The organism is Gilliamella sp. B2911, assembly GCF_026536965.1.
Classification (GTDB): domain Bacteria; phylum Pseudomonadota; class Gammaproteobacteria; order Enterobacterales; family Orbaceae; genus Gilliamella; species Gilliamella apicola_E.
Window position 1 is genome coordinate 1 of record NZ_JAFNNA010000011.1, and the last position, 57,671, is coordinate 57,671.

At 33.6% G+C, this 57,671-nt stretch carries 52 protein-coding genes, 2 tRNA genes and 3 pseudogenes (1 of these 57 running past the window's edge); 27 read left to right on the plus strand and 30 right to left on the minus strand.

Annotation, left to right across the window (positions count from 1 at the left end):
- Window positions 1-171: 171 nt before the first annotated feature.
- From J3U27_RS09150 to J3U27_RS09160, 3 genes are all read right to left on the minus strand, one after another.
- Window positions 172-1,191, minus strand: a complete 1,020-nt coding sequence (locus J3U27_RS09150) for an alpha/beta hydrolase (protein WP_267377299.1) — start codon at window positions 1,189-1,191, stop codon at window positions 172-174.
- Window positions 1,192-1,233: 42 nt separating this feature from the next.
- Window positions 1,234-1,665: a cupin domain-containing protein gene (locus J3U27_RS09155; RefSeq protein ID WP_267377300.1), complete on the minus strand. Its 432-nt coding sequence runs from the start codon at window positions 1,663-1,665 to the stop codon at window positions 1,234-1,236.
- Window positions 1,666-1,766: 101 nt separating this feature from the next.
- Window positions 1,767-2,387, minus strand: coding sequence for a carboxymuconolactone decarboxylase family protein (locus tag J3U27_RS09160; protein ID WP_267377301.1), 621 nt, complete (start codon window positions 2,385-2,387; stop codon window positions 1,767-1,769).
- Window positions 2,388-2,634: 247 nt separating this feature from the next.
- Between J3U27_RS09160 and J3U27_RS09165 the strand changes: the two genes are divergently transcribed.
- Complete coding sequence (locus J3U27_RS09165) at window positions 2,635-3,537, plus strand: AraC family transcriptional regulator (RefSeq protein ID WP_267338670.1); 903 nt, start codon at window positions 2,635-2,637, stop codon at window positions 3,535-3,537.
- A gap of 282 nt (window positions 3,538-3,819) precedes the next feature.
- Here J3U27_RS09165 and J3U27_RS09170 read toward each other — a convergent pair whose 3' ends face one another.
- Complete coding sequence (locus J3U27_RS09170; RefSeq protein ID WP_267377302.1) at window positions 3,820-4,428, minus strand: hypothetical protein; 609 nt, start codon at window positions 4,426-4,428, stop codon at window positions 3,820-3,822.
- 348 nt (window positions 4,429-4,776) lie between these two features.
- Window positions 4,777-5,139: a hypothetical protein gene (locus J3U27_RS09175; RefSeq protein ID WP_267330766.1), complete on the minus strand. Its 363-nt coding sequence runs from the start codon at window positions 5,137-5,139 to the stop codon at window positions 4,777-4,779.
- Window positions 5,140-5,360: 221 nt separating this feature from the next.
- Here J3U27_RS09175 and J3U27_RS09180 point away from each other — a divergent pair, with 221 nt between their 5' ends.
- Together J3U27_RS09180 and J3U27_RS09185 are read left to right on the plus strand one after the other, a co-directional pair.
- Window positions 5,361-5,684: a YnfA family protein gene (locus J3U27_RS09180; protein ID WP_267356632.1), complete on the plus strand. Its 324-nt coding sequence runs from the start codon at window positions 5,361-5,363 to the stop codon at window positions 5,682-5,684.
- 499 nt (window positions 5,685-6,183) lie between these two features.
- The gene (locus tag J3U27_RS09185) at window positions 6,184-6,513 is read left to right on the plus strand and encodes a hypothetical protein (protein WP_267377304.1); all 330 of its coding nucleotides are present in this window, start codon (window positions 6,184-6,186) and stop codon (window positions 6,511-6,513) included.
- Here the strand turns inward: J3U27_RS09185 and J3U27_RS09190 are convergent.
- A pseudogene (locus J3U27_RS09190) lies at window positions 6,481-6,785 on the minus strand (terminase TerL endonuclease subunit); the annotation flags it as partial. The gene J3U27_RS09185 and the pseudogene J3U27_RS09190 overlap by 33 nt on opposite strands.
- A 91-nt stretch (window positions 6,786-6,876) precedes the next feature.
- Window positions 6,877-6,953: transfer RNA gene (locus J3U27_RS09195), tRNA-Ile, on the minus strand.
- 219 nt (window positions 6,954-7,172) lie between these two features.
- Between J3U27_RS09195 and J3U27_RS09200 the strand changes: the two genes are divergently transcribed.
- Complete coding sequence (locus J3U27_RS09200; protein ID WP_065734066.1) at window positions 7,173-7,532, plus strand: DUF4156 domain-containing protein; 360 nt, start codon at window positions 7,173-7,175, stop codon at window positions 7,530-7,532.
- 57 nt (window positions 7,533-7,589) lie between these two features.
- On the opposite strand, the gene serC is transcribed toward J3U27_RS09200, so the two are convergent.
- The 6 genes and pseudogenes from serC to J3U27_RS09230 all read right to left on the minus strand — a co-directional run bounded on the left by serC (window position 7,590) and on the right by J3U27_RS09230 (window position 15,306).
- Window positions 7,590-8,669 (minus strand): 3-phosphoserine/phosphohydroxythreonine transaminase, encoded by a 1,080-nt coding sequence (gene serC / locus J3U27_RS09205; protein WP_267330765.1) that lies wholly within the window; start codon window positions 8,667-8,669, stop codon window positions 7,590-7,592.
- A 152-nt stretch (window positions 8,670-8,821) separates the two neighbouring features.
- The gene (gene argH, locus J3U27_RS09210) at window positions 8,822-10,198 is read right to left on the minus strand and encodes an argininosuccinate lyase (protein ID WP_220226003.1); all 1,377 of its coding nucleotides are present in this window, start codon (window positions 10,196-10,198) and stop codon (window positions 8,822-8,824) included.
- A gap of 282 nt (window positions 10,199-10,480) precedes the next feature.
- Window positions 10,481-11,698 (minus strand): annotated as a pseudogene (locus J3U27_RS09215) (argininosuccinate synthase); the annotation flags it as partial.
- 107 nt (window positions 11,699-11,805) lie between these two features.
- Window positions 11,806-12,585: an acetylglutamate kinase gene (gene argB, locus J3U27_RS09220; protein WP_065734063.1), complete on the minus strand. Its 780-nt coding sequence runs from the start codon at window positions 12,583-12,585 to the stop codon at window positions 11,806-11,808.
- A gap of 59 nt (window positions 12,586-12,644) precedes the next feature.
- Window positions 12,645-13,655, minus strand: a complete 1,011-nt coding sequence (gene argC / locus J3U27_RS09225; protein WP_065734062.1) for an N-acetyl-gamma-glutamyl-phosphate reductase — start codon at window positions 13,653-13,655, stop codon at window positions 12,645-12,647.
- A gap of 187 nt (window positions 13,656-13,842) precedes the next feature.
- Window positions 13,843-15,306 (minus strand): aminoacyl-histidine dipeptidase, encoded by a 1,464-nt coding sequence (locus J3U27_RS09230; protein WP_065563516.1) that lies wholly within the window; start codon window positions 15,304-15,306, stop codon window positions 13,843-13,845.
- A gap of 150 nt (window positions 15,307-15,456) precedes the next feature.
- Here J3U27_RS09230 and gpt point away from each other — a divergent pair, with 150 nt between their 5' ends.
- The 5 genes from gpt to proA all read left to right on the plus strand — a co-directional run bounded on the left by gpt (window position 15,457) and on the right by proA (window position 20,990).
- Entirely contained in the window at window positions 15,457-15,987 is a 531-nt protein-coding gene (gene gpt / locus J3U27_RS09235) for a xanthine phosphoribosyltransferase (protein WP_081299561.1), read from the plus strand.
- Window positions 15,988-16,009: 22 nt separating this feature from the next.
- Window positions 16,010-17,263, plus strand: a complete 1,254-nt coding sequence (gene frsA / locus J3U27_RS09240) for an esterase FrsA (protein WP_267377306.1) — start codon at window positions 16,010-16,012, stop codon at window positions 17,261-17,263.
- A 26-nt stretch (window positions 17,264-17,289) separates the two neighbouring features.
- Window positions 17,290-18,399: a glutamate 5-kinase gene (proB, locus tag J3U27_RS09245; protein ID WP_065563543.1), complete on the plus strand. Its 1,110-nt coding sequence runs from the start codon at window positions 17,290-17,292 to the stop codon at window positions 18,397-18,399.
- 12 nt (window positions 18,400-18,411) lie between these two features.
- The gene (locus tag J3U27_RS09250; protein WP_065734059.1) at window positions 18,412-18,702 is read left to right on the plus strand and encodes a hypothetical protein; all 291 of its coding nucleotides are present in this window, start codon (window positions 18,412-18,414) and stop codon (window positions 18,700-18,702) included.
- A 1,034-nt stretch (window positions 18,703-19,736) separates the two neighbouring features.
- Complete coding sequence (gene proA, locus J3U27_RS09255; RefSeq protein WP_267377308.1) at window positions 19,737-20,990, plus strand: glutamate-5-semialdehyde dehydrogenase; 1,254 nt, start codon at window positions 19,737-19,739, stop codon at window positions 20,988-20,990.
- Window positions 20,991-21,042: 52 nt separating this feature from the next.
- Here proA and yegQ read toward each other — a convergent pair whose 3' ends face one another.
- Window positions 21,043-22,386: a tRNA 5-hydroxyuridine modification protein YegQ gene (gene yegQ / locus J3U27_RS09260; RefSeq protein WP_065734056.1), complete on the minus strand. Its 1,344-nt coding sequence runs from the start codon at window positions 22,384-22,386 to the stop codon at window positions 21,043-21,045.
- A 389-nt stretch (window positions 22,387-22,775) separates the two neighbouring features.
- Here yegQ and J3U27_RS09265 point away from each other — a divergent pair, with 389 nt between their 5' ends.
- The 3 genes from J3U27_RS09265 to J3U27_RS09275 all read left to right on the plus strand — a co-directional run bounded on the left by J3U27_RS09265 (window position 22,776) and on the right by J3U27_RS09275 (window position 26,617).
- Entirely contained in the window at window positions 22,776-24,080 is a 1,305-nt protein-coding gene (locus J3U27_RS09265) for a GntP family permease (RefSeq protein WP_065734055.1), read from the plus strand.
- A gap of 17 nt (window positions 24,081-24,097) precedes the next feature.
- Window positions 24,098-25,243 carry a glycerate kinase gene (locus J3U27_RS09270; RefSeq protein WP_065734054.1) on the plus strand — a complete coding sequence of 382 codons (1,146 nt, stop codon included), beginning with the start codon at window positions 24,098-24,100 and terminating at the stop codon, window positions 25,241-25,243.
- Window positions 25,244-25,468: 225 nt separating this feature from the next.
- On the plus strand, window positions 25,469-26,617 hold the full coding sequence (locus J3U27_RS09275; RefSeq protein WP_267338683.1) for a sugar diacid recognition domain-containing protein: 1,149 nt from the start codon (window positions 25,469-25,471) through the stop codon (window positions 26,615-26,617).
- Between the two features lie 24 nt (window positions 26,618-26,641).
- On the opposite strand, the gene J3U27_RS09280 is transcribed toward J3U27_RS09275, so the two are convergent.
- The 3 genes from J3U27_RS09280 to J3U27_RS09290 all read right to left on the minus strand — a co-directional run bounded on the left by J3U27_RS09280 (window position 26,642) and on the right by J3U27_RS09290 (window position 29,009).
- Window positions 26,642-26,836, minus strand: a complete 195-nt coding sequence (locus J3U27_RS09280) for a hypothetical protein (RefSeq protein WP_267377310.1) — start codon at window positions 26,834-26,836, stop codon at window positions 26,642-26,644.
- Window positions 26,837-27,818: 982 nt separating this feature from the next.
- Window positions 27,819-28,523: an OB-fold protein gene (locus J3U27_RS09285; RefSeq protein WP_267377311.1), complete on the minus strand. Its 705-nt coding sequence runs from the start codon at window positions 28,521-28,523 to the stop codon at window positions 27,819-27,821.
- A 42-nt stretch (window positions 28,524-28,565) separates the two neighbouring features.
- Window positions 28,566-29,009 (minus strand): baseplate hub protein, encoded by a 444-nt coding sequence (locus tag J3U27_RS09290; RefSeq protein ID WP_267377312.1) that lies wholly within the window; start codon window positions 29,007-29,009, stop codon window positions 28,566-28,568.
- Window positions 29,010-29,134: 125 nt separating this feature from the next.
- On the opposite strand from J3U27_RS09290, the pseudogene J3U27_RS09295 reads away from it, so the two are divergent.
- A pseudogene (locus J3U27_RS09295) lies at window positions 29,135-29,389 on the plus strand (integrase); the annotation flags it as partial.
- An 82-nt stretch (window positions 29,390-29,471) separates the two neighbouring features.
- Here the strand turns inward: J3U27_RS09295 and J3U27_RS09300 are convergent.
- Window positions 29,472-29,545, minus strand: a tRNA-Cys gene (locus J3U27_RS09300).
- 386 nt (window positions 29,546-29,931) lie between these two features.
- Here J3U27_RS09300 and J3U27_RS09305 point away from each other — a divergent pair.
- The 7 genes from J3U27_RS09305 (at window position 29,932) to J3U27_RS09335 (ending at window position 35,115) form a co-directional block, all read left to right on the plus strand.
- On the plus strand, window positions 29,932-30,228 hold the full coding sequence (locus J3U27_RS09305; protein ID WP_267330757.1) for a DUF6694 family lipoprotein: 297 nt from the start codon (window positions 29,932-29,934) through the stop codon (window positions 30,226-30,228).
- A 199-nt stretch (window positions 30,229-30,427) separates the two neighbouring features.
- Complete coding sequence (locus J3U27_RS09310) at window positions 30,428-31,279, plus strand: MurR/RpiR family transcriptional regulator (protein ID WP_065734047.1); 852 nt, start codon at window positions 30,428-30,430, stop codon at window positions 31,277-31,279.
- A gap of 197 nt (window positions 31,280-31,476) precedes the next feature.
- Window positions 31,477-31,908: a PTS sugar transporter subunit IIA gene (locus tag J3U27_RS09315; protein ID WP_267377314.1), complete on the plus strand. Its 432-nt coding sequence runs from the start codon at window positions 31,477-31,479 to the stop codon at window positions 31,906-31,908.
- Window positions 31,909-31,919: 11 nt separating this feature from the next.
- On the plus strand, window positions 31,920-32,393 hold the full coding sequence (locus tag J3U27_RS09320) for a PTS system mannose/fructose/N-acetylgalactosamine-transporter subunit IIB (RefSeq protein ID WP_267377315.1): 474 nt from the start codon (window positions 31,920-31,922) through the stop codon (window positions 32,391-32,393).
- 45 nt (window positions 32,394-32,438) lie between these two features.
- Window positions 32,439-33,230, plus strand: a complete 792-nt coding sequence (locus tag J3U27_RS09325; RefSeq protein WP_065563529.1) for a PTS mannose/fructose/sorbose/N-acetylgalactosamine transporter subunit IIC — start codon at window positions 32,439-32,441, stop codon at window positions 33,228-33,230.
- A complete protein-coding gene (locus J3U27_RS09330) occupies window positions 33,227-34,042 on the plus strand; it encodes a PTS system mannose/fructose/sorbose family transporter subunit IID (protein WP_065563530.1) in 816 nt (271 codons plus the stop codon). The genes J3U27_RS09325 and J3U27_RS09330 overlap by 4 nt, the downstream gene beginning before the upstream one ends.
- 14 nt (window positions 34,043-34,056) lie before the next feature.
- Complete coding sequence (locus tag J3U27_RS09335; RefSeq protein ID WP_267377316.1) at window positions 34,057-35,115, plus strand: tyrosine-protein phosphatase; 1,059 nt, start codon at window positions 34,057-34,059, stop codon at window positions 35,113-35,115.
- A 478-nt stretch (window positions 35,116-35,593) separates the two neighbouring features.
- On the opposite strand, the gene truC is transcribed toward J3U27_RS09335, so the two are convergent.
- From truC to uvrA, 5 genes are all read right to left on the minus strand, one after another.
- Window positions 35,594-36,304: a tRNA pseudouridine(65) synthase TruC gene (truC, locus tag J3U27_RS09340; protein ID WP_220225989.1), complete on the minus strand. Its 711-nt coding sequence runs from the start codon at window positions 36,302-36,304 to the stop codon at window positions 35,594-35,596.
- Between the two features lie 16 nt (window positions 36,305-36,320).
- Window positions 36,321-37,142 carry a pyridoxal phosphatase gene (locus tag J3U27_RS09345; protein WP_267377317.1) on the minus strand — a complete coding sequence of 274 codons (822 nt, stop codon included), beginning with the start codon at window positions 37,140-37,142 and terminating at the stop codon, window positions 36,321-36,323.
- A gap of 73 nt (window positions 37,143-37,215) precedes the next feature.
- On the minus strand, window positions 37,216-37,821 hold the full coding sequence (gene recR / locus J3U27_RS09350) for a recombination mediator RecR (RefSeq protein ID WP_267377318.1): 606 nt from the start codon (window positions 37,819-37,821) through the stop codon (window positions 37,216-37,218).
- A gap of 156 nt (window positions 37,822-37,977) precedes the next feature.
- Window positions 37,978-38,577: a glycerol-3-phosphate 1-O-acyltransferase PlsY gene (plsY, locus tag J3U27_RS09355; protein ID WP_267377319.1), complete on the minus strand. Its 600-nt coding sequence runs from the start codon at window positions 38,575-38,577 to the stop codon at window positions 37,978-37,980.
- Between the two features lie 43 nt (window positions 38,578-38,620).
- Complete coding sequence (uvrA, locus tag J3U27_RS09360) at window positions 38,621-41,455, minus strand: excinuclease ABC subunit UvrA (RefSeq protein ID WP_416380560.1); 2,835 nt, start codon at window positions 41,453-41,455, stop codon at window positions 38,621-38,623.
- 316 nt (window positions 41,456-41,771) lie between these two features.
- Here uvrA and J3U27_RS09365 point away from each other — a divergent pair, with 316 nt between their 5' ends.
- Entirely contained in the window at window positions 41,772-42,509 is a 738-nt protein-coding gene (locus J3U27_RS09365; protein WP_267377320.1) for a cyclase family protein, read from the plus strand.
- A gap of 87 nt (window positions 42,510-42,596) precedes the next feature.
- Here the strand turns inward: J3U27_RS09365 and J3U27_RS09370 are convergent, their stop codons facing one another.
- Window positions 42,597-43,535: a sugar kinase gene (locus J3U27_RS09370; protein WP_065563538.1), complete on the minus strand. Its 939-nt coding sequence runs from the start codon at window positions 43,533-43,535 to the stop codon at window positions 42,597-42,599.
- A 27-nt stretch (window positions 43,536-43,562) separates the two neighbouring features.
- Window positions 43,563-44,033: a YhcH/YjgK/YiaL family protein gene (locus tag J3U27_RS09375; protein WP_267377321.1), complete on the minus strand. Its 471-nt coding sequence runs from the start codon at window positions 44,031-44,033 to the stop codon at window positions 43,563-43,565.
- A gap of 202 nt (window positions 44,034-44,235) precedes the next feature.
- Between J3U27_RS09375 and J3U27_RS09380 the strand changes: the two genes are divergently transcribed.
- The gene (locus J3U27_RS09380) at window positions 44,236-44,985 is read left to right on the plus strand and encodes a glycosyltransferase family 25 protein (protein WP_267377322.1); all 750 of its coding nucleotides are present in this window, start codon (window positions 44,236-44,238) and stop codon (window positions 44,983-44,985) included.
- A gap of 236 nt (window positions 44,986-45,221) precedes the next feature.
- Here J3U27_RS09380 and guaA read toward each other — a convergent pair whose 3' ends face one another.
- Complete coding sequence (gene guaA / locus J3U27_RS09385; RefSeq protein WP_267377323.1) at window positions 45,222-46,805, minus strand: glutamine-hydrolyzing GMP synthase; 1,584 nt, start codon at window positions 46,803-46,805, stop codon at window positions 45,222-45,224.
- Window positions 46,806-47,134: 329 nt separating this feature from the next.
- Here guaA and J3U27_RS09390 point away from each other — a divergent pair, with 329 nt between their 5' ends.
- Both J3U27_RS09390 and J3U27_RS09395 read left to right on the plus strand, forming a co-directional pair.
- Window positions 47,135-47,566, plus strand: coding sequence for a hypothetical protein (locus J3U27_RS09390; RefSeq protein ID WP_267330751.1), 432 nt, complete (start codon window positions 47,135-47,137; stop codon window positions 47,564-47,566).
- 3 nt (window positions 47,567-47,569) lie between these two features.
- On the plus strand, window positions 47,570-48,034 hold the full coding sequence (locus J3U27_RS09395; RefSeq protein WP_267330750.1) for a MarR family winged helix-turn-helix transcriptional regulator: 465 nt from the start codon (window positions 47,570-47,572) through the stop codon (window positions 48,032-48,034).
- 315 nt (window positions 48,035-48,349) lie between these two features.
- Here the strand turns inward: J3U27_RS09395 and J3U27_RS09400 are convergent, their stop codons facing one another.
- The 4 genes from J3U27_RS09400 to J3U27_RS09415 all read right to left on the minus strand — a co-directional run bounded on the left by J3U27_RS09400 (window position 48,350) and on the right by J3U27_RS09415 (window position 55,829).
- The gene (locus tag J3U27_RS09400; RefSeq protein ID WP_267377324.1) at window positions 48,350-51,550 is read right to left on the minus strand and encodes an autotransporter outer membrane beta-barrel domain-containing protein; all 3,201 of its coding nucleotides are present in this window, start codon (window positions 51,548-51,550) and stop codon (window positions 48,350-48,352) included.
- Window positions 51,551-51,569: 19 nt separating this feature from the next.
- Window positions 51,570-52,046 carry a toxin-activating lysine-acyltransferase gene (locus J3U27_RS09405; protein WP_065734034.1) on the minus strand — a complete coding sequence of 159 codons (477 nt, stop codon included), beginning with the start codon at window positions 52,044-52,046 and terminating at the stop codon, window positions 51,570-51,572.
- 365 nt (window positions 52,047-52,411) lie between these two features.
- On the minus strand, window positions 52,412-54,556 hold the full coding sequence (gene pta / locus J3U27_RS09410; protein WP_065734033.1) for a phosphate acetyltransferase: 2,145 nt from the start codon (window positions 54,554-54,556) through the stop codon (window positions 52,412-52,414).
- Between the two features lie 67 nt (window positions 54,557-54,623).
- Complete coding sequence (locus J3U27_RS09415) at window positions 54,624-55,829, minus strand: acetate kinase (RefSeq protein ID WP_065563049.1); 1,206 nt, start codon at window positions 55,827-55,829, stop codon at window positions 54,624-54,626.
- A 185-nt stretch (window positions 55,830-56,014) separates the two neighbouring features.
- On the opposite strand from J3U27_RS09415, the gene yfbV reads away from it, so the two are divergent.
- From yfbV to cysK, 3 genes are all read left to right on the plus strand, one after another.
- Window positions 56,015-56,464, plus strand: a complete 450-nt coding sequence (yfbV, locus tag J3U27_RS09420) for a terminus macrodomain insulation protein YfbV (RefSeq protein WP_065734032.1) — start codon at window positions 56,015-56,017, stop codon at window positions 56,462-56,464.
- Between the two features lie 10 nt (window positions 56,465-56,474).
- Entirely contained in the window at window positions 56,475-56,981 is a 507-nt protein-coding gene (gene priC / locus J3U27_RS09425; RefSeq protein WP_220225978.1) for a primosomal replication protein PriC, read from the plus strand.
- Between the two features lie 306 nt (window positions 56,982-57,287).
- On the plus strand, window positions 57,288-57,671 hold the 5' end (the start) of the coding sequence (gene cysK, locus J3U27_RS09430; RefSeq protein ID WP_065563046.1) for a cysteine synthase A. Its footprint extends 582 nt past the window's final position; the window shows 384 of its 966 coding nt (coding positions 1-384); its start codon is at window positions 57,288-57,290; the stop codon falls past the right edge of the window.

A 57,671-nucleotide genomic window follows, 5' to 3' on the forward strand; every position in this document is an offset into this window, starting at 1 on the left:
TAACAATCACCAAAGATGTTTGTCTATTTTAGTCGTAGCGATTATCTCATTTTTCTTATAATCGATGGTATAAATACCTATGTTTTTAACGAAAAATCTTAAAATCTTTTTAAGCTCTGTCGTTAATGGCCTTTTAACGCCAAAGCTTTTCCATATTTTAGCCCCCAAAATTTATAATAAATTAGCGCTAAAAAACGTTTCTAATTTATCAAAGGGAATTTTATTGGTGGTATTATAATATAAATCAGTATGCACTGCATTAGGAATAATCATTAATTCTTTATTTTTACTGCCAACCATTTTAAACGCATCTTCTGAAAAGTAACGAGAATGCGCTTTTTCACCGGCGATAATTAATGTTGGGCACTCAATTTCATGGGCATGATTCAATAACGACTGATTAATAAATGAAAGTGGCATACTTAACACCCATGAACCATTCGGATTTGAATTGACAGAACGAATATGAAAACCACGTTTAGTGGTATAAAAACGAGAATAATCTGCAATAAATTGTGGTGTTTCATCCGTGATTTGATCAACGGTAATATTGTTTCTTGGATTCAATGTGGCATAACTATTTTGTGAATCGTCCCAGCGGCTATTATTCAATGACTGTTTCATTGCTAATCGTTGCCCTTCTGTCATGCTATCATTATAACCTTTAGGAATAACTCGACTCATATCGTACATGACAACGGTTGCTACCGCTTTAATTCGAGTATCAATTGATGAAGCATTTAAAGCCATACCACCCCAACCACAAATCCCCAAAATGCCAATGTGCTCCCGCTCAACGCAATCTAAAGATCCAAGATAATCGATAGCGGCACTAAAATCTTCGGTATTGATTTCAACTGATGCTTGATTACGCGGTAATCCACTGCTTTCACCAGTAAAAGAGGGATCAAATGCCAAAGCAATAAATCCTCGCTCTGCTAGAGTTTGCGCATAAAAACCTGATACCTGCTCTTTTACGGCGCCAAATGGTCCTGCGACAACAATAGCAGATAATTTATCTGGGCTGTTTTTTGGGCGATATAGATCTGCGGCAAGCGTAATGCCATAACGATTTTTAAACGTGACTTTAAAATGCTCAACTTTATCACTTTGTAGAAAAATCTTATCCCAACGTTGTTCTAACTGAATTGTCTGATGTGGAACTGTAATTTGAGAATGTATATCATTCATGTCAATCTCTCACATTGAAATTAATGTTTTAAATCTAGTTAATTAGCATAATTTTTGGAAATCTTCTTCAGATACCGCTTCACACCATTCATTATAGGTATCCTCACCCGGCACTTCGATAGCGATATGGCTAAACCATGAGTCAATCTTAGCGCCATGCCAATGTTTTACATTCGCAGGAATGGTGATAACCATACCGGGCTCTAAACTTATTGGCTTATCCCCGTATTTTTGATACCAACCGCTACCAGCTATACATAATAAAATTTGCCCCCCACCTTGTGATGCATGATGAATATGCCAATTATTTCGACAGCCAGGTTCAAATGTGACATTTGCAACTAATAAGGGAGACTTTGCTGTTAATAAATTTAGATAGGATTGACCAATAAAATATTTAGCATAATTTACATTCGGCTCCCCCAGTCCAAATAAATTATGTTTTTCAAATTCAGATTGACTGATTATTTTCATAATAACTATCCTCGTCAGGAAATGATTTAAAGCTATCTGTGTAATAAAACTTATTTTGTGAAACATGGATATATTTACTATATCCATTTGGTTGTAATTTTTTATTGGCCTTTTACTGCACGGTTGAATCGTTCAAATTCGATTTCACCAATTTTTGATTTTAAAATATTCGCAATGCCATCTAATTGAGTGGGAGATACCCCGACATTTTGCGCAATTTGAACATGAGATTTAATCTGACTATCGGCACCTTGCAAGGTTGATAGCGCAGCTAATGTCGCTATCTCTCTATCTTCATAACTTAAAATATCTCGACCAAAAATATCGCCAAAAAGATGGGCTTTTAAAAATTGATCAATAGTAGGTGAAAAATCCATAATGCCACCCGTAACCGGTTTGCCTACAACTTTTGTTTGAATTTTTGTACCCAACTCTAAAGCGCTTAAATTAGTCGGTAATGGTGCTGAAGTAGAACCAACTGTGTCAGTAATACCTTCTTTTTGACGTTCTTCTAGTAGTGCTTTAAAGGCACTCAAACCATTTAAACTTCTTGGAAAACCTACATAGGCATAAAGTTGAACTAAAATTTCTTTAATTTCATTGATGGTTAATCCTTGATTCAATCCATCAATTAAAGCTTGCTTTAAGCCAATCATATCGCCTTTAGACATTAAAGCGGAAATAGTAACAATCGATCCTTGTTTTGGTGTAAAAATATTCATAGCCTTTGCCCTTAAACAATTAGTTAATACTGCAAACTTTTGCTAACCACCCTAGATTTTGACTATTAAGTGCGACTAAAAATGATAGATAATTTATTAGATACTGATGCTAATGTATTTCACTTCGTTTTTTATTATTATAAGATCTGATAATAATATCCAATAGAGCCGATCCTGCCAAAAAGTTGCCTAATCCTATCAGAAATCATATGCTAATAGAGAAATCTAAATAAATAGAGAAATCTCTATGTTAAAAAAAGAAATTAAAAAAATAATGCTAAAAAGAATGCCAACTGTGGGGGACTATCCAACACAAATTAAAAACTTTGGCATTTATAGGCGTGAAGTCGGCAAAAATAAAGATATTTGTTTAGAAAATTGTTTTTATCATCCTATGATTACAATGATAATACAAGGTGAAAAAAGCTCTCTGCTTGGCACCAAACTTTATCATTATAAAGAAGGTGATTATCTTATAACCTCGATTGATATTCCAACGATAAATACAATTAAAAAAGCGACGACGAAAGCCCCATTCCTTTCATTGTCACTTTTGATTGATAATAATTTAATTAAAGAGTTATTAATAGAATTTCCGGAATTAAATAAACCTTCGCAACAAAGTTTTAATGGTATTATTATCTCTAAAGCTGAAGATGATCTAATCAATGCTTTTTATCGATTGCTTAAGTTGCTGGATAAACCTGAACAAATTTCGGTTTTAGCACCACTAATCGTAAAAGAAATTCATTATCTACTCTTAATCGGTCCATTTGGTGAAGCGCTAATATCAATTTGTATGCCAGAAACAAGAAGTTATCGTATTGCGAATACGATAGATTGGCTAAAAGAACATTTTAGAGAGCCGATAAAAATGGAACAACTAGCCAATCAAGCGAATATGTCACTCTCTAGCTTTTATCGTCATTTTAAAAAAGTAACAAGTTTAAGCCCATTGCAGTTTCAAAAACAACTTAGATTACATGAAGGCCGGCGTTTAATGGTCAGCGAGAATATGACAGCGATTCAAGCGAGTTTAAAAGTCGGTTACGAAAGTGCAACACAATTTAATCGAGAATATAAAAACTTATTCAACCAAACACCCTTGCAAGATGTGCTAAAAATACGCAAAGGTTCTCAACGAAGATAAATTAAAGTTGAGGAGTGGTGTTTTTGATCAGGGATTAGTTGAAAATACAGCGGAAATATTAGCTGTTATCGATTTTGTTTCATTTGCTTTTAGTAACTTCAGTGGCAATTATTGTTAATTAGTTTCCTAATATTCCCCCCTATTTTAAATAAGAAAAATAGAGGCTATAAACTGCCAAGAGGCTTGAAAAAAAAGAAATCGGCTGGGTTATTCTGATTGTTGGTATTCAGCTAACAATTCTCCTCAACCATCAGCCAACCATTTTAATAGCCACCTTTTTAATTAAACTCCCAGTCTTTCAACATACTCTGAATCCAATTCAAGGACTTTAGTAAAAAAGTGGTGTAGGCTGTATTCTCTTCCTGCGTATTGAATATAAGATTTGAAGTCTTCAATTTTAAATGTACGTTCATCTTTGCTTTCATAACAGTAACCAGTGAAAAAAAGCTCGTTAGATGAATTTATTTGGACTCTATCTAATAATAATTCTTTGTTGACGTTGGAATGTTTAAATGAAATCGTAAACAAGTCTGAATTCCATATTGTGGTTAAGTGATTTCTAAAATTATCAGAATCTAATTCTTGCTGTTCGTAATCAACAGAATCTTCAGAATTGGTTGAATAATTGAATGAAGTGTCTTGAGACGATGCTTTTTCTAAATTTAAATTTTTGTGCGCCTTATAATTTAAAAATTTCTTGCCTATTCCACATATTCCTCGAACTAACAAAATCAAACAACAAACAATAAATGAAATAACGGAAATACCGGCTAAAGCAACCATTGTTGGATTTGGAGGCGAATCATCATTAGGAAAAGTAATGATATAGATGGCAAAAATTATTAAACTAAAAATTAAAACCTTCTTCACCGTGATCTTATATGCTCGCATTAGTTATTTCCTATCAAATCAATCTAGCTTTAAATTCATAAAACGCTTGATCGACTATTTTATTCTTTTTCCAAGTTGAACCCTCTTCCAACTTTCTCAACATTCCATCAGAAAATAGATTCATTAAGGTCTAAACGGTACTTAGACCTAATTTTGTGTTAAAACCATAAACCTTGATAATCCAATCAATCGCCCCGCTTTTTTAAAAATTGATTTTCATACATGAATTTCTGATTCACTTTTATATATAACAATAAATGAAATTTAATATTCTATCTTAAAGTCAATTGGTTACAAATATAACCATTAATGTAATATTTTTTTATTGTGAGTACTATTATGAAACATCTACCAAGTTAATTCCTCTTTATCAGCTTTATTGTTTTCTTCATACATCATTAGAATGGTGCTATAACTACACATATCTATACCACTATTACAATAATCTTTAATTACTTGATCCATTATTTTTCTATTTGTGGCCTTAGTCGCTTTTTTAAATGCATCTAAATTCTCTTGCTCCATCATTCTCAAATTGGAAGGTTGGCACATGTCAATTTGTTCACAATAATCTTTTTTTACGTTATCCTTAATATATTCGATAACTTCTTGCTTTTGTGCATCTGAACCATCAAAGTCCATTGGATGAATAAATTTAGCTTGCGCAGCTGTCGAAAATAATATCGAAAGTAATATTGTCCTTTTCAACATAAAAATCTCCTTTTTTGACTATTAATTTTAATTAAAAATTTTCTTTGCTACCATAAATCAATCTTACATTTAATTTACTAATTCGATATTAACATAGGTTAATAAATAACGCCCATGTTAAACTTTAAAAATCTATAAAAAACAAAACAGAAATAATGTTCAAACCAATCTAGTATTGTTTATACTAATCTGAAACTTATTAATGATAGCTTAATTTAATTATGATAAAAATTATCGTGTTATTTATATTTACCGCTTTAGCTGAAATTTCAGGCTGTTATTTTGTTTATATTTGGGCTAAAAAAGTGGTTTCTGCCTGGTTTCTAATACCAGCGGCATTATGCCTTATGTTATTTGCTTGGTTACTTACTTTACACCCTGAAGCTAGTGGTCGAATTTATGCAACATATGGTGGTATTTATGTAGTAGCTTCCATTATTTGGCTTAAGTTAGTCGATCATGTCAAACTATCAACTTTTGATTTAATCGGCTCCATGATTATCCTACTCGGAACGCTAGTTATTATTTTGGGTTGGAGAACATAAAAAGTTGAAAGAATCAAATTACATTGAATTTATATAATTAGATTATTATGAGAAAACAGTTACAGATGGCTTGTTAACTATATAGTTTTTAAGTTGTTGCCTTCCTATTGCTTCTATACAAATAATAAATAATATTATTAATCAAATTATTATGAAAAAATCGCCTTTTAACGTATAACATTAATCTATGTTAGCCGATTTCTAACTGAGAAATCATTTCAACATTACTAATTGAAAAGTAAAAAGAAAAATTTCTTTTTTGCAATTTCATAACACTAACAACACTAATAAAATTAATTATTAAAAATCAATTAATTATTAGCGTATTATTACACTATTGTATGTGGTTAATGACATGATAAATTTTATACTTATTATTATGAAATAAGGTGTTTTCATTATGACAGAATGGAAACGAGTTAAAAGGGGGGTTAATTGTAAATTTATTTTATTTGAATAATATGATAATTAAATTCTAACAACCAAGGAAATACTAACAATGAAAAAACAACGTCAAAGTTTAAAAGAAGCTCTAATCGGAACTGAAAGTTTTTGCATAGACTTTTTAACTATATTAAATAGTTCTATGCCATGTATATTGATAACGGGTTTTATCATTTTTACTAACATCAACAAACCTCTTTTATATGGTATTTCACTGATAGTTCCATTTTATCTTTTAATTTTCACTTGGGGAATTTGGTTTATTCCAACTTATATGAAAATAAAAAGACTTAGATTAAAAAATAATAAGCTGGTGTTATGTCTTGTAGTTATATATGTTGTTATGATGGTATTATTTACTATAATACCTATTATTAAAAGTTAAGTATAACTCAATCCCCTTAAACTCTGCCAAAGCTTGCCTTTGTTCATCTGATAAGAGAATATCGATCTCGCCATACTCAAGCAGGTAAGTACCAAATGCCATCAGGAAAGCGACAGCAGGATTAATCTTGTTTGCTGCTTTCTCTTTATTGGTCTTAATATTTGCATTGGTATCGGTTTCCATGACCACATTACCAACCGCCCAAGAGAGAGCAGGATCGCCATTGTGTTAATGCGTTTACGGCTGATAAATACCTTTGCAGTTTTTTTGATGTTGAGCTATAGCGTGCGTAAGTTATAAACAATGAATAACGTCTTAGAAATAGCTTTTTTGAATGTTTTTAATCTTACTTGATTCTTGTGATGGTGGCCCCTACTGGACTTGAACCAGTGACCAATCGATTATGAGTCGACTGCTCTGACCAACTGAGCTAAGGGGCCATTTGGATGTGCTACTGACTTAGTAGGGTTGCGATTATAATAGAGTTAAAATTAATTTGCTACATTTAATTAACTAAATAGGTTGATTTGGTTAATTATTAAACTGAAACCTATTATCATTTCATCATTTGTAATAAGCGATATTTTTTAGTTAATTAACCTGCTACAATGTTCTAAATTATTATTACTAATGCTCGTTATATTGGTTGGGGAAATATTATGTCTATCAAGAAAATTCTTTTTATTAGTGCAGCGTTATCTTCTGCATTGTTTTTAAATGGTTGTAGTAGCTCAGATTATCAAGCCACTTCAGCTGGTCGACAAGTTCAGTTTATTGATACTAAACCAGCAGCAAATTGCCAATTTATCGGTAAAGCTGAAGGCCGCCGTAGTACTTTCTTTTCTGGTCTAAAAACCCATAGTGAGTTGATTCGTGATGCAGCTAATGATTTGATGAATAAAGCTGCTGCTATGGGTGGTAATGTGATTTATAACGCACAAGATGCATCGTTACAATATGTTTCAGATATTGCTCCGACAGATGCTGTGATGACTGGTGAAGTCTTTAGTTGTAAATAAGAATATGTAAAATAGAAAAGGGATACTACTGTATCCCTTTTTTATTTGCCGATATAACTAACCATTTTGTTTTTCAAATTGTTTCATGAAGTCTATTAGGTAGTTGACTCCATCAATATCCATTGCATTATAAATCGAAGCCCTCATTCCACCTGCAATTCGGTGACCTTTAATTCCAATGATATTTGCTTGTGTTGCTTCACTAACAAACTTTTTATCGAGATCTTCATTTGGTGATAAGAAGGTGACATTCATGATTGATCGATTAGCAATAGCCACAGTATTACGATAAAAATCGGATTGATCGATAAATTGGTAAAGTAATTTTGCTTTAGCTTGATTTCGTTGCTGCATTGCATTCAATCCACCCAAGCTTTTAATCCATTTAAAGACTAAACCTGACATGTACCAAGCAAATGTAGGTGGTGTGTTAAACATTGAGTCATGATCCATTAAGATTTTATAATCTAACACGGAAGGTAATGCTTTTTGAGCATGTCCAATTAGATCTTCTCGAACAATGACAATTGTGATTCCTGAAGGACCAATATTTTTCTGCGCACCCGCGTAAATAATGCCATAGCGACTTACGTCAATCGGTTGCGATAAAATGCAAGATGATAAATCAGCAACTACGATTTTATCCCCAAAATTAGGTTGTTCGAATATCTCTACCCCATCAATGGTTTCATTAGGGCAATAATGGATATAATCACTGTTATCACTTAGTTGCCATTCGGACATGGGTTTAATTGAGGTTATACCTTGATTTTTAATTGTCACATTTTGTTCAATCACATTACAGTATTTGGTTGCCTCTTTGGCTGCACATTGGCTCCAATAGCCACTGTTAATGTAATCAGCATTTTTTGCCGAAATATTCATTGGCACAGCAGCAAATTGTGCCCTAGCCCCACCTTGGCAAAATAGAATTTTATAATTTTCAGGGACATTTAAAATATCACGAAGATCGTTAGTTGCTTCAATCGCACATGCATCAAAATCTTTACCGCGATGGCTTAACTCCATTACTGATGCGCCGGTGTTGTGCCAATTTAATAATTCAGCTTGTACTTGTTTTAAAACATCTGCAGGAAGTTTTGCTGGGCCTGCACTAAAGTTATAACTTTTATTCATTGCAATTCACTTTCATCCATCTAAAAATTGAAAATCTATTTTTACACTCTATTGAGCGATATACAAACAGATTTTTATCAAAAAAAAGTTGAGGAACGGGGTTTTTGAAGCATAAAAATACCGACAAAAGTCGGTATTTAAAATAAAAAGTACTATAAACAGAGCTGTTTTTTAGCATTGTCGATTGCCAATTTAACTTGTTTAGGCGATACGCCTCCTTTAGCAGATCGTTTAGCTAGGCAAGATTCGAGTGATAAAATTGGATAAACGTCATCTTCAATAACATCACTATAGACTTTTAATTCATCCAACGTTAACTCTTCTAATGCTTTTTGCTTAGCTATCGCGCCAACAACGGCTTCACCTACAATGTGATGAGCTTGTCTAAATGGAATACCTTTAGCAACGAGATAATCAGCAAGTTCTGTTGCATTTGAGTAGCCTTGTTTAGCTGCATTTTGGCAATTTTGGTAATTGATTTTAATATCTTCAAGAACTAACGCTGCCATGTCTAAACATTCTTGCCAAGTATCAAGTGCGTCAAATAGATGTTCTTTATCTTCCTGTAGATCTTTATTGTAAGCAAGTGGTAAGCCTTTAAAAGTCATCATGGCGCCAGTTAGTGCACCAACAACTCGCCCTATTTTTCCTCGAATAAGTTCTAATGCATCAGGATTTTTTTTCTGTGGCATTAATGATGATCCTGATGTGACACGATCAGATAGTTCAACAAAATCTGCTTCACCACTATTGAAGATAATTAAGTCTTCTGCAAACCGAGATAAATGCACCATTCCTATAGATGCATTATTGAGTAATTCAAGTACATGATCTCTATCAGATACTGAATCTAAACTATTATTGGTTGCTGTTGCAAAACCTAACCAATCGGCTAGCTGATCGCGATCCATTGGATAAGCAGTTCCAGCTAAAGCGCCACAACCTAGAGGGCTTACATCCAAGCGTTTAAGTGTATCTTGTAAACGGCTTTCATCACGTGTTAGCATTTCATAATACGCTAAACACCAATGAGCAAAAGTGACTGGTTGTGCGCGTTGTAGATGAGTATAGCCAGGCATAACTGCATCTTGATGCTGTTCAGCGGTAAGCACTAAGCGTTTTCTGAGTTCATTGATAGCTGTGATAAGATGAGCGATTTCATCTTTACACCATAATTTTAGATCGGTTGTTGATTGATCGTTACGGCTACGACCAGTATGTAATTTTTTACCTAAATCACCGATTTTTTCGATAAGTTTTTGCTCTACCCAACTGTGAATATCTTCCGCATCACTTTGTAGAATCTGTTCTGGGTTTTGCCGTACTGATTCTAATAATTCATTTAAAGCTTTTTCTAATTTTTTTTGTTCATCATAAGATAAAACGTCAACAGTGACCAAAGCTTTAGACCATGCAATTGATCCAATGATATCTTGCTCCGCAAGCCGATAGTCAAAGCGTAGAGAATCATTAAAATGTTTAAATCGTTGATCTGCTGCTTGGCTAAAACGCCCACCCCATAATGCCATAATTACCTCAATTTTTAATCCTAAGCGATTTTAGTTTGATCGCTTTTTTAATAATGATAAATCAATAATACTATAAAAAATATATACAGACCAAAGTCTGTATATATTGTGTTTTATATCTAAGTAAAAAGTCATTAAAACTTACTTTTTAGCTTTGGCTTTCGCTTTCACTTTAGATTTTGGAGCAACTGTCGCTTTAGCATCAGCTTTAGCTACTTTTTTGACTGTTTTTTCAGTTTTTTTAGCTGTATCTTTTTTAACTGTAGCTTTTTTAGCTGGTCGTTTTTTCTTACCTTCATTTAGAGCTCGAATGCGTGAAGATAATGAGAATAAGCGAATAAATCCACCTGCATGACTGTGGTCATAGACTTCATCCTCACCAAAAGTCGCAAATTCTTCACTATATAAGCTATTTGGTGATTTTTTCTGAACTGCTGTTGCACTACCTTTGTAGAGTTTAACTACAACTTCACCTGTCATATCTTCTGCTAATACATCAGCAGCGGCTTGAATTGAGCGACGATATGGTGCAAACCAACGACCATCATAAACAACGTATGCCATTTCTAAACCAAGTTGTTCACGCCATTTGAAGCTATCACGATCTAAAATTAATTGTTCTAAACCACGTAATGCAGTCATCATGATTGTACCACCTGGGGTTTCATAACAACCGCGAGATTTGATACCCACCAAACGATTTTCAATGATATCAACTCGACCAACACCATGTTTAGCACCAATTTTATTGAGTGTTGCTACGCAGTTATATGGAGAGAGTTTCTTTCCATTAACAGAAACGACTTCACCTTTTTCTATACCAATGGTAACAAGTTCTGGTTTATTGGGTGCATCTTCTGGTGAGACAGTCCATGCCCAACAATCCGCGTTGGCTTGATTCCAAGTGCTTTCAAGTACACCACCCTCGGTAGAGATGTGCCAAGCATTTTCATCACGACTATAGATTTTTTCAACGGTTGCAGTTGTTGGAATTTTTCGTACTTTTAAGTAATCAATTAAAGCTTCACGCGAACGTAAATCCCATTCACGCCAAGGTGCAATAACTTTAAGTTGTGGTGCTAGAGCTGTATAAGTTGTTTCGAAACGAACTTGGTCATTACCTTTACCTGTTGCTCCATGACAAAGGGTATCGGCACCAACTTCTAATGCATATTCAACTTGGGCTTTAGCAATAATTGGGCGAGCCATTGAAGTTCCAAGATAATAAGTTCCTTCATATAAAGCGCCAGTTTTTAAAACAGGGTAAACATAATCTTTAACAAATTCTTCTCGTAAATCGACAACTTTACAAGCTACTGCTCCAGATGCTTTCGCTTTTTTCTCAACATCTTTTAGCTCTTTAGGATCTTGACCAACGTTAGCGACTAGAGCGTAAACTTCACAACCGCCATAATTTTCTTTTAGCCATGGAATAATAGCTGATGTATCTAATCCACCTGAATAGGCTAAAACCACCTTTTTTGTTGCACTTTTTTTCATGTTATACCCTTTCTTAAATTTACTGACGAAAAAATAAATGATTTAAAGATTAAATTAAGTATATTTAATAAAAAATATACTCAAATAATATACTAACTGATTTATATTTAAGCAATAATTCTTGTACCTGTTATTCCTGATTTTCCATTAAATAATTCAATAAGTTTGTCGGATTCTTTCCAACTAGCTATATCAATTGGTCGCCCAAGCGTTTTTGCTGCTTCGAATGCCGAATTGACTTTGACAATCATGCCATCAGTAATAATGCCTTGTGCGATCAAGTGATCAGCTTCTGCTTGCGTTAATGATTCAATTCGTTGTTTGTTAGCATCTAAAACACCGGCAACATCAGATAATAAAATTAAATCTGCATCTATTGTTTTTGCGAGTGCAACGGCAGCGTGATCGGCATTCACATTCATCATCTTGCCTTGATCAGTAATGCCAATTGAACTAACAATCGGTAAATAACCATTATTAAGCAGTAAATTGATTAAGGTTGGATCACCTATTTCAGCTTCGCCTACATACCCTAACTCTTCAGAAATTTGTTTAACCTTGACACTATCACCATCTGCTAAGCAGAGTCCAATACTTGATATTTGTAATTTTTTTGCCTCTGACAATATTGTCGTATTGGCACTACCTGCAAGACTGCCTACAATCACATCAATCTGGTCTGCGGGTGTAACGCGTAAACCATTGCGTCGTACTACCGGTAATGAAAGACGATCCATTAAGGCGTCAACAACACTACCACCACCATGAACAATAATTAAAGGCCTATTAAAATTCTTTTTATATTCGCTAATAATAATGAATAATTTACTTAACGCATCTTTGTTATCGAGTAATACACCGCCAAACTTAATAATTAATGGTTTCATTTTTATTCCCTATCCATTTAAACAAAGTCACTTGATTAATATTATTAACAAATGAGTATTTATAATAAGGCTGTAGTTTCATCAAAGCCAAATCGAATATTCATACACTGTACCGCTTGTGCTGCTGCACCTTTTAATAAATTATCTTCAACTGAAATTAAAATCAGATGTTGCCCTTTTAGTACAAAACCAATATCGCAATATGGCAGATCTATTACTGATTTTAATGCTGGCCAATGTTTTTGGTAAACCCTAATTAAAGGTTTATTTTGATAATATTTATTTAATGCGTTACGAATATCATCAGATGTTACGCCTTTCTTTACCATACAGGTAATAGTGGCATGAATGCCTTGTTTGAAACATCCTAGGTGAGGCGTAAAGATAACTTCTTGGCCTAAGTGTGTTGCAATTTCAGGTTGATGACGATGTGTAAATAAGCCATAAGCATGTAAACTCACTTCACAAAATAAATTGTTAGTCGAAGGTTTTCGTCCAGCGCCACTTACACCACTTACAGCATTGATAATAGGCCATTGACTTTTGTCTAACAAATCTTCTTCAATCAACGGTTTTAAAGGCAGTTGGGATGCTGTTGGATAACAGCCAGGAACTGCAATCAACTGAGCTTGTTTTATAGCCTCATAATTCCATTCAGCTAATCCATAAACTGCCTTCTCAAGCCACTGTTTATGTTGATGCTCAAAACCATAAAATTGAGTATAAAAAGAGGATGAATTGACACGAAATGCGCCAGATAAGTCGAATACTGTGCATCCTTTGTCTAAAAAATAAGGTGCGATATCGTGACTAACTGAATGTTCTGTTGCTAAAAAAACAATATCAATATCATGAATAAGAGATGAATAGTCGGCGGTTGCAATTAAGGGGAGATCAACTACACCTTTCAATTGAGGATATAAATCATAGTCCGAGATTAACTTTCCACCATCACGACTATTTTCAGATACGGTTAACGCGACTAACTCAATATTTGGATGCTTTGTTAAATAATATGCTAGTTTTGCACCTGCATAACCACTTGCTCCGACAACTATTGCTTTTAACATACCTTTCCTTATCTATCACTAAGTTTTTTTTGGTAGTATAGTAGGCTTTCTGAAAAAACAAAGCAAGCATAAAATGCATTTTTATTCACTTTTAGTGAATTTATTTTCAAATTAGTCGATCTTTAGTAAAGCTAATAAGTCGGATGATTCCTCCTCTCTAATCAATCAAAAGGAGGAACCGCAATTTTTATTTCAAATAACAAGCCGATTTTAAGATCGCAATTAATAATTCCCAATAACGATATACACTATGAATATTAACTTTTTCATCAGGTGAATGAGGTGAAACTATAGTTGGTCCAATTGAAATCATATCCATATATGGATAAGACTGTTTAAATAAACCGCATTCTAAACCAGCATGGATCACCATAATTTTTGCTTGCTTTGAAAAAATTTCTAAGTACTTATCTTTAGCTAATTGTAGTAGTCTAGAATTCAAATTAGGTTCCCAACCTGAATAACCACCACTGATTTCATAATTAGCATTTACTAATTGGCTTAATGATATTAACGTTGAAACAACCGCATCTTTTGCGCTATCAACTTGAGAACGAATTAAAAAGTTTACACTTAACTGATTGTCACTAATATTGACAATGCCTAGATTTAAAGAAGTTTCAACCACACCATGGATCTCTTTGCTCATGCTGACAACACCATTAGGCGCAGTGTTTAAAATATTGATGATTTTGTTTTGTTGATCAATCGCGATAACTCTTTTAACTTTATCCGTTTTCACTTCTTTTAAAGTTAATTCAATATCTGGTTCAATCTGTCTAAATTCATTTTGTAATACTGATTGGTATTGTTTAACAATTGCTTCTAACTTAGGCAAATCTTGCTTGCTTAAAGTTAATTCAGCAAAAGCTTCACGAGGGATTGCATTACGTAATGAACCGCCTCGAATATCAGCTAATCTAAATGAGATATCTTGTGCGTATTGAGCTAGCAATCTTGCCATTAATTTTATGGCATTCCCTCGCCCAAGATGGATATCACAACCTGAATGTCCACCTTTCAAACCTTTTAGAGAAAGTTGTACATAGCAATCGTGAATCTCCGGCATAACCGCGTATGTAATTGTAAAATTCATTGAGAAGTCTATACCGCCTGCACAACCAGTAAATATCTCACCTTCATCTTCAGAATCAGTATTAATGAGATAACGGCTTTTTAACCAATTCGGTTGAAGACCAAAAGCACCATGCATACCAGTCTCTTCAGAAGTCGTAACTAAAACTTCAAGAGGACCGTGTTCGACAGATGGATCAATTAATACAGCTAGAGCAGATGCAAGCCCTACACCATTGTCAGCACCTAATGTTGTACCTTTTGCTTTAACCCATTCATCGTCTATATAAGCTTGGATTGGATCAATTAGAAAATCATGCTCTGTACCTTCGTTTTTTTGAGGAACCATATCCATATGGGCTTGTAAAGCAATAGATGGGCAATTTTCCATACCTTTAGTTGCGGTTTTGCTCAATAAAATGTTTCCAGCTTTATCAAGCTGACAATCAATGTGATGGGTTGCTGCAAAATCGACAATATATTTGGTTATCATTTGTTCATGATGAGAAGGATGGGGAATGTTACAAATATCATTAAAAATCTGCCAAACAAATTTTGGATTTAGGGTTGATAGCATAATTTATCCTCAGTATTAGCTAGGTAACAAATTAATCAGTGGTTTTTTTTATCTAATCACTCTATAATAAGGTGCAATTTTACATCTATTTCAAGTCCATTAATATTAATTTATTAAATTCGTTTATTCGATTAAAATTGCAGGTTACACATGTCAATAGAACAAACTTTAACAGAAGAAGAAATCAAAGCCAAAAAACAGCATAAAGCAGAGCTCATCGCTGAAAAGAAAAAATTCAACGTTACTTGGGAAATGCTTCAAGCTTATGGTCGTCAACTTTCTGAAAGATTATTACCCGCCAAACAATGGAAAGGCATCATTGCCGTTAGTCGTGGAGGCTTAGTTCCTGCGGCTATTCTAGCTCGTGAACTTAGCATTCGTTATGTCGATACCGTTTGTATTTCAAGTTATGACCACGATCATCAACGTGAAAAACTAATTTTAAAAGAAGCGAAAGGTGATGGCGAAGGCTTTATTGTTGTTGACGATTTAGTTGATACCGGAAGCACAGCTCATACTATTCGTGAAATGTATCCAAAGGCTCACTTTGTAACTATTTTTGCTAAACCTGCTGGCAAACCATTAGTTGATGATTATGTTGTCGATATCGCTCAAGATACTTGGATCGAACAGCCATGGGATACTGGCGTTATGTTTGTTAAGCCACTTAGTGATCATTAATAATTAATTTAATAAGGTTGCTATGACTGAAAACCTTTCTGAAAAGATATTTAAACCACAATATGATTATCCTGAAACATCATCGCTAATCAATCGGTTAGATAGTAGCGATGGTAGCAGTATTAGTCCATTTGATGGTGAAGTAGATTCAAAATGGTACCGAATCATTAATCCTATCCTATGGTTTTGGCGTGGCTTACCGAAATTGGAAATCGAAGAAGTTTTATCGCAAATCGCAATTTCGACTAAACGTCATACCAATGAAAAGTGGTTAGATTCGGTTATTGGTTATCAACCTGGCAATTGGATTTATGAGTTTTTAAATCAAGCTGCAAAATGGCAAGCTAAAGCGGATTCAATAGATCAATCTGACTTATCTGAAGAAGCAAAAAATAACTTACATCAAGATTATTTAATTGCAAGTGAATTTGCTAGTATTGCTAGCTATCCTCATTTTAAAAATGATGAGCTTGCCATGTATGCACAAACTTGTGCATATCAATCTTATATAAAAGCACTTGAGTTTTCGCCTTACACGACAAAACAGATAGAATTTAAAGTTGAAAATCGCAGTGTTAAAACAATTTTACATTTACCTAAGAACTGTGATGGCGTATGCCCTGTCGTGTTAGTCTGTAATGCATTAGGTAATTTACAAATCGACTATTATCGCTACTTTAGTGAATACCTAGCGCCACAAGGTTTTGCAATGCTAACAGTCGATTTGCCAACAGTGGGCTTTAGTCGAAATTTTGTATTAACACAAAATAGTAGCCAAATTCATCAAGCTATAATTGAACAACTAGCGACAGTACCTTGGGTTGATAGCAATCGTGTAATTGTGGCAGGATTCCGTTTTGGTTCACACATTGCTACACGTCTTGCTTATTTAATGCCAAATAAAATAAAAGGACTTTTCAACTTTACACCTTTTGTACATCAAATATTTGTTGATAAAACCTTACAACAGAATCTACCAAATTGTTATAAGGATATGCTAGCTTGTCGATTAGGTTTAACATCAGTTTCAAATCAGCAGTTAGCTGCTGAATTAAATTACTTTTCTCTAAAAAACCAGGGATTATTAACTCATTCTTGTCCTGTGCCAATTATGAATGTCATCTTTGAAGATGATAAGTTAAGTAATTTAACTGAAGCAAAATTAATTCAATCTTCAAAGCAAAGCAAAATTGTGACTATTCCTAAAACACCATTACAAAAAGGCTTACAAAATGCCTTAACTCAATCAGTTAAATGGATGGAATCTATTTTGTAAGAGATGATTTAAATAAGATTATTGCTATGACTAATAAAAAAAAGCAAACTGTCGTTATTAAGTTAGGTACCAGTGTTTTAACTGGTGGAACTAAACAGTTAGATCGTGCTCGAATAGTTGAACTGATTCGGCAATGCTCTTATTTACATCAAATTGGTCACAAAATTATAATAGTTACATCGGGAGCAATTGCTGCTGGTCGAGAGTATCTAAACTTCCCTAACCTTCCAAATACTGTTGCATCAAAACAATTACTTGCTTCTGTTGGGCAAAGTAAACTTATCCAGCTTTGGGAACAGCTGTTTTCAATATATAAAATTTTTATTGGACAAATGTTACTGACACGAGCTGACTTAGAAGATCGTGAACGCTTTTTAAATGCACAAGATGTTCTAAAAGCGATGCTAGATAATCATATTGTGCCTGTCATCAATGAGAATGACGCCGTAGCTACAGCCGAAATTAAAGTGGGTGATAATGATAACCTATCAGCACTAGCGGCAATTTTAGCGGAAGCCGATAAACTCATATTACTGACAGATATTGAAGGATTATATACTGCCGATCCAAGATCTGATACCAATGCTCAATTAATAAAAGAAGTTTCTCATATTGATGAAAGTTTACGAAACATAGCTGGTGATAGTGTTTCAGGGCTGGGAACCGGTGGTATGAGCACAAAAATTCAAGCAGCTGAAGTAGCAGGTAGTGCAGGAATAGAAGTAATAATTGCAGCTGGGAATAAAGAAAATGTGATTATTGATGCAGTCAATAATCAATCGGTAGGCACGCGTTTTTTACCACAGAAAACCCCATTAGAGCATCGTAAACATTGGCTATATGGTGCACCTAATGCAGGAAAAGTGTTAGTTGATGATGGTGCTATAAATGCTATTTTGAATAATGGTAGTTCGCTCTTACCAAAAGGAATTATAGCGGTTGAAAAAGATTTTTCGCGGGGAGAAGTAATAAATATCTGTGATAAGTCAGGAAAACAAATCGCACGAGGTGTAAGCCGTTATAATAGTGATGCGCTAAAACAAATAGCAGGACATCACTCACAAGAAATTAGTCAAATTATTGGCTATGAATATGGATCTGTAGCCGTACATCGGAATGATATGATTATCAAATAATAAGGAGGTTAAATGGAACTAGCTATAGGTGGCGTAATAGTCAACTGGTTAGGTGTATTAATTGTTTACTTGAATTCACTAAACAACTCAGCTTATCAAATGTTATTACCGTTAGTCATAATATCTGCATTAATAAGTACCCTAGGCATTTTATTTGCCAAAAATAATCAAAAATTAGCAGGTACTTTAATTATTATTGGCAGTATACTCTTTATCCCTTTAGGTTTAATAGGGATTTTTGGTGGAAGAAAAATAATTAACAAAGCTAATGAAAAAACATTAGAAGAAAGACGTAATTTATAGAAAAATTGGATATTAATTTTAAGGATAAAAATGGACTCTCAAAATATAAAATGTTTTCATGCTCGACGACACATCATACTTTTAATTATATTAAGTATAGTTATCTTTTTCGTGTCTTTGTCTTTACCAGGTAATCTAAAGATAAGTATAGGATTGCCCATATTAATAATTATTCGTGTTTTTTGGCAATACAATTTGGTTTATATTTCAATTGGGGAAGACTTTATAACTTATCGACCTGCTGCTCCAATAAGAAGTAGTGTAAGCATACTTTTTAAGGAAATCACATCAGTTAGTTATAAATATAATAAAGTTGTCATCAATTACATAAATAATATTAGTAACAAGCAATACACTGTAAATATACCTTTATCAGTTATGGAAGACGCGGAAAAAGAGAAACTTTTAAGCACGTTACATATCATTCTGAAAGATAAAGAAATATAAACTATAAAATTTTAACTTTATGCAAAAAAGGTATCTTTACCCATACCTTTTTTTATTAATTCAAAAGTTTATTTTATGAATTTATAATAAATTGCCAATGCTGTAATTAAAATTAATTATTATTAAGTGATATAAATCATTAATTTAAATACTTAACTATTGGTTACAGCTTTTTAGCAAAACATAATTAAAAGTTACTTAATGAGCATTGAGAACTATTGTGTAAATTGGCGATAGATGATCAAATTTGAGAACATTATTAACTTATATATTACAGCCTTTATAATAGATTTGTTTACTGGCTATATTGGTTTCTTTTTTACATTAAATACCTTCATATCTCAGCTTGCTTTTAAGCTTCATATTTGACAATCGCCTGAAAAATACATTATTGTTGGAATAAATTGATTCCTATTAGCAAAATTTGTTTAAGGTGACAGCTCATACCTCTTTAGCTCTATTATTTATTCTATAAGTTTTATAAATAAGAATTAGAGTGGGATGTATAATATCATTAGATAAATTATTTTTTAGAGAATCTGTATTCTGTCAAACACAGTGTGAGTAAAATCTATTAAGGTTAAGCAATGATAAACCAAATTGGAAAGTTAGCAAAACAAGCCTCATATCAATTAGCACAATGCCCAACTAAAATCAAAAATCAGGCTTTAATTAGTATTGCTGATTTATTGGAGCAAAGCTCTCAAAGCATTTTAGAGGCGAATCAAAAAGATATTGCTATAGCAAAAAATCAAGGATTGAGTGAAGCAATGCTTGATCGTTTATTATTAACGCCAGAGCGACTATACTCTATTGCTAATGATGTTCGCAAAGTTGTCTCCTTAACCGATCCTATTGGGCAAACTATCGATGGGTCAGTTTTAGAGAACGGATTAAAGTTACAACGTCACCGAGTTCCGCTAGGTGTAATTGGTGTAATATATGAAGCCCGCCCTAATGTTACTATAGATATTGCTGCTCTTTGTTTAAAAACAGGTAATGCAGCGATACTTCGTGGTGGAAAAGAAACGGTTAATACTAATACGGCTATCATATCCATTATTCAACAAGCATTAAATCAAGCCGGCTTACCTGAAACTGCTATTCAATCAATCGATAATCCTGATCGTAAATATATCACTGAGTTACTCAAACTTGATAAATATGTAGATATGATTATTCCTCGAGGCGGTGAGGCTCTACATAAACTTTGCCGTGAACATTCAACCATTCCGGTCATAACTGGCGGTATTGGAGTTTGCCATATCTTTGTCGATGAAAGTGCAGATTTTGACGCAGCTTTTTCAATCATTCTAAATGCGAAAACTCAACGACCAAGTACATGTAACTCTGTAGAAACATTACTCGTACATACTGAAATTGCAAATACTTTTCTGCCTAAACTTAGTCAAATTATGGCTGATAATCACGTCATATTACATGCTGATCCTGATGCTTATAAAATTTTAAATTCAGGCGTAGCAAATCTATTTCCAGTAGAAGATGACGAACTTAGACAAGAGTGGCTTTCCAAAGATCTGAACATAGTGATTGTTGATTCACTTGAATTAGCAGTTGAACATATTCGGGAATATGGAAGTGGCCATTCAGAAGCCATTCTAACTCGAAGTCTACTTAATGCAGAGCAATTCATTAAGCTAGTTGATGCGGCTGCAGTTTATGTTAATGCATCAACTCGATTTACGGATGGCGCACAATTTGGTTTAGGTGCCGAAGTTGCTGTCAGTACTCAAAAATTACATGCCAGAGGACCAATGGGTCTAGAAGCATTAACAACTTATAAATGGATTGGTTATGGTGAAGATTTAATCCGTCAATAATGATATTAGCTAACTGTTTATAAATTCAAACAGTTAGCTAAATAGAGATGGACTAATCAAAATTACGCATTAAAAGCGCATAATTTAAATCAATATCTTCAGCTACCGGAATATAAACAATATGGCCATCACCGAGTCCAGCAGGAACAGGTTGGCCTTTTTTATTTTCCATTCGTTCAATAATGAACGTTGTGTTACCTTTTGGTGTCATCATCTCAACACTATCACCTACTGAAAATTTATTTTTCACAATAATTTCAGCTAATCCATTTAAACGTTGACCACTAAACTCACCAACAAACTGTTGTCTATCTGACACTGAATGGCTATGAACATAGTTCTGCATATCTTCATGTTTATGACGACGCAAAAAGCCTTCGGTGTATCCTCGATGAGCGAGTGAATCAAGTTCAGTTAATAAACGAGGATCAAATGGCTTACCTTCACTCGCTGCATCAATAGCTTGACGATAAACCTGAGCGGTTCTAGCGCAGTAATAAAAGGATTTTGTCCGCCCTTCAATTTTTAATGAATGTACGCCAATTTTCGTCAAATCTTCAACTAATTCAACCGCTCTTAAATCTTTGGAATTCATGATATAAGTTCCATGTTCATCTTCAAAAGCTTGCATATATTCGCCAGGACGACCTGATTCTTCTAACATAAAGACTTGATCTGTTGTTGTGCCAATGCCCAAAGTCGGTTCAATTTGCTTTACAGGAATTGGTTCATATTTATGTACTATCTGCCCTACTTCGTCCTCCTTACCTTCGGACACTTTATATTCCCAACGACAAGCATTGGTACAAGTTCCTTGGTTAGAGTCACGTTTGTTAATATAACCAGATAATAAACATCGTCCCGAATAAGCCATACAAAGCGCACCATGAATAAAAACTTCAAGTTCCATCTCGGGTACTTTTTCACGAATTTCTTTTATTTCATCAAGAGACAACTCTCGTGATAATACAACGCGGGTTAATCCAATATTGTGCCAAAATTTTACCGTAGCCCAGTTAACGGCGTTTGATTGTACAGACAAATGAATTTCCATTTCAGGAAAATGCTCACGTACCAACATAATTAAGCCAGGATCAGACATGATAAAAGCATCAGGCTTCATATTTACTATAGGCTCTAAATCTCGAATAAAGGTTTTCAGCTTTGAATTATGAGGAGCTATATTTACAACTACATAAAATTTTTTGCCTTGCGCATGTGCTTCATTAATTCCTATCGCTAAATTTTCATGATTGAATTCATTATTTCGAACACGCAAACTATAACGTGGTTGACCAGCATAAACCGCATCTGCCCCATAGGCAAAAGCGTATCGCATATTTTTAAGCGAACCAGCAGGAGAAAGTAATTCTGGTTTTGAATATAAATTTGTCATTAAAAAATGCCTCTGATTTCAAGTCAGTATTACCCTATAAGGTAATAGGTTAAGCAAAATAGGATGGGCATTTTACGCTTTAGCTATAGGATTGGCAAATTAATTGTATTTACAATAAAGATCAAAAAAATCGCAATAAGAAACAATAATTTCACAAATCTAATCTTATCGCCTAATTTTATATGAGCTGTTGACCTAGATTTTTATAAAATTGGATGCGTGAAACGCACTAACTTTGTGACGAAGATCACATAACGCTATTATAAAGCCCAATATTTTTTTGTTTTTATAGCTCACATTTGTGCAAAACCACATAGATAGCAAACTAATTCGATAATAAAATTAGCGCAATACTTTTTAATAGTCATAGAAACATGAGGAAAATTTAAATGACTGAACTCATTAGTTGGTATGGAGCTATAATAGGACTTTTTCTTGCAATATTTCTTATATTACGTGGAATAAATCCAGTCTATTCGTTATTTTTTGGTGCGATAATTGGTGCTTTCATTGGTGGAGCAAATCTAATACAAACTGTCACAATTTTAACTACTGGTACTCAAAGTATCATGGGCACTGTGATTAGAGTATTAGCTGCGGGTATTCTAGCCGGGGTAATGATGGAATCGGGCGCAGCGGAAACTATTGCTCAAGCTGTCGTTAGAAAATTAGGTGAGAAAAAAGCATTACTCGCTTTAGCATTAGCTACAGGTATTATTACTGCATCAGGCGTATTTATTCCAGTTGCTGTATTAATCGTTGCACCTATTGCTTTATCTGTTGGTAATAAAATGGGCATTTCTCGATTAGCGTTATTATTAGCACTTTCTGGTGGTGGTAAAGCTGGGAATATTATATCACCTAACCCAAATACTATCGCTGTTGCCAATGGCTTCAATTTAAGCTTAAGTGATGTGATGATAGCGGGTTTTATTCCTGCTCTATTTGGTTTAATTGCAACTGTCGTTATCGCTTCATTGATAAAAAATAAAGGCGATAAAATTGCTAACGACGAAGTCGTTGCATTACAAAAAAATGATGCTGAACAGAAAAATAAAAATCCATCATTAGGCAAAGCAATCGTTGCTCCTGTAACAGCAATCCTTCTATTAATGGTTAGCCCTATAGGCAATATTTTCCATATTGAAGCACTAGCTAATTTAAAGATTGATGCATTATATGTGCTTCCTGTAGCAGGGATCATCGGCATGTTAGCAATGGGACAACATCGTAACATTGCAATGTATACCAAATCTGGGATTGAAAAAATGACACCAACTGTACTTATTCTTGTCGGTGCTGGTGCTATCGCAGGTTTAATTGGTTCATCAAACCTAGCAGCTCAAGTTATCAATATCATTGATTCAATGGGAATTTCTGGTTATTACTTATCACCAATTTCAGGTATCTTAATGGCAGCAGCTACAGCATCAACTTCAACAGGTGTAATTTTAGCAACAGGTACATTTGGTTCAACCATCACAGATTTAGGAATACCAGCTCTTAGTGCAGCTGTTATGATGCATACTGGTGCAACAGTTATTGATTCATTACCGCAAGGGAATTACTTTCATGTAACTGGCGGTAGTATGAATATGACAATTAAACAACGTATGAAATTGATTCCATATGAAGCGATGGTTGGTGGAACAATGACAATTATTGCCATTATTTTCTATCAATTTATTATGTAATATTAAGAGTAATTTTTATGAAACAGAAAACATTTGTTCTTGCTCCTGACTCATTTAAAGAAAGCTTAACAGCAAAGGAAGTGTGTCAAGCAATGGAGTCAGGTTTAAAAAAGGTATTTCCTGATGCCAAATATATTCATGTCCCAATGGCTGATGGTGGTGAAGGTACAACACAATCACTAGTCGATGCGACTAATGGAACTTTACATGCTTGTGAAGTTACTGGTCCACTTGGTAACAAAGTGACTGCCTATTATGGAATTCTAGGAGATAACACCACAGCAGTCATTGAAATGGCTTCAGCAAGTGGTATCCATCTTGTTACCAAAGAACAACGTAATCCATTAATTACCACAACCTTTGGTACAGGTGAATTGATTCTTGCCTGCTTAAAACAGGGTATTAAAAAAATTATTTTAGGTATTGGCGGTAGCGCGACAAATGATGGTGGAGCCGGAATGGCACAAGCCTTAGGCGTAAAGCTTTACGATAAAAACAATCAACTACTCCCTAAAGGTGGAGGAGCATTAGGCAATTTAGCTAGAATTGATATGTCTGAAGTAAATCCTCAACTTGATAGTGTAGAATTTATTGTTGCAAGTGATGTTACCAACCCACTTTGTGGTGAAAAAGGTGCTTCAAGAGTATTTGGACCACAGAAAGGAGCAACCCCTGAGATGGTTGAACAATTGGATGCGAACTTACAACATTATGCATCAATCATAAAATCTCAGTTAAATAAAGATGTTGCGACTATTCCTGGTGCTGGTGCTGCTGGCGGATTAGGGGCAGGATTAATGGCATTTACCAATAGTAAAATGGAAAAAGGCATCGATATTGTTATCAAATATAGTAATTTAGAAAACCAATTAATTGGTGCCGATTTTTGTTTTACAGGAGAAGGTGGAATTGATTTTCAAACCAAATTTGGAAAAACGCCTTATGGTGTGGCACAAACTGCCAAAAAACACAATATTCCAGTTATTGCATTAGCAGGAATGATTGGTGAAAACATCGAAGAACTTTATCCAGAAGGAATTAATGCCATTTTTGGAATCATCCCATCTCTATCTAAGATTGAAGATTTATTGGCTGATGGATTCAAAAATATTGAACGAACCAGTGAAAATATTGGTCGCTTAATTAGTATTACTAAACTTTAACACTTTTAGACACTAACAAACAAAAGCATGGGGAAATAAAGAGGCTATTCTTTACTCCCCAATTATTATCTAATTAAACATAGATAAATCTTAATATTAAATTAACAGACCTAAAGTCTGCTATAATTAAAAAGTTTTAACACGATCTCAACAAAAGTTATAGTAATAAAATTAAAATCAATGAGTTATGAATTAGAACTTGTTAATAATATAAGGTTTATCGCTATGAAATCGCAAAGCATCTCACCAATACTTGCTCAATATATTGTTGATAAAACTATGAAAATCATCAACTGTAATGTCAATATAATGAATAATCATGGTGAAATTATAGGTAGTGGTGATACACAACGTATTGGCGAATTACATGAAGGTGCGGTGTTAGCTATATCACAAGGCAGAGTTGTTACCATTGACAATCCAACTGCAAAAAAACTTAAAGGAGTTAAACCTGGTGTTAATTTTCCACTAAAACTAAAAAAAGAAATTGTTGGCGTTATTGGCATAACAGGTGAACCCGCACAAATAATCCAATTTGCTGAACTTGTGAGCATGACAGCAGAGATGATGATGGAACAAGCTTTATCATTCAATCAACAATCTCAAGAAAATCGGTTAAAAGAAGAGTTTATATTATCAATAATTCAATCAGATAAAACGCTTTCAAATATAAATGAATGGAGTCGAAAATTAAATGTTGACTTATCGTTAGCTTATGTTGCTGTTATTATTGAAATCGAGAGTGGTCAGCTGGGAATTCAAACAGCAATGGAGGAGTTACAACAAATCCGAAATGAACTCGAAACACTAACCAAACTAGTAGCCATAAAGTCACTAACCGAAATTGTTATATTACTACCCGCTTTAAATAAGTTTAACCGATGGGATTTTTCAGAACATAAGGCAAAACTAGAAAAACTAGTTAGCCATACAAAACTGCTTAGTCAATTTGCAATAAAAATATCTTTAGGAAAATATTTTCATCAGGGAAACGACACAATAGCAAGATCTTATCAAACAGCTAAAACAGCTTTAGAAATCGGTAAAAAAAGATTACCAGAATGCCGTAACTACTATTATCAAGATCTTATCTTACCGGTTTTATTAGATGGTTTAAACCAAGATTGGCAAGCTGAAGAATTACTTTCCCCTTTAAATAAATTAAAAGCATCTGATACAAATGGTTTATTGCAAAACACGCTTGAAACTTGGTTTTTTAATAACTTGCACAATAGCAATACTGCCAAAAATCTATTTATACATCGCAATACACTTGAGTATAGATTGAATAATATTGCCAAACTAACTGGATTAGATTTATCGAAATTTGATGATCGTGTACTGCTTTATATTGCACTACAACTCGATAAATAACCTTATATTTTAAATATAATGAAATTATTCATCACCAGCCTCAATAAGCGGCAAATACTCTTGCCAGCGATATTCTCGTATCGGCATTGGATTTGAATTCTCAAAATATAAAACTAGTGCTGGTTTGATACCATTCCAATTATCGACAAACTCATATCGAGTAAGAAAACCCTCTTTTATCAATTTTTTGACTTTAGCGTGATAATTAAAATAACTCATAATTTATATTATCCTAATTATTGATAAAAATTATAAAAAAAATCGCAAGTTAATCAATTTTGAATTATAAATGATAAATCTTCATTGAAGATATAAAGTTAACTTTTAAAAATAAAAATCGGAACCATGGATAAAAGTGCTAACCACAAAGATTTAATAAAAATAAAATGCAACGGCTTAATTTAGTTTATTAATAATATGGCAAGTTCCGATTATCGAGCAATATTAAATAATAAGATATAAATAAATATTACATAAAACCATTAGTGAACTTTGTTAACTTAATGAATTATAAAATTATTTTAAAAAGACTTTGGATTAAGGTTGGTATCTCTACCACTAATCTATAGCAACTTAGTTTTATTACAGAAATTTTAATTAATTAAAACATTGACGTTAATGGAGACGAGTCCCTAGTCGAGGTAGACGGATTTTCAATTTGTTATAATTTTAATTCTTACATATTCTAACATTCTTTCAATTCGCCTCAACGTTGTTAGAGTAAATCTTTTATAACTAAATATTACTTTTTGACAAATTTAATTAATTTCATTAAATAAGCACACAAAAAAAACAGGCCACCTTGTGTGAGATTTTTATTACTCATAATTTTTACTCAAATAACTAAGTTCTAAAAAATATTACTGATCAACTGTTAATCTATTATATTATTTTATTAATATTTAAAATCAGTTAGGATAAACTCAATGATATATTAGATCGGAGTATTTTTTTGGCTGAAGCGGCTATTAATGAATTAGCGGCACAAAACAAAACACGTTGATGAATTTTAGTTGTTAATCCATCATTTTCCTTAAAAATTTATTTAGGCAATAAAAAAACCGCCGAAGCGGGTTGTTAATTGTTAATTTTTAATTGTTTACATTGTTAAACGTTAATTCCTGCGTATACAGGGAACACTTCACTGGTTATTTTAAACATGAATATATTTTCGGTTTATCCCTATGTGTATAGGGAACACTTATGGTTTCGGCATTGGTGTTATCTTGTTTTCTTCTGTTAGAGACTCTCTAACAATTTTAGCTATTTCATCAATTACATTTTTACTTTTAAAAAATTCACTCGCAGTTTTATACTTATCTAATAAGTTTGGGTGTTGAACATCAAATTTCACTAATCCAAAATAAAATGCTTCAATAGTTGAAGCGGGCTTGTCATCTTCTTTTAAGTTATTTATTGTTTCCATCGTTGTTTCAACATATTTTTGAAAATAACTATCAGCAGTCACGCAATTTTTCAATGTCGGAAACATAACATTATTTTTTGTGCCAACACAAATTAGGTCAAGCTTACTTCCTTTGTTTATATTCATAGCATCATTTTTATTTTTTAGTTCGAGAGAAACATACTCAAATTGATTTTTACCATTTGCAACAATATAAGGATCGCCTGACAAATCAGTTTTTACGCCCGAAGCAACTGTTTTAATATTAATTAATTTTCCATTATATGTTTTTTCATATTTATATTGGTTATTTTCATATTCGCTTATTAGTTGTGATGCTTTAGCTACAGAAATTTCATCACTTATATTGGATTTTCCACCATTTCTAAAAACAGATACATCTTCTTTTATAACAAGTTCAATAAGCCTTTTTGCATTATCATTTGCCGACACATTAAAACCAATTAACATTAATAGCGAGACAGCGATTATCTTTTTCATTTATTATTTCCCATTCATAAAGACGACAAAATAACAAATTAATCATACTTTTTCAAACTTTCCGCCAACACAAACTAGCTTGCTGTGCCAGTTTGTACCGTATAAATCGCCGTTATACTCGGTGAGTTTTGACTCAACACGAACAAGCGAACCAATTCTATAATGCGGATTGCATAGCGTTGTAGCTTCTAAACCTTCGTTGCTTTTTTTGGGGCTTCCAATCATTCCTGTATTTCTAGAAATAACCCAGCCCTCGTTATTAGCAAGGGCTTTATTTTTAGGAATAACAACTAGCTGATCATCTTGTATAGACCAGTCCGCATTATTGTTAATAGCGATTTTATGCATTGCTTCGCGCGTATCGCACATCATCACTTTACCGCGAGGCAAAACTCTGTCATTGGGTAAATTAATCGCCCCTTTATGGACATCAAAACTACTCACAGCTTCATTTAAAAAGTCACTATCTTTCTGCCCTTTCTGCATTGTTTTGACTATTGTTTTTTTCGGTGTATGCTCTTATTACCTGATGACACAAAACCAGTTAATAGCTGTAATTTTGAAACAAGTTTAATTTTAATTGTACCGTTTAAATGCGGAAATATAATATAGGAGAAGCATTGATCCAAAAAACATTTAATTCATATTGGCAGGATGCAAAACGAAAAGCAGAAGAAAAATTAGGCAGAGAAATCGATTGCACATTTCATGATATTAAAGCTAAAGCTATTTCAGACTACGAAGGTGCGACCAAAGATAAACAGCTATTTAGTGGTCACAAAACTGAAGCGCAAGTTAATAAATATGATAGAAAAGTCAAAGTTACACCGACGCTAAACCCGCCCCCAAAAGAAGATTTATTCTAACTGTATATTCTAAGTATATTCCAAGTGGTTTAATTTTTTAAACATCCGAATTTCTAATTTATTAATTTATTTGATGTTTTAATGGAGGCGCGTCCCGGAGTCGAACCGAGGTAGACGGATTTGCAATCCGCAGCATGGCCACTCTGCCAACGCGCCGTAGAGGTCTATCTGAATAGGTGGCAAATATTAGCATTGGCTTACTCTATCGTCAAGGTTAAATAGGTTATAAATACAGCAGTCGTAGCGATTATTTCAATTGTCCTATATTTAGGACATTAATAAAAAATTTAAAAGCACCTACGTCAAGATAAATTATTGAAAAAAAGTTGAGGAACAGGGTTTTTGAGTTTAAAAATCGACTTTATCCGTAAAAATTACCTTTTTATATACCTAGAAATAAAAAGAATATAATTCGTGTTATAGATTCCAACTTTTTAAAATAATATTTATTTTTGTATAGAAATTGATTTATCACTTGATAATTGACCGTATTTAGTATAAAAATAGCGCTGCATTTAACAATATATTTTTAAGGAAAGGAAATGTTCAAGAAATTACTAGCTGTATCATTATTAAGTTTTGTCCTAGTTGGTTGTGGTGACGATGGACTTAAAATTGATTTTTCTACTCAAGAAACTTATGCAACTTCTATTCAAAAAGTTACTGAAAAATTAAGTGACTCTGATAAGCTTGCTTTTGGACGAGCACTAACTAAAGTAGCTTCTACTGCTGCACTTAACCCAGCTAATGCTGGCGATCAAAATAAAATCTTTACTGAAATGAAAAATAAACTTGATGGAAAAACAGCAAAAGAAATCATCAGTGAATTTGATAAATAATTTTCTTTTATTACACTAAAAACCCGCTTTTGCGGGTTTTTTTATGGAAAAGTCTAATATTATTGAATCTTTTTTATTATTGATAGCAACTAATAGGATTATGTGAAGTAAATTTGATTAATAAATTATAAAATTATTTTTAATTTCTAAGACGAATTTTATATACTTGCTTCACTAAAATAGTTTTTTGAGGTGTGCAATGATTGAACTAAAACTCAGAGAAGTAAAAAAAGACTTATCAACTAAGGAGTTAAAAGTATCCGAATATATTATTGCAAATACTCAAGCGCTAAAAAATATGAGTATACAAACCTTAGCAAAACACAATCATGTTAGCACAACGACCATTTTACGACTTTGTAACAAATTAGGTTATAAAGGTTTTAGTGATTTTAAGGTCGATCTTATCGGCTCAATTCCTCAAAAGCTTAGTACTGAAATTCTTCAAGATGATATTAATTTGAATGACTCTCTTGAGGAAGTAAATAGCAAAGTTCAAGCTATGGAAAAATCCTCTATAGACGAAACTCATTCCATTGTTAATACTCATGCATTAAACAGTGCCATCGAATTAATAATCAAAAGTAACAAAATTGTGATATTTGGCGTAGGAAGCAGTGGCTTGGTTGGTAAAGAGTTTGAATATCAACTAATTAAAATCAAGAAAGATGTAAATTGTCATTTTGATGCTCATATTTCACGTAGTTTGATCAGCACGTTAGACAAGAATGATCTTGTTATTATTATTTCGCATTCTGGTGAAACACCTGAATGTGTAGATTTACTTAAACTTGCTGGACAATCATCAGTCCCTTCTATTGCTATTACTAAAATGGGGCAAAGTCAAATTTCATCATTAGCCTCTTTTGTCTTACATACGACATCTATGGAACACGCTTCTAGATTGATTCCTGTTCGTTCCAAAATTTCACAAATATCAGTCATTAATATGTTGTTAACTAACTTATTTATTCGTAAATATGATGAAAGGTTACTACAGCAAACTCAAAATCGTGAAAAACGAAAATATCCTCGATATACCCAGAAGTAATAACAAATTTACCAATCAAATAATCTCATCAAGTTGAAAAGTCATTAACTTAAACTTTTCCTTTAATAAATTTGATCTTGTTCACAAAATTATAAAAATTTCTTAAAAAATGGATGACTATTTTTAAATGTAGATGTAACTTTATTACTAAACATACTTACATATTTAGTAATAAAGTTACAAACAAGGAAATTTTTATGTCTAATCCTTTACCTATCATTTTAGCAAGTCATGGCCCTTTTGCTCAGGGTGCACTTGAATGTGCACAGATGCTTATGGGCGAGCAAGAAAGTATCCACATTATTTCAGTTTTAGTTGATAGCAATATCAATAACTTACGACAAGAAATGCAAAGTAGTTATAAAAAACTTAATCAAGGCAATGGAGTAATTATTTTGGTTGATATTATGGGAGGAACTCCCTGCAATCTTGCTAGCGAATTACTGATATCCCATGACGATGTTTTACTATTTTGTGGTTTTAATATTCCCGTACTACTTGAAGTTTTAAACAATCGAGAAGGAACATTGAACGATGCCAAACAAGCTATTGAAGAAGCATTTCCTCAAAGCTGTAAAGACGTTAGACAACTGCTAAATATTAAAAATGAACAAGTTAATGAATTGTAAGGAGAACACCAATGCCAATTAATGTAGCACGAATCGATGACCGATTAATTCATGGACAAGTTATTACTACTTGGGTGAAAAACTATGATATCGAGCAAGTATTAGTCATCAACGATAAAGTTGCTGATGACAAAGTTCAACAATCAGTATTAACCATGTCTGCACCGCCAGGATTAAAGGTTTTGATCTTTGGAGTACAGCAATTTATCGAAATCTTAAAAAAGACAACTATCAAAAAAAGAACAATGTTACTGTTCACCAATAGTATTGACGTTGACGCATTAGTGGACGGTGGATTGTCACTGGAAAAACTCAATGTAGGTGGAATGAGAATGCAAGATGGTCGTCATCAATTATCAAGAGCGGTGTCTGTCACACCAGAAGAAGAACAAGCGTTTAGAAATCTCATTGCAAAAAATGTTGAAGTTGAAATTCAGATGGTGCCTAAAGATCCCATTGTCGATCTAAAAACCCTACTCAGCTAACACTATTTATTAAAACATTTATTTCTATAATTTGGAGGTTAACTCATGTTAACACAAGCTATTCTTGTCGCCATTTGGGCGGGAATTTGTTCACTCGATGATGTCGGGCCACAAATGTTACGTCGGCCTTTATTAACCGGTACTGTAGCAGGCATCATCATGGGTGATATGGTTCAAGGATTAGCCATTGGTGCAACACTTGAACTTATGTGGATGGGCGTTGGAAATGTTGGAGCTTACTCAGCGCCAGATATTGTTGCTGGTGCAATTATTGGCGTTTCATTAGGTATTTCAACTGGCGGTGGCGTTGCCACTGGAGTTGCATTAGCCCTACCCGTTTCAATACTTTGCCAACAATTACTTATTCTATGGCGATCATTTGCTTGTTTCTTAAATCCATGGGCAGAAAAAAGCATACAAAATGGAGATTATAAAGGACTAGTTAAAGTACATTATTTTTCAACACCTATATGGTTTTTAATTAGAGCTGTTCCATGCTTTTTAGCAATTTATTTTGGCAGTGATCTGATTAAAACAATTTTAGACGCTATTCCAAAGAATATAATTGATGGTATGGGTGTCGCTTCAAAATTAATCCCAGCAGTAGGTATTTGTATTCTATTGTTGATGTTATTAAAAGGCTCAATGTGGTTCTTCTTTTTGCTCGGATTTGTTTTAACTAGTTACCTAAAACTACCAATCATACCTGTTACCTTCGTTGCACTTGCCTTTGCTGTTTTATATGACATGGCATTCACCGCGGGCAAAAACAATAATCAAAATAATCAAGAAAAACCTATGCAAAATGACAGTATTGAAGAGGAATATGACCTATGAACAATGAAAAGAAAATTACTAAAAAAGATCTTAATAGTGTCTTTTGGAAAATACAAACAATCCCTTTTTCATTCAACTATGAAAAATTACAAACGATTGGATTTGCTCACTGTATGATTCCAATTCTAGACCGTCTTTATAAGGACGCCGATAAAGAAACTCGCGTTAGAGCAATGCAACGCCATTTTGAGTTTTTCAATACGCAAGTTAATGCCGGAGCATTAGTTCTTGGCGTTACAGCTGCTGTCGAGGAGAAAACAACGGAAGAAGAAAAAGATGCGGTCATCTCGTTAAAAGCTGGATTAATGGGCCCGTTTGCAGGTTTGGGTGATAGTCTACTGAAATTTACTTGGATGCCGATATGTGGAAGTATTGGCGCAGCTTTTGCGTTACAAGGTAATATCATTGGACCCATATTAATGTTTTTCATCTATAATTTAGTCAACATTTTTACAAAATATTTCTTTGTTCATTATGGATATAACAAAGGAATTGATCTTATAGAGCAATCTAAAAATTCAAATATTATTCAGCGAATTAGTAACGTTGCTAATGTCGTTGGCGTAATGGTGCTAGGATCGTTAATAGCCTCAACAGTAAAAGTATCAACACCTTATTTAATTGAAGTTGGTGAGCAATCAATAAAAGTTCAAGAAATGTTTGATAAGGTAATGCCAAATTTATTAACGCTTCTTTTTACCTTAGCTGTATTTTTCTTAGTTAGGAAATTTCAAGGTAAATATACAGTATCGCTCATTATTGCTGTAATGGTAATTGGAGTCGTTCTTTCATCAGTCGGCATATTACACTAGGTAGGAAGAAAGTTATGTTAGAAAAAAATAATGAAATATCAGTAATTAGGAATAAGCAAGGAAAATTAGAAGTTACTTTTAATAGTGATAAGCCTGCAGATTTATATTGGACAACCGAAGCTGATGTAAATACTAATAATAAAACGCTAATTGGAAAAGCATTAAAATCCCCAGTAATATTTGATGATCCATTAAATGCTAAAAGCCGAATCTATCTCATATTACAAATAAATGACCAAAAACCATTTTTATTTGGAGAACGAACATTACCAATCAATGGACTAAATAATTTCCGTGATTTTGGAGGTTATGTCGGTGCAAAAGGAAAACGTATAAAATGGGGAATGTTGTATCGTTCTAATCATCTTCATGACCTAAAACCTGATGCACAACAATATATAAAAGCATTGAATATAAAAACAATCATTGATTATCGTTGTGAAAATGAGGTTAAAACAAGCCCGAATTGTTCAATTGGTGAAAAACAAACTTTTAATTTGGATGCCTCTGCTCAAACAGCAGAATTAGCTGCACAATTTGCAGCTGATCCAAGCAATGAAGATCGGGCATTAATTGAAAGTGTTCTTCGAGATATTCCAAAGGAGTTAGTTAATGGTGACGGTATACAAGTACTTGAGCAATATCGTAACTTTGTACTAAGTGAAAAATCTAAAAAAGCCTATCGAGAAATGTTAAGAGTAATTTTAGATTCAAATAACAGCCCTAGCCTTCAACACTGTCGAGGCGGTAAAGATCGGACGGGTTATGGTGTATTGTTAATTCAAGTTATGTTAGGTGTATCTGAATCAGATATTATATATGATTATATGCTAACACATGATAATCGATTGGAACGCAATAAAATAAAAATGGCTGCTTATCGAGAGATCACTGATAATGAAGACGTTTTGGGTTATCTACTAAGTTTAATTGATACCCGAGAAATCTTTATTAATGAGGTTTTCGATACTATGAGAAAAATTGCAGGCTCACCTAGCAATTACATTAAGCAAGAACTTGGTTTTACCGATAAAGATTTCGAAAAAATGGCGTCTATTTATCTCGAAGCTTAATCATTCAGTTAATAATTTAAAAGCGTAATTGTAAAATTGCGCTTTTTTCAATTTAAACAAATTATTGAAATTAATTGTAAAAACATGAAGCATAAATAAAAAGTGCTGAAAAACTTTAAAATGAGCTTTCTACTTTTTCCACTGTTCAACTAAATCTAATTGATCTCAGTATAATTTTCGAAAGCACAAGAAAATCAATAATCACCACTTATCAAAAGATGTCAGATATATTTCCATGCTGAAGTGAAATTGAATTTATATTCAATAATGAAGAAAAATTTTAAAAAACTGATGATTATAAAGCTATGAATCCATTACTATATTTGATTAAATTCTTAATCTAATGCTTTTAATTATTTTTTGAAGCATTAATTGAGACAAAGAATATACCCATCATTAATAATGCATAACGCTGTAATGTTTATCATGCTAAATGACAAAAACTAATATTGTTAGAAGACATTAAACCCAAATAAACTTATTTAAAATTTTGTAATATCGTTAACCAATCATCACTTAATTTTGCATGAATAGTGATAGGGGTAGATGTAATGGGATGAATCATTTTAACAGTACTAGCATGTAACATCAGGCGCTTAATATCAAAATATTGACTAAAAGCTCGATTTTGATGAAGATCACCATGTTTACTATCACCTATGATAGGGTGAAAAATATGTTTAAGATGACGACGTAATTGGTGCTTTCTTCCTGTTTGTGGTTTTAATTCAACAAAGCTATATCTAGCTGTTTTATATTTACCCACTTCAATAGGCAACTCTATTTTACTCAAACCTTTATAAAAAGTTATAGCATCTTGGGCCGGCTTATCTTTACGAGTAAACTTATCAGCGATTTTATCCAACTCTTCAACTAAGGGATAATCAATGATTGCTTCATCATCAACATAACCACGTACAATAGCATGGTAAACTTTTTCTATTTGTTTGGATGCAAATTGTTCAGATAACAATCTTGCAATCTCACTAGATAAAGCAAAAATTAATACACCTGATGTTGGTCGATCAAGACGGTGGATGGGATAAACATGCTGTCCGATTTGATCGCGCAACGTTTGCATGACAACGACAGTTTCATTTTTATCAAGCCAGCTTCGGTGTACTAACCACCCTTCTGGCTTGTTGATTGCGATTAAATCATTATCTTGATAAAGAATTTCAAAGACCATCTTAAAATTAATATTTCTAATTTAAAAATATTTTTTCAAGTTCAGCGGCAATACTTGGGCTGTTATTATCGCCAATTGAATAATTGGCTTTTTCTTTGACTTCTTTATCCGCATTACCCATTGCTATGCCTAATCCTGCTATGGATAACATACTGATATCATTGTAACTATCACCAAAAGCTACAATTTCACTTAATTTGATATTTTCATGTTCAGCCCAATGCTTTAATCCGTTTCCTTTAGTATTCCCTTTTACCGCCACATCAGCACGATTTGACCATGACCATTCACAAGAAAACTCACCAAGCGCATCAACCGCATTTGAAAATTGTTTTAATGCTGAAATATCATGACTACTAGTCGCAAATTTGAAAATCAAATTTGCTTGATCAATCAGTTTCTCGAAGTCATCAACTTTTTTAACTTCTGGTTGTAGAAATTCAGGTAAAGACTTCACCCATTGAAAGAAACCTTCTAAATGATCATCAAGAACTTCATAATTCATAAACTGATCAGTATAAATCATAGTATGAATGCCATATTGGTTAACTAAATTTAACAATGTTTTTGCTTGTTGTTTAGTCATTGGTTTTGCAGCAAAGTTTTGCTGCTTTTCGAAATCGTATAAATAGGTTCCATTACAGCAAATCGCAGGTGTAGATAAATTTAGTTGGTAGTAATAAGGGTGAATAACGGTATGATGACGACCTGATACCAAAATGACTTTAATTCCTTTATCACTAATTCTTTGTATCATATCTACTGTTTCAGGAAGGATTAAACGATTACTACCAAGTAACGTACCGTCCATATCAAATGCGACTGCTTTATATTTCATAAGATTTCTCTTCCTCTTTCTTCTTAATACCCATTAATAGCTAATAATCTGATTGTTGGTAAATTATCAAAAGCTAAAAATCTATCTTTTGTCGCCCAACAAAGGAATGTGACAATGTCGTACCATCAACCATTTCAAGCTCTCCACCCACTGGTACACCGTGCGCAATGCGACTCGCAACGATATTAAATTCATTACACATTTGGGCGATATAATTAGCTGTAGCATCACCTTCAACAGTGGGATTGGTAGCTAAAATAACTTCACTAATTGATTCTGAACTTAACCTACTTTTTAAAAGGTCGAGACCAATATCACTCGGGCCAATACCATCAAGTGGTGACAGATGCCCCAGTAAAACGAAATAACGACCACTATACTGCCCTGTTTGCTCAATAGCAAAAATATCTGCTGGAGATTCAACCACACAGAGTTGATTGCTACTTTGTCGACGGATATTCGCGCAGATATTGCAGATCTCCTGTTCAGTAAAGGTTCGACATTGTTTGCAATGACCAATATTATTCATAGCCTCATTTAACTCATGAGCTAAATGGAGACCAGCTTGACGATTACGTTGTAATAGATGATAAGCCATTCGTTGTGCTGATTTTGGACCAACTCCAGGTAAGCAGCGAAGTGCGCTAATAAGTGATTCTAGTAACGGACTGATTTGCATGAATTAACCACATAATTAAAAGATGAATAATAATACCTTGTTTGAATTGTCTGTAAAACAAAAAATATTCTATTACTTTAATTTAAAAATAATTAATCTTTCATATATCACTAATAACAATTAGTAACTGAAAATTAAGCTTAATTGTGTTTTAGTTTATTTTTTCCTGCGACGATAAAAGCTTTTGGGCTCTTCGCCTTTTAATAGGCGCATTATGTTGCTACTATGGCGAATAATGATTAAGCATGAAAGCATTGTAACAGGTAATGTCAATTCTGGTTTAAATAACCAAACATATAAAGGTGCAAAAAGAAAACCGACTATTGCCGCGACAGAAGAATAACCCGTTGTAATTAATGTAAAAAACCAAGTCAACAAAAAGCAACCTGTAAAATCAAGTCCAATCGGCGCCATCATTCCTAACGCAGTTGCTACCCCTTTTCCACCACGAAAATGAAAAAAGCATGGAAAAATGTGTCCAAGACAAGCCGAAATACCAATAATACCTAAAAAGAAAGGTGATATTCCAAGTCGATAAGCAATATAGACCGGAATAGCACCTTTTAACATATCAAAGATTAATACAAAAACAGCAGGTAATCGCCCATTAATCCTTAATACATTTGTCGCACCGGGGTTATGAGAACCATATAAAGAAGGATTATGTAACTTCATCAAATGGCAAATTATCATAGCACCTGAAAGTGAACCACAGAGATAAGCAATAATGATCATTAGTATAATCTGTAATGACAAAACCCTTCTCCTATGGTTAACTTTATTTATATAACAATACTTACTACTTTTGCTTTTCCAGTAATGGTTTTAAGTATTTACCAGTATAAGATTTTTTCGATTTAGCAACGTCTTCTGGTGTTCCTTCGGCGATGATTTCTCCACCGCCACTACCTCCTTCTGGACCTAAATCGACAATCCAATCGGCAGTTTTGACAACATCTAAATTATGTTCGATAACTACAATAGTATTGCCTTTATCTCTCAATGAGTGTAGTTGAGCAAGCAATTGTTTTACATCCGCAAAATGTAAGCCCGTAGTTGGTTCATCTAGGATATAAAGTGTGCTACCAGTATCTCGCTTAGATAACTCTTTTGCAAGTTTTACTCGTTGCGCTTCACCTCCAGATAATGTTGTTGCTGATTGACCAATGGTAATATAAGCAAGACCAACATCAATTAAAGTCTGTAATTTGCGTGAAATCATCGGTACCGCGTCAAAAAATTCTCGACCTTCTTCAACAGTCATGTTGAGGATTTCATTAATCGACTTACCTTTGTATTTGATTTCTAATGTTTCTCGATTATATCGTGCGCCATGACACTGATCACAAGGTACATAGATATCAGGTAAAAAATGCATTTCAACTTTAATTAAACCATCACCTTGGCAAGCTTCACAGCGTCCACCTTTAACATTAAAGCTAAAACGTCCAGGATTATAGCCTCTTGCCCTGGCTTCTGGTACCCCTGCATAAAGCTCACGAATTGATGTAAAAAAGCCAGTATAAGTTGCTGGATTAGATCGTGGTGTCCGTCCAATTGGGCTCTGATCTATTGCAATAACTTTATCAAAAAAGTTTAATCCTTTAATTGATTTGAATGGTGCAATTTCGGTTTTTTCAGCGCCATTTAATTCGTTTTGAGCTAATGGATATAAGGTGTCATTGATTAATGTTGATTTACCTGATCCAGAGACGCCAGTAATACAAGTAAATAGCCCTACAGGAATGTTTAATGTGACATCTTTAAGATTATTTCCTGTCGCGCCAATCAATGATAACATCTTTTTCTTATCAACTTTATGACGTTTAGCTGGAATCTCAATTTTCTCTTTTCCAGAAAGATATTTACCAGTCAAAGAGTTCTTACTTGCCATAATCTGTTTTGGCGTACCTTGAGCAACAACTTCACCACCATGGACACCAGCGCCTGGTCCAATATCAATCACATAATCAGCAGCCATTATCGCTTCTTCATCATGTTCAACAACAATGACGGTATTACCTAAATCGCGTAAGTGAGTTAATGTATCAATCAAGCGACTATTATCACGCTGGTGCAAACCAATTGATGGTTCATCGAGAACATACATAACACCAACAAGCCCCGCACCAATCTGACTAGCCAGTCGAATTCGTTGTGCTTCCCCACCGGATAAGGTTTCAGCAGAACGTGACAGGGTTAAATAATTCAAACCAACATTAATTAAAAATTGCAGACGATCATTAATTTCTTTTAAAATCTTTTCGGCTATCTGCGCTCGTTGTCCGGTTAAAGTAAGCTTATCAAAGAAATCTTTAGCTTGTTGTGTACTTAAATCACTAATTGTTGGTAAATTAGTATCATTAATAAATACATGACGCGCAGTTCTACATAATCGTGAACCGCCACAACATGGGCAAGGACGATTACTGATATATTTAGCTAACTCTTCACGGATAGTTTGTGAATCAGTTTCTTTATAACGACGACTAAGATTATTGATGATCCCTTCAAAAGGGTGATTACGTTTAACGACATCACCACGATCATTGGTATAAACGAACTGTATTTCTTCATCACCAGAACCATTTAATAGAATATCTTTTACTTTGTCAGATAATTTTTCATATGGCTTATCGATATCAAATTTATAATGGTTTGCTAGCGATTTTAACATTTGAAAATAGTAGAAATTACGTCTATCCCATCCTTTGATCGCTCCGGCAGCTAAAGAAACTTCAGGCATTTGAACAATACGCTTTGGATCAAAATATTGTTGTACACCTAAACCGTCACATTCCGGACATGCACCAGCAGGATTATTGAATGAGAATAATCGCGGCTCAAGTTCTGGAATGCTATAACCACATATAGGACAAGCAAAATTGGCAGAAAATAGATGCTCTTCTGCTTTCGGATCATCTAAATTCGCGACTTTGACAATACCATTAGTTATGGAAAGCACTGTTTCGATTGATTCGGCTAAACGTAATTTCAAATCATCCCGAATTCGGAAACGGTCAACAACGACTTCAATTGTGTGTTTTTTCTGAAGCTCAAGTATTGGTGGATCTGAAAGGTCATAAACATCACCATCAACTCGAACTCGAATATAACCACTTGCTGCAAGTTGTTCAAATAATTTAACGAACTCACCTTTACGCTCAGTAACAACCGGCGCAAGCAACATATAGCGGTTTTCAGATGGCAGAGCCATAATACTATCAACCATTTGCGACACAGTTTGCGCAGCTAAGGGTAAATTATGATTTGGACAGCGTGGCTCACCGATTCGAGCAAATAAAAGTCGCAAATAGTCATAAATCTCAGTGATTGTTCCTACTGTTGAGCGAGGATTATGCGATGTTGATTTTTGCTCAATCGAAATGGCAGGAGATAATCCTTCAATATGATCGACGTCAGGCTTTTCCATTAGTGATAAAAATTGACGAGCATAAGCTGATAATGACTCAACATATCGCCTTTGGCCTTCAGCATATAAGGTATCAAATGCTAATGATGATTTACCAGAGCCGGAAAGACCGGTGATAACAACCAATTTATCTCTTGGTATAACTACATTTATATTTTTTAAATTGTGTGTTCTTGCACCACGAATATCGATATCTTTAATTGACATAGATCTCTTCTTATGTGTGTTTTTAAATAAATAAAATTAACTGTATATTATACCAGTATCAAGTGATTAAATATACAACTATATAGCTCAATAGGGTCTATTAGCAGAAATTCAATAATATAAGCCAAAATTGTCAATTAAATAGCACAAATTAAGCATTTTTTACCCCTCAAAAACCCCGTTCCTCAACTTTTTTTCAAAATAGATTAGAACTAAAAGTTATATTTCTATAACTCTAAATTATTGGTTTCTTGAATTTAATCATCTTACAATAAATCATTGATACACTTTTTTGATATAAGGAATAATTTTGAATAACGACGTTTTACAAGCATTAAATTTATTAAAATCGAAAAAATGGATAGATTTGACTCATGCATTTGATCACAATTCGCCCCATTTTTTTATGTTTAAACCGGCTGAAATAAAAACACTATTTGACCACAGTGATGGCTTTTTAGCGCAAAACTTTAGTTTTGCTGGTCAATATGGTACTCATTTAGATGCGCCAATTCATTTTGTTCCTAATACTCGTTATTTGCATGAACTTGAATTACAGGAATTAGTATTACCTCTAATCGTAATTGACCAATCTATACGTGCAAAGCAAGATCCCAATTTTTCTTTTTCTAAAGATGACGTTTTAGCTTTTGAAAAGCAACATGGGCAAATTGAAGCGGGTAGTTTTGTTGCGTTGAGAACTGACTGGAGTAAAAAATGGCCATCACAATCTGCAATGGAAAATAAAGATGAGGATGGAAACAATCAAATTCCAGGCTGGGGACTTGATGCATTAAAATTTTTATTTGAAGAACGAAAGATTAAAGCTATTGGCCACGAAACTTTTGATACCGATTCAGCAAAAGCATTTCGGGAAAATAATGCGCTAAAAGGCGAATACTATGTTTTAGAGCAAGATACTTATCAAGTAGAATTAATGACAAATTTAGATCAATTGCCAACCAAAGGCGCGGTTATCTTTAATATTGTAGCCAAACCAAATAACGCTTCGGGTTTTCCAGTACGCTCTTTTGCAATACTACCGTAATCTATTTTGCCTAAAAATCGATATTAAATATTTTTAGAGCCAAACTATTCTGATAGAAAAAACGGTCATTACTGACCGTTTTATTTACTAACCTTCAATTAGTTTTGGCGTAGCATCCAAAGGAATAATAGCACCTCGATACTGAATCACGGTACCGGCAACTAGGTGACCTTGGCTTGCTGATTGTGAAGGATTTTTACCACTTAAACGTGCAGCTAAATAACCCGCACTAAATGAATCCCCAGCTGCCGTGGTATCAATAACATCTTCTTTAGCGATTTTATTTGCTGGAACGTCAAAACGCCCTTCCACAGAATCAATAATACAACTATCGCTACCACGTTTAATGACCACTTCAGAAACACCAAACTTTTTAGTTCGTTCAATTACTTGTTCGTACGGTAACTTGCCCCATAATAAGTCTTCATCATCTAAAGTTAAAAACGCAATATCAGTAAATGATAAAATATCAGAATAGACACTTCGAGCTAAATCCAAGCTACTCCATAAACGTGGTCTGAAGTTATTATCAAAAATCACTTTACCACCATTGGCTTTAACTTGTTTTAATAGATCTAATAATTTGATAATACTTTCCGCATCTAAAATTGCAATACTGATACCACTTAGATAGACATAATCGTATTTAGCAATTTGCTCAGCAATTTTTGCTGTTTCAGCTGTTTTTAACCAAAATTTAGCAGCTGCATCATTACGCCAATAATAGAAAGAACGCTCACCCTGTTCATCAGTCACAATAGAATAAAGTCCTGGCATTTTATCAGACATTCTTTGTACCAAATCAGTTGAAATATGCTCTTTTTGCCAGCTATCAAGCATCTCTTGACTGAAAGGATCTGTTCCTAAACCAGTCACATAATGAATCGAAAAATCTTTATTTTTTAATAAACGAGATAAATAAACCGACGTATTAAGAGTATCTCCCCCAAAGCTACGGGTTGTTGAATCTTGTTTTATTGAAAGTTCAATCATACATTCGCCAATAACAGCGATTTTTGTTGTCATAGTGCTACCTAAAATCCTTACTTCTATTTATAAATAATCTAATGCGATTTTTACCACAACTTTACGAACCGTTGCAATCTTATTATCGACAGCACAAAGCGGTTTATGTACTTCATTAGGTAAAAATACAATAAAATCGTCTTTATGTAATACTAACATAGTTTCTTCGTTAGGTGTTTTGATAAAAGCGATATCATTTTCTGCTATTTTATCTTCTAATATTTGTGTATGAGGAGGTAGAGTGGAAACAGCCATTCCTTCTTGACCATCTAAAACAATTTGCACATCAATATACTTTTTATGGTACTCAGGGTTTGCTTCATGAATATATCTTAATGAATTGTCAGAAACCATAAAAAACATATTATCGCTGTCAATATCATAACGACCAGCTGGTGTATTGCTATTAACGTTGTCTTTTACATATTCAATTGATTGTTTAATCTTGGTAGGCAAATAAGGAATTAAATCCAAATGATTAACATTACCTAAAATCATACTTAACGGTCCTTAATTTCTCAAATGAGGTAATAACTTAAATTAGCTTTATCCGCTTTTATCAATAGCGAAGAAACCTATATAAAAAGAAGTATATACTTAAGTTAGTCATTTTTGTAGATCATTTAGCAATAAGTTTTTAAAGGTTTTTATGTTGTAATTGACATGCTATACTTCAAAAAAATCATAAAAAACTGAAAAAATGAAAACATTTGTAATAAATTTAGAAAGAGAACCCCAAAAAAAACAATATATACAACAAGAGTGTCAAAGATTAAAGCTTGATTTTGAAATTTATAATGCAGTCGATGGAAGTAAACTGACAGAATCATTCATTAAAAATAATGTTCTTGATTATCCAAATAATTTTTTAACTAAAGGTGAGATTGGCTGTGCACTTAGCCATTTTAATATCTATAAAAAAATTGTTGATGATAATCTACCTTATGCTTTGATTATTGAAGATGATTCAGTCATAGCTAACAATCTTCCTGATTTTTTAAACAGCTTTGAAACTAAAAATACCAAAAAAGGCATTTTTTTATTAACCGCCGACTTCCATTATCTGATTAATAAAAAATACATATTAGATAATTTCGAAATTGTTGAAGTTACTCGCGCTGTGAGAACCAACGGTTATATCATTACTAACGACGCAGCCAAAAAACTAATAAAATTCTTATTTCCTATTCGTTATGAAGCGGATATGTTCAAAGTTTTTAAATTATGTGCCAATATTAAATTGTATGCTACTTTACCGGCGTTAATAACAAGTAATGATGTATGTTCACTAAACTCATCAATCCATAATGAGCGAATACACCAAATCAAACAACGTTCAGAGTACAGAAAAAAATTATTTAAAAAAGACAAAAAGCAAAGACGGATCGCACTATGGTTTTGGAAGCACTTTATCAATCGTTTTGAAAAAACCAAATATTATATCGATTAAAGTAAGCATCACTTTTCTGTTATTTTTGATTTATATAAGATTCATGAAAAGATATTTTTCTTAATTAATACAATTAAGGTATTTATTTTTATTAATCGAATACGCTCAACCAATGAATACCAAGTTTTTAAGTTTATATCATAAGCCTTAAAACAATTATTATGAAATACCAATGATATAAAAAAGCCTTGATAAACAAGGCTTAAGATAAAAAGATTATATGGTATTTGTTGCAATTATTCCCACTCAATAGTGGCAGGCGGTTTTCCACTTATATCATATACAACTCGTGATATTCCATTGACTTCGTTGATAATACGATTTGATACTCGCCCTAAGAATTCGTAAGGTAAATGTGCCCAGTGAGCGGTCATGAAGTCGATAGTTTCAACAGCACGTAATGAGACAACCCAATCGTACTTACGTCCGTCTCCCATCACTCCAACTGAACGTACTGGTAAGAATACGGTAAATGCTTGGCTGACTTTGTGGTATAGGTCAGCTTTATAAAGTTCTTCGATAAAAATAGCATCGGCTTGACGCAGTAAATCACAATACTCTTTTTTCACTTCACCAAGAACACGCACCCCTAAACCTGGTCCTGGGAATGGATGACGGTAAAGCATATCGTAAGGTAAACCGAGTTCTAAACCAACTTTACGTACTTCATCTTTGAATAATTCTCTTAATGGTTCTACTAGCCCCATTTTCATATCTTCAGGTAAACCACCAACATTATGATGTGATTTAATCACGTGGGCTTTACCTGTATCAGCAGCAGCAGATTCAATGACATCTGGATAGATAGTACCTTGAGCAAGCCATTTGACATCTTTTAATTTTGCCGCCTCTTCATCAAAAACAGCGACAAATTCACGACCAATAATTTTACGTTTAGCTTCAGGATCAGCCTCTCCCTTCAGAGCAGCCATAAAGCGATCTTCGGCATTAATTGCGATAATATTTAACCCAAATTTATCACCAAACATATCCATGACTTGCTTTGCTTCATTTAAACGTAATAAGCCATGATCAACAAATACGCAAGTTAACTGCTCACCAATGGCTTGATGTAATAATAATGCAGTAACCGAAGAATCAACACCACCTGATAAACCTAATAATACTTTATCTTTACCGACTTTTTCTTTTATACGAGCAATTGCATCAGTAATAATAGAAGACGGTGTCCATAGCTTTTCACACTGACAAATATCAATAACAAAACGCATTAATAACTCTAATCCTTTAACCGTATGCGTAACCTCTGGATGAAACTGTACGCCATAAAACTGTTTTTCATCGTTGGCCATAATGGCGAATGGACAAGTTTCTGTTTGCCCAATTAAGGTAAATGTGTCAGGTAATGAAGTAACTTTATCACCATGACTCATCCATACATCAAGTTGCTCTATACCAGCATCATTGGTGCTATCTAAAATACCGTCTGTTAATTTTGATTTTGCAACAATATCAACTTTAGCATAACCAAACTCTCGTTGATTAGAAGCTGTAACTTGTCCACCCTTACCTACTTGAATTGCCATAGTTTGCATACCATAGCAGATACCTAACACGGGCACGCCAGCGTTAAACACATATTCTGGTGCTCGAGGGCTATTTTGGTCGGTAGTACTTTCAGGACCACCAGATAGAATGATACCTTTAGGGTTAAATTGTTTGATTTTTTCTTCCGAAACATCCCATGGCCAAAGTTCACAATAAACACCTATTTCACGAACCCGTCGAGCAATTAATTGGGTAACTTGCGAACCAAAATCAAGAATTAAAATACGTTGCTGGTGGATGTCATTTTTCATCAAATTTATTCCTAAACTATGGACTAATACAAAATCAAGGCGCTATTGTATCATTTACCGATTAAATTGAACGGATTAAATGAAAAACAATTGTAAATATTTTACATTAATATATTTTAAATCTGTTAAACATTTAATCTTGTTAATTTTATTAGATAATTAATTATATTAAAGAATCAAATACCTGACTATATAATACTTATTTATTCATTACGTTAATTGAGGAATTTTGAATAATCCCACAATTTTAATCTATGCAAAAAATTTTCTTTACCTATTTAATAAGTATACTTATAATAAGCTTACTTACTAAATATAGGAAAAAAATAATGAACACAATTTCAATCTCTTTCGTATTACCAACAAAGGCAAAACCATCTAAAATTTGGCAATACTATACCGATCTTAATTTAAGAAAATTATGGGAAACTGATCTTGAAGACTTTCGTATTTTTGGTGACTTGAAAACCGGCACTAAAGGTATTTTTAAATTACAAAATATACCAGAAATGGAAGTGACTTTATCAAAAATCATTGATGAGGAAGAATTTACTGAACAATTTGATATGCCTGAAATAGGTTTATTATTTTTCTCGCATCAAATTGTTGAAATTTCAGAAAATCAATATGCTTTGAAATCAGAGATTTCATTAAAACCAGATACAAAGATGGACACTAAAGCATCCTATGATTTTATAAAACAGATTTCTGATGATATTATTGATAAAACTTACAAATTAAATGGCTTAGTTGAAGGATAAATTATGGCAAAGGGCGATAAGTTTCTGACACAATTTCAAAATGATTCTCAATCAATTGGTTTTATTTTTATGAAAACTTATTCGTCCTGGCATACAAATATCAAAAGTTGTTTGAAAAAACAGTCTATCACTCATCCTCAATTTATCGTACTTGCAACACTTGCTTATTTATCACAATACAACGATGAAATAACACAAGTCACTCTATCCAATCGAACAAATATCGATGTGATGACAATCTCACAAATTTTAGAGAATTTAGAGAAAAAAGATTATATTGAGCGCCACTGTTCAAGCAAAGATAGTCGAGCAAAATCCATTCAACTAACACAAAAAGGGTTTGATAAAGCAAATGAAACTGTACCTTTAGTTGAACAAATAGATACAGAATTTTTTTCAACATTAAAGGATGATAAAAAACTATTTATGTCAATGTTATTAACACTATTAGAAAGTCAAGGTGAATAAAGTAATTATCCTCTATTATATTTATTCAAGTTTAAAACATTAAATGGCTTTAATTCATCTAAAAATCAATTTGTTAAGTATTAATAAATGAGTTCTATTTAACAAAAATTTCATTATAAAATGATTTGTTGAGTTAAATTTATTCCAATCTTAAAAATATCACTTTTGCCATTTGCAATAAGTTTTACGCGATGAACATTAAGCCATATTATTTTATTTAACTTGATTATTAGTTACTTTTTTATAAAAAAGTCTATACGTAATGCATGACTAGCCATTACGTATAGAACAGAGAAATAAACTTATAATTCTAAATTACCATTTATGTTCTATTCCAATATTTCCTTTATAGCCTTGATGCTTGGTACTTCCAAAATCATGTTCATAACGAGCATCACCATAAAGAAAATTATCTTTGCCTAATTCCGTTTTTATACCAACCCCCAATTCTCCCCAAGTAGTTGCATAATTTTCACGTAAACTATCTTTACCTATTGTGACATGAGTTGGCTTAATAAAGTCATGCCAAACATTACCAATTGCATAAATCGACATTATTTGTCGATCTGCTGCTTGATTATTATGGTCTACTCGTACACCTATTCTGCCACGCAATTGATCCTGATTATTCTGATCGACTTGACGATATTTATCTTTAAAACTATCCAAATTAAGATATTGATAAACAAGTTGAGCTTGAGGTTCGATTAACCATTGGCTTGAATCAAGTTGACTAAAGTTGAAGGCATGTCCGGCTTCTGCTGAAACAGCTACACCATACCCATTTTGATGGATAGAACGGGCTTCTTTTCGTGCATCATATTTATTGCGGATTGAAGAGAACTGTCCAACTAAATCTAAATAACTGTTATTAGCAGAAAAATAGGTATTAGTTAACCCAAGGCTAAATACTTCCGAAGTACCTTTTCCGGTTTTTTTGTTATGAGAAATTAAACCATTAACAGCACGATATTTATCGGAAAAATCAGTGTTAGCTTTAGTATATGAAAGATAAGCACCTGTATAATTGTGGCTTCCATCTTCAAATAAATTGTTTACCAGATCATGGCCAAGTTGTAATCCATAAACGTCAGTTTCTAAATTCAACCGTTTTTTTCCGTCTGATTTAAGATGTTTGCCTAATATTCTTCCCCAAGTTTCACTTAAATGTTCATCGCAAGTACTACAATTAGCTAAGTTAAAGTTAGCATATTCGCCTCTACGTTCATGCAAAGTACCAATACTTAATAATCCTTGTTCTTGGTTTACTCGTGGCATTGATACATAACCAGAAACGGCATTTGAATAGATCACCTTCTTAGGTGGTTTTACTGGTTCAACTGGTTCAACGGGTTTGACTGGTCCAACTGGGCCAACGGGTTCACCTGGATTACTTGCCTTCATAGTCCAATAGTATTCATCACCATTAGTTGTTTGACGTTTTGCCAATTGAACTTCTGTTGCACCTGTCGTTTGTGCATCACCAGTAAAATTGCTTTCTGAGCTTGAAGTTCCGACATTAATAACAGGAATACTATTCAATATTGCAGCAACTTGCTTTATGTTACCATCAATAAAATTTTCAGTCCCATTTGCATTAACAGGAATAACTTTAGTAACACCACTGGCAGCTCCAGTAATTTTTAGTAAGTCTGATTGTGAAGTATTATTATTCCATAACGTATTCATCTTAACTATTGCATTATTCGATGCCGAGTAATTACCTTGAATAGTTAAACTATCATTATATTTTCCATGGGAATGATTATCTAAACTAATAATACCACCATCACTAATAACATTACCTTGTAAAATAAACTCATTTGCGCCCGCATCATCAAATGCAGCATTAAGTAACGCACCATTTGATAAGGTTAAATTATCAAATAAAGCAGTTTTACTGGTATCATTTGCTTTCAAGTTCCAAGTAAAGCCATTATTTAAGTTTAAGTTGAGTGTAGGCGTTTTATTGGCATCTAAAACTTCACCCTCTTCAGTTTTAACTAAACCTTTATAAACCAGCCCAGTCATACTTCCCTTGTCAGAAGCATTAAAGGTAACTGATGACGCTTGATAATCATCATGACTTTGTTCTGTTCCAGTTTGATCATAGGTATTTGAAAAGAACTGATAACCAGATGCGGTATAATTTCCACTCACGTTAAGAATATAACCCGCATCATTTGCTGTTAGATCAGTTTTATCACCGGTAAAAGATAATACAGTATCGACTTGACCTTGATCGACAAAAATTAAATCTTTGCGACCAACAGAACCACTGATAACCGGGTCAGCACTAGTACCATTGGTAGTAAATATCGCATTTTTAAAGCTTGCACTTACACCATGTGATGCAGCCTGTTCAAATACACCACTTGAATTCGCATCATCATGAGTCCCGATTTCAAGTGCATAACCATTTGTTTTGATGATTGTCGAACTATCGTCATAATCTGCTTTTAATAAAGAATTGCGAACCATCTTAATACCAGAACCATTTAAAGCATTTGTAGTATCAATATTAAGTTCACCATGAGATTCTAAAATACCAGCACCTTCACCAGTATTACGCGTCTTTCCTAATTTGACACCCACACTGTCCCAGTTCAATGATGAACTATCGCTACCTTTATTCAACACTATGCTATTTTTAGCGCCTTTTAAAATCACTATTGGTGTTAATTGACCATCAGCACCAGTATCATTCGCGCCACCATGATTGGTTGCATTACCCGATACATAAATACCGATGGCGCGATTACCAGTCAAAGTCATATCCAAATCATCATTAACAATAACTCGCCCTGCAGAACCTTGACCATTATTGTCATATGCACCTTGAATAGCACGAATACCATTATTTAATATTGGAGAGGTTTTACCACCTGATGTTGTTTGGTTGATCGTCAGTTTATCAACTGTGACTGTGCTATATTTACCATTATAGGCGTTTCTCTCACCGGCATTTGCAGCTGAACCGGTTAATATCCCATAAGCAGCCACACCACCACTAGAGTTACGACCACGTGTATAGTTATCAGTTATATTTAATACAACATCTTTAGCAGTGATATCGACATTGTGATAAGTCGTAAGCCCCATCACATTACCATCATTCTTTATAGTAAAATTTAAATTGCCCGCTTTAATTGAGCCACCAGAAACACCATAAGTATATTGGTTACCTAAGCCAGTATAATCGGCACTGACATTTGCAGTAAGGGTCGTATCACCCACATTTAGTTGTTCATGCAGTTTACTTCTAGTTAAAATATAAAAACCAGCATTACCACTTTGCGTTGCAGTAGCAGCATTTATATTATTACAACTAGGAGCGTCTTGGCCTACTAAATAAGATCCATCAGGATTTGGTGTACAATCTAACGCAAATAAAGAGGTTGAGGCTGATAAAATTGAAACAGTTATCGCTACTTTACTAACACGTCGTGCCAATTCAGAACAAACTATGCTAGTACCAGTTAGAAAATTAAATTTTGTTTGGTATATTTGATTCATAATTCTTTCCTTATAGACTCTAACATTGAACTTTTTTTACAACGGTGTTTGTTTTTGACTTGTGGTAACCGAAAAAGCAGAGATTATTTTTTAGAACTTTTTTACAAATAGATTTCAACAAGAAAGATTCATTCCGTCCAAATGGGCAAAAGAAAGATAAAAGCCATAATTGTTTACTTTCATCTTTCTTATTACATTGAACAAAATTCACATAACTTTTCGTTTTGTTTAGATATTCCCGTTCCTCATCTTTATTTAAATATGCCCAATTGAGATAACCGAGTGGTCGATTATTTTTAATGAGTAAAATAAAATTCCTAGACTGAATAGTAGGCAGTAAAGTTTCCAATGCTGAACTTATGGCAACATTTCTATAATTGGAATTCCTGTTCCATAACCAAACCATGGCGCCTAATACTTCGGCTTCATTCCATGAAGTATCATGATAAATGCTGGGTGCAATGACTCTAATGGAGTCCTGATTAAGACAATTCATTCCGTTATACCTTTATATTTTTAATTAAAAATAATATTGAAAATAAAACTTATCTTTCTTAAAACTTAGGAATATAAAAACAGCTTTGCTTAATCTTTAAACAGGTAATGAAATGGACAAATAATTAACAAATTGATTAAATTAGGGAGATATAGACCATGTATAGTCATATAGCTTGAATAAATTAATCAAAAAGAACTTTATAATGTATAGAATTGGAACAAAAAACAGCGCTAAATAATGTATAACTTACATCATCCTTAACTAATTTCGTCACTTTATGTGATTGGGCTTATCGGACAGATAAAAAATGAGAGGTCTGTGAAAAACCTCTCATAAATTTAAACATAAATATTAATAATTTACTAGCTATTTTTTTCTTGCGCGGATTGAATTGCAGTTAATGCAATTGTATAAACAATATCATCAACTAACGCACCACGAGACAAATCATTAACAGGCTTACGCATACCTTGTAACATAGGTCCAATTGAAACAAGATCAGCTGAACGTTGTACAGCTTTGTAAGTTGTATTACCAGTATTTAAATCAGGGAATATAAACACCGTCGCTTTACCTGCAACTTTAGAATTTGGCGCTTTTGATTTCGCAACATCAGGCATAACCGCAGCATCATATTGTAAAGGACCATCAATCATTAAATCTGGGCGTTTTTCTTGAGCAATACGTGTTGCTTCTTTCACTTTTTCAACATCAGCACCTTGACCAGAACTACCGGTTGAGTAAGAGATCATCGCCACACGTGGTTCAATACCAAAAGCAATAGCAGTATCAGCAGATTGAATAGCGATTTCAGCAAGTTCTTGCGCATTTGGATCTGGATTAATAGCGCAATCCCCATAGATATAAACTTGATCAGGCATTAACATAAAGAACACCGATGAAACAAGCGAACTACCTGGAGCAGTTTTGATTAATTGTAGCGGAGGGCGAATAGTATTGGCCGTAGTATGAACAGCACCAGAGACTAAACCATCAACCTCATTTGCTTCAAGCATCATTGTACCAAGCACAACATTATCAGCTAATTGCTCACGCGCAATAACTTCAGTCATACCTTTGTTTTTACGTAATTCAACTAAACGAGGTACATATTTATCACGAATGCGTTCTGGGTCAACAATTTCAACACCTGCACCTAAAGTAACACCTTGCGACGCAGCCACTTTACGGACTTCATCAGGATTACCAATTAACACACACTTAGCAATATGACGCTCTGCACAAATTGCAGCTGCTTTAATTGTTCTCGGCTCATCCCCTTCTGGTAACACCACCACTTTTTTCGCATTACGTGCAAGCTCAGTTAATTGATAACGGAATGCTGGAGGAGATAATCGACGAGCAGAACTAACCACTTCATTCAATGATTTAATCCAACTTGGATCAATGTGATCGGCAACAAAATTCTGAGTATTATCCATACGTTCTTTATCATCGACCGGGATTTCTAAATTGAATTGTTGTAAATTGATTGAAGTTTGGAATGTATTGGTTTTAACAGTAAATACTGGTAATCCTGTATCAAAAGCAGGTTGACACAATTTATAGATTTTTTCATCAATATCATAGCCACCAGTCAATAATACACCACCAATAGCAACACCATTCATTGCAGCTAAACAGATTGTTACTAAAACATCAGCACGATCAGCTGAAGTTACTAATAACGCGTTCGGTTGAAGGTGATTAATAATATTTGGAACGCTACGAGAACAGAAAGAAACATGTTTAATTCGACGATTTTTAATACCGCCTTCATTAATGATTTTAGCTTGTAAATGATTAGCAATGTCATATGTACGACAAGAACTTAAATCGATGTTCCAAGGAATACAGCCAAGTACAGGTAATGGGCTATGCTCGCTTAAATCATTAATTGTAATTTTCTTACCATCAAATTTAGGTGTATGATAAATTTCAACAACATCTGGACGAGCGAGATTTTGTTCTTCTACTGGTGCATTGACTTTGTTAACAATCACACCAATAATCTTATCATTTTTGATGCCACCAAAATTAGAACGAGCAATCTCAATGCGTTCTTTTAACTGCTCTGGATCATCTTTACCCATATTAACCACAAAAATAATCTCAGCGCCTAAAGTTTTCGCGATGTTATTATTTAGTTCATTAGCAAATGGATAATCAATAGTTGGTACAATACCTTCAACTAAAACAACATCTGCACCTTTAGTATTTTCTGCATATAGTGCAACGATTTCTTCCATCAAAACATCTTGTTGATTCAAACCTAATAAGTTTTCAACATAACTCATTTTTAAAGGTTTCAAAGTTGGAATCGATGTATTATTACTAACTAAAGTCGTTGTATTATCAGGCGCATCACCACCTGCTCTTGGTTGGGCAACTGGTTTAAATACATTTAAGTTAATACCTTGACGTTCCATTGCTCGAATAACACCAAGACTTACACCCGTTAATCCAACATTGGTACCAGTTGGAATCAGCATAATGGTACGAGACATAATAAGTTTCCTCTTAATTCTTTATTAAATCCAAAAACAAACCGCCTTAACGGCGGTTTTAAAGTGCTTAAGCTGTTAAGCGTGCTGCATCTTGTGCGATGACAAGTTCTTCATTGGTAGGAATAACCATTGCAATAGCAGAACCATCTTTAGTGATCACACCACCGTTACCAAAACGTGCAGCTAAATTACGTTCTTTATCAATCTCAAAACCAAGTATACTTAATTTTTCTAAAGTTTTACGACGAATACATTCAGCATTTTCACCAATACCACCAGTAAACACGATTGCATCTAAACGGCCGTCTAACAACATCGCATAACCACCAATGTATTTGACTAAACGGTGAACAAATACTTCTAAAGCATTTTTAGCATTTTCGTCTTTATCTGCATTATCTGTTACATAACGGCAATCGCTACTTACACCAGTTAAACCTAATAATCCTGATTTTTTATTTAATAAATTATTAATATCAGCAACTGACATATTTAAATTGTCATGTAAAAAGAACATGATAGCAGGATCGATATCACCACTTCGTGTCCCCATAACTAAACCTTCAAGTGGTGTTAAGCCCATAGAAGTTTCAATACTTTTACCGTTTTTCACAGCAGTGATTGAAGCACCATTACCTAAGTGGCATGTAATCACATTCGTTTGATCAACAGGTTTATTTAATAATTTTGCAGCTTCTCGGCTGACATAATAATGACTAGTACCATGAGCACCATAACGGCGAACACCGTACTTAGTATATAATTCATTAGGAATTGCATATAAATATGCTTCTTTAGGCATTGTAGTATGGAAAGCTGTATCAAATACTGCAACATTTTTATTTTTTAAATGAGGAAATGCAATAAAAGCTTCGCGAATACCAATTAAATGTGCTGGATTATGTAAAGGCGCAAAAGCAGAAGCTTCTTCAATACCTTTTAAAACGGAATCATCAATCACAACTGATTGGGTATACTTCTCACCACCATGAACAATACGGTGCCCAATTGATTTTATGCTGTCTAATAATTCTGGTTTTTGTGGAAAAATGTTATTAACAATGAATTTAATCGCTTCGCTATGTGCTGCACCAGCTCCTAAAGAAGCTTCTTGCTTTTCACCATCTAATTTCCATTTGATACGAGCATCAGGAAGGTGAAAACATTCAGCTAAACCAGATAAAAACTCATCACCATTTTCAGGGTTAATAATAGCAAATTTTAAAGATGAACTTCCACAATTCAGAACGAGAGCGTTATTACTTGATGACATAGTAATTCCTATAAATTGAATAAAAGATTTTTACCAATCAATATTGGCAACTCTACACATTAATCAATGTGTTATATAAGGCGACTTCTGATATCTTGAAATTTGAGATAAAATAAAGAGAGCCCCCAATTTGAATGGCACTATTTTAAGACAATAAAATGTGAATGTCGAGGAATCCAAACCAGATGAACTTAGTTAAAATTTTTAAGGCAGGTCAAATATATATGGATATTTGCCCAAAAGATAAAGCCCTATCCTATTCATTTCCTGAATTAAAAATTATTAACTACATCAAAGTTGCAAAAAAAATTTTACCGCCGATCATCATCGGCTTAATTCTTTGGCAATATTATTTACCCGCGCAATTAGCGGTAACAGCAATCACAATTCTATTTGCCTTAAGTTTACCTATTCAAGGGATCTTGTGGTTAGGATATCGTTCTCAATCGCCATTACCGCTCAACTTAATTGACAGCTACAACCGAATCAAATTGCAATTAATTGAAAAAAAGATATTAAGTCCGAATAAAAATCCAAATGAAAAATTAACTTTTGAATCGTTAATGAAACTAATAAACTTATCTAAAATTCATTTAGGGAATTATTTTGGGCAAAATGACGATAACCAACCATAAAGATATATCCATGCAAAAATTTTTGGAAAAATTGAAAAATCAAATAAACGAGCTTGAGCAGCAGTTGAACTTATCCGAACAACAAAGCTATCAAGAGCATTATTTTGATGAGCATCTGTTTAACACCAGTAAAATTGAAACCGACAATCAATTCTATTTAGATAAAGTAAAGCAAACCTATCTAGCACTTTGTGATGCAGTACTTTCAGAAAAACGTACACAAATCGAATTTTTATCAGAAAGACTTATAAACCAAATTACCGCCCTAACACGTGAGCTTGCCACAGTACATTTACGTAAACAAACTACTGGCCATATTATTACAGAAACATTAGCTGAAAAACATTCAAGACATTTAGATTATTTACGACGATTACAAGAGATGAAATATGAGCTCGAACTCTCTTTAGAGTCAATAGAACACACCAAAATCGCTGCCCTTGATAATCGAATATACCGCTGCGAACAAGCTATTAAAAGGATTGAATTAGACATGGAAAATAGTTTCATTGAATAATGGTTTCATAGATAATCATAAATTTCTGAATATTTGATGATCAACGATTACCTAACTTAAAATAATGTCTTAACAAAACACGCCTGAATATAGCGTATATGTAAATTCACATTTCAATACTATAGTAAGATCCCAGCACTAAAAAAGATACCAGCTAGTCAAAATAAAGGCCCTTATATCAAAAATGCATATGAATATAATTAATAATTAGTATCATCTTTTCAGTTCAATCTATAATATAGTCATCAACATTAATTACTTGCCACCACTTTTGAATCTAAGAATAAACTAATAAGGACTTTTTCCATGAGTAAGATATTTGATGATAACTCACAAACCATCGGCCATACTCCCCTAGTTCGATTAAAACATTTTGGGAATGGTAATATATTAGCTAAAGTCGAATCTCGTAATCCAAGTTTCAGCGTCAAATGCCGAATTGCATCAAATATGATTTGGGATGCAGAAAAACGTGGTTTACTTAACCCTGACGTCGAACTTATAGAGCCAACTAGTGGTAATACTGGTATCGCATTAGCTGCTGTTGCCGCTGCTCGTGGTTATAAATTAACCTTAACCATGCCAGAAAGCATGAGTATTGAACGCCGCAAACTTCTAAAAGCGTTAGGTGCAAACCTTGTATTAACTGAAGCTGCCAAGGGAATGAAAGGTGCGATTGAAAAAGCGGAA

Excerpts from the sequence above, each read along its gene's own strand:
- J3U27_RS09185 (WP_267377304.1), top strand. The coding sequence starts at position 6,184 with ATGAAAAAACAACGTCAAAGTTTAAAAGAAGCTCTAATCGGAACTGAA.
- J3U27_RS09230 (WP_065563516.1), bottom strand. The coding sequence starts at position 15,306 with ATGCTATCAACCCTAAATCCAAAATTTGTTTGGCAGATTTTTAATGAT.
- J3U27_RS09400 (WP_267377324.1), bottom strand. The coding sequence starts at position 51,550 with ATGAATCAAATATACCAAACAAAATTTAATTTTCTAACTGGTACTAGC.
- J3U27_RS09280 (WP_267377310.1), bottom strand. The coding sequence starts at position 26,836 with ATGAGTTATTTTAATTATCACGCTAAAGTCAAAAAATTGATAAAAGAG.
- J3U27_RS09265 (WP_065734055.1), top strand. The coding sequence starts at position 22,776 with ATGACTGAACTCATTAGTTGGTATGGAGCTATAATAGGACTTTTTCTT.
- proA (WP_267377308.1), top strand. The coding sequence starts at position 19,737 with ATGATAAACCAAATTGGAAAGTTAGCAAAACAAGCCTCATATCAATTA.
- J3U27_RS09390 (WP_267330751.1), top strand. The coding sequence starts at position 47,135 with ATGAACACAATTTCAATCTCTTTCGTATTACCAACAAAGGCAAAACCA.
- J3U27_RS09380 (WP_267377322.1), top strand. The coding sequence starts at position 44,236 with ATGAAAACATTTGTAATAAATTTAGAAAGAGAACCCCAAAAAAAACAA.
- J3U27_RS09250 (WP_065734059.1), top strand. The coding sequence starts at position 18,412 with ATGGAACTAGCTATAGGTGGCGTAATAGTCAACTGGTTAGGTGTATTA.
- J3U27_RS09375 (WP_267377321.1), bottom strand. The coding sequence starts at position 44,033 with ATGATTTTAGGTAATGTTAATCATTTGGATTTAATTCCTTATTTGCCT.
- J3U27_RS09285 (WP_267377311.1), bottom strand. The coding sequence starts at position 28,523 with ATGAAAAAGATAATCGCTGTCTCGCTATTAATGTTAATTGGTTTTAAT.
- J3U27_RS09170 (WP_267377302.1), bottom strand. The coding sequence starts at position 4,428 with ATGCGAGCATATAAGATCACGGTGAAGAAGGTTTTAATTTTTAGTTTA.
- J3U27_RS09180 (WP_267356632.1), top strand. The coding sequence starts at position 5,361 with ATGATAAAAATTATCGTGTTATTTATATTTACCGCTTTAGCTGAAATT.
- J3U27_RS09370 (WP_065563538.1), bottom strand. The coding sequence starts at position 43,535 with ATGACAACAAAAATCGCTGTTATTGGCGAATGTATGATTGAACTTTCA.
- J3U27_RS09315 (WP_267377314.1), top strand. The coding sequence starts at position 31,477 with ATGTCTAATCCTTTACCTATCATTTTAGCAAGTCATGGCCCTTTTGCT.
- J3U27_RS09155 (WP_267377300.1), bottom strand. The coding sequence starts at position 1,665 with ATGAAAATAATCAGTCAATCTGAATTTGAAAAACATAATTTATTTGGA.
- J3U27_RS09150 (WP_267377299.1), bottom strand. The coding sequence starts at position 1,191 with ATGAATGATATACATTCTCAAATTACAGTTCCACATCAGACAATTCAG.
- priC (WP_220225978.1), top strand. The coding sequence starts at position 56,475 with ATGCAAAAATTTTTGGAAAAATTGAAAAATCAAATAAACGAGCTTGAG.
- J3U27_RS09160 (WP_267377301.1), bottom strand. The coding sequence starts at position 2,387 with ATGAATATTTTTACACCAAAACAAGGATCGATTGTTACTATTTCCGCT.
- recR (WP_267377318.1), bottom strand. The coding sequence starts at position 37,821 with ATGCAAATCAGTCCGTTACTAGAATCACTTATTAGCGCACTTCGCTGC.
- J3U27_RS09335 (WP_267377316.1), top strand. The coding sequence starts at position 34,057 with ATGTTAGAAAAAAATAATGAAATATCAGTAATTAGGAATAAGCAAGGA.
- J3U27_RS09330 (WP_065563530.1), top strand. The coding sequence starts at position 33,227 with ATGAACAATGAAAAGAAAATTACTAAAAAAGATCTTAATAGTGTCTTT.
- argC (WP_065734062.1), bottom strand. The coding sequence starts at position 13,655 with ATGTTAAAAGCAATAGTTGTCGGAGCAAGTGGTTATGCAGGTGCAAAA.
- J3U27_RS09290 (WP_267377312.1), bottom strand. The coding sequence starts at position 29,009 with ATGCAGAAAGGGCAGAAAGATAGTGACTTTTTAAATGAAGCTGTGAGT.
- J3U27_RS09270 (WP_065734054.1), top strand. The coding sequence starts at position 24,098 with ATGAAACAGAAAACATTTGTTCTTGCTCCTGACTCATTTAAAGAAAGC.
- J3U27_RS09305 (WP_267330757.1), top strand. The coding sequence starts at position 29,932 with ATGTTCAAGAAATTACTAGCTGTATCATTATTAAGTTTTGTCCTAGTT.
- yegQ (WP_065734056.1), bottom strand. The coding sequence starts at position 22,386 with ATGACAAATTTATATTCAAAACCAGAATTACTTTCTCCTGCTGGTTCG.
- J3U27_RS09310 (WP_065734047.1), top strand. The coding sequence starts at position 30,428 with ATGATTGAACTAAAACTCAGAGAAGTAAAAAAAGACTTATCAACTAAG.
- frsA (WP_267377306.1), top strand. The coding sequence starts at position 16,010 with ATGACTGAAAACCTTTCTGAAAAGATATTTAAACCACAATATGATTAT.
- J3U27_RS09325 (WP_065563529.1), top strand. The coding sequence starts at position 32,439 with ATGTTAACACAAGCTATTCTTGTCGCCATTTGGGCGGGAATTTGTTCA.
- argH (WP_220226003.1), bottom strand. The coding sequence starts at position 10,198 with ATGGCATTATGGGGTGGGCGTTTTAGCCAAGCAGCAGATCAACGATTT.
- argB (WP_065734063.1), bottom strand. The coding sequence starts at position 12,585 with ATGAAACCATTAATTATTAAGTTTGGCGGTGTATTACTCGATAACAAA.
- truC (WP_220225989.1), bottom strand. The coding sequence starts at position 36,304 with ATGGTCTTTGAAATTCTTTATCAAGATAATGATTTAATCGCAATCAAC.
- J3U27_RS09405 (WP_065734034.1), bottom strand. The coding sequence starts at position 52,046 with ATGAATTGTCTTAATCAGGACTCCATTAGAGTCATTGCACCCAGCATT.
- serC (WP_267330765.1), bottom strand. The coding sequence starts at position 8,669 with ATGAATAAAAGTTATAACTTTAGTGCAGGCCCAGCAAAACTTCCTGCA.
- J3U27_RS09165 (WP_267338670.1), top strand. The coding sequence starts at position 2,635 with ATGTTAAAAAAAGAAATTAAAAAAATAATGCTAAAAAGAATGCCAACT.
- gpt (WP_081299561.1), top strand. The coding sequence starts at position 15,457 with ATGTCAATAGAACAAACTTTAACAGAAGAAGAAATCAAAGCCAAAAAA.
- J3U27_RS09275 (WP_267338683.1), top strand. The coding sequence starts at position 25,469 with ATGAAATCGCAAAGCATCTCACCAATACTTGCTCAATATATTGTTGAT.
- guaA (WP_267377323.1), bottom strand. The coding sequence starts at position 46,805 with ATGAAAAATGACATCCACCAGCAACGTATTTTAATTCTTGATTTTGGT.
- J3U27_RS09200 (WP_065734066.1), top strand. The coding sequence starts at position 7,173 with ATGTCTATCAAGAAAATTCTTTTTATTAGTGCAGCGTTATCTTCTGCA.
- proB (WP_065563543.1), top strand. The coding sequence starts at position 17,290 with ATGACTAATAAAAAAAAGCAAACTGTCGTTATTAAGTTAGGTACCAGT.
- J3U27_RS09320 (WP_267377315.1), top strand. The coding sequence starts at position 31,920 with ATGCCAATTAATGTAGCACGAATCGATGACCGATTAATTCATGGACAA.
- yfbV (WP_065734032.1), top strand. The coding sequence starts at position 56,015 with ATGAACTTAGTTAAAATTTTTAAGGCAGGTCAAATATATATGGATATT.
- J3U27_RS09395 (WP_267330750.1), top strand. The coding sequence starts at position 47,570 with ATGGCAAAGGGCGATAAGTTTCTGACACAATTTCAAAATGATTCTCAA.
- J3U27_RS09345 (WP_267377317.1), bottom strand. The coding sequence starts at position 37,142 with ATGAAATATAAAGCAGTCGCATTTGATATGGACGGTACGTTACTTGGT.
- pta (WP_065734033.1), bottom strand. The coding sequence starts at position 54,556 with ATGTCTCGTACCATTATGCTGATTCCAACTGGTACCAATGTTGGATTA.
- J3U27_RS09415 (WP_065563049.1), bottom strand. The coding sequence starts at position 55,829 with ATGTCATCAAGTAATAACGCTCTCGTTCTGAATTGTGGAAGTTCATCT.
- J3U27_RS09175 (WP_267330766.1), bottom strand. The coding sequence starts at position 5,139 with ATGTTGAAAAGGACAATATTACTTTCGATATTATTTTCGACAGCTGCG.